The following is a 57,671-nucleotide window of genomic DNA, read 5'->3' on the forward strand; positions in this document are numbered from 1 at the left end:
GCGCCGATGCCCCTAAAGTGGACACACATTTTGTCCTATAAGCCTTATTTTCATGTGATTGTCCTCCCTTTACTGCCCCGAAGGGCATAAAAATCCCCAGCAGTAAAATACTTTTACCACTGGGGATGATAATTTGCGGACATACACATATGCAGCATACACCTGTTTGTGAGTGCTGTTTTTGGGGATATGTCAAAATTGATAAGGCAAAAGTATTCTTAAATTGGGTACAAAAAACTAAGCCACTACAAAAGGGACTATCATAATCCTTTGTTCCCACTATTTGATTATAGTTTTATTTAAGAATACCTTGCCGCATATTTTTTACTCCTTTTCTGGACTTGAATTATTATATCACATCAGTTTTAGGAAAACAAGTATCTAAAAGAAATTTTTCTTCCCCTTATATGTAACAATCATACCGGCTTCCTAACGTTCAGAATGGTTTCTACTGTCTGCTGCGGTGTTTGGTTGGAATTGTCCAGCCAAAAGCCGATCCGTGGTGTTGTCTGCATTTTACTAAATACAAATTCAATGTATACAGAAAGAAATATATAAGGAGTGGGAGGGATTCCGCCGTAGTCGGCATTGTAGGAAAATCCAAAAGTTTAGATTTTCTCAAAATGCTTATCTTTTGGTCTTTGGTTCGGAATAGTGTAGTGCTGGCGGTCTATCTATTGTTTTCGGTTGCTTGCTTCTTTACCGTACATGAGCATTTAAGCACGGGTGATATTGTGCTTGATTTTTTCTCAGGCTCAGCATCGACCGCCCATGCCATGTTCCTGCAGGAGCTCGGAAAAGATGATCGCTATCAGTTTATCCTTGTCCAGCTTCCAGAGCCTTGTGACCCGAAACGCGACGCCTACAAGGACGGGTATGAGACTCTCTGCGACATAGGCGAAGGACGCATTCGCCGCGCAGGCGACAAAATCAAAACCGAGCTCGAGGAATCCAACCGTCAACTCAAGCTTGGCGAGGGACCCAAGCAGCTTCCCGACATCGGCTTCCGTGTGTTCGAGCTCGATGAGTCCGGCATTGAGAAGCCCGAGCCCGGTCAGCTCCTCTTCGACGTGGTCAAGCCCGATCGCTCCGATATGGATATCGTCTTCGAGATGATGCTCAAATGGGGCCTCGAGCTCACGCTGCCCGTCGAGAAGTCTGAAGCCGCGGGCTATCCCATCTGGTCCGTCGCTTGCGACGAGCTCGTCTGCTGCATGTCCCGAGGCCTCACCATTGAGGCGCTCGAGGCCATCGCCGACATGGAGCCCAGGCGCGTTCTCATCCTCGATTCCGTCCTCGACGACACCCTCAAGCTCAACGCCGTGCAGATCTTCAAGCACGCCGGCGAGCGCATGGGCTGTGAGATCGAATTGAGGACGGTCTAGCATGGCGGCGCTCGAGTTCAAGTTCTCATCCGACCAGCAGCACCAGCTGGAGGCCATCGAAGCAACCTGCGACCTGTTCCGCGGACAACAATTTATTGGCAGCGTATTCTCCGCCGATTCCGGCCGCAAAGGCCAGACGGCAATCGGCGAGCTCATGGTCGGCCACGGCAACGAGCTTCGCGTGGCGCCGGGCCAGCTCCTCGACAACCTGCACGCCGTGCAGGAGGAGGGCTGCCTCCCGGCAACCGACGTCCTCACCGATGGGCGCCTGCGAGACTTCACCGTCGAGATGGAGACCGGCACCGGCAAGACCTACGTCTACATCCGCTCCATCTACGAGCTAAACCGCCGCTACGGCATCACCAAGTTCGTTATCGTCGTGCCGAGCGTGGCCATCCGCGAGGGCGTCCTCAAGAGCCTCCAGACCACCCGCAGGCACTTCGAGACGCTCTACGACCGCACGCCGCTCGACTACTTCGTGTACGACTCGAAGGACATGGGGCCGGTGGGTAACTTCGCCACGTCGAGCTCCATCCAGGTCATGGTCATCAACATCGACGCGTTCAACAAGGGCCTCGAGAAGGATGGCACCGCGAAGGAGGGCAACCTCTTCCACCGTCCCAGCGAGAAGCTCACCGGCGGCTTCAGCCCTCGCGAGCTCGTGAGCGCCTGCAAGCCCGTCGTCATCATCGACGAGCCCCAGAGCGTCGACAACACCAAGCAGGCCAAGGCCGCCATCAAGAGCCTGAACCCGCTGTTCGTGCTGCGCTACTCGGCCACGCACAAGCAGGCCTACAACATGATCTACCGCCTCACGCCGGTCGACGCCTTCGAGCGCCACCTGGTGAAGGGCATCTGCGTGGACTCGATCAAGGCCGAGGCGAACCTCAACGGCGCGTACGTGAGGCTCGAGTCCGTCAAGTCCGACCCGTTCTCCGCCAAGGTGTCCATCGACGTGCGCCAGGCCGACGGCACGCAGAAGCGCAAGGCCGTCACGGTGAAGACCGGCAACGACCTCTACCAGAAGAGCGGCGAGAACAGCGACTACGAGAGCGGCTGGGTGGTCAACAACATCGGCGCCGCAGTGGGCGACGAGTTCATAGAGTTCCAGAACGGCGAGGTGCTCGAGCTCGGCGAGGCGCTGGGCGACGTCAACGAGGAGGTCGTCAAGCGCGCGCAGATCCGCCGCACCATCGAGGACCACCTGGCCCGCCAGTTCGAGCTGTGGCCGCGCGGCGTGAAGGTGCTCTCGCTCTTCTTCATCGACCGCGTCGACCGATACCGCGTCTACGAGCCCGAAGTCCACGGCGGCCTGTACGCCCTGATGTTTGAGGAGGAGTACGCAGGTGCCCTGAACTCGAAGGCGCCTCGTCGCATCGCAAAGGCGGCGGGGATCGGCAAGGGCACGTGGCTCGAGTGCTACGAAGCCGTCGGCGCCCCGCTGGTGCGCGACCCCCACGCCGTGCACCAGGGATACTTCGCCAAGGACAAGAAGGGCAAGTTCAAGGACTCCAAGGGAGCCGCCGGCACCGCCGACGACGCCGGGGCCTTCGAGCTCATCATGCAGAAGAAGGAGACGCTCATCTCCTTCCCGGACGGCAAGGACGCGGACAAGGACGTCTCTTTCGTCTTCAGCCACTCCGCGCTCAAGGAGGGCTGGGACAACCCCAACGTGTTCCAGATCTGCACGCTCGTCGAGACAAAGGACAACCTGACCAAGCGCCAGAAGATCGGCCGCGGTCTGCGCCTGTGCGTGAACCAGGATGGCGAGCGCCTGTACGACCCAGAGGCGAACGTGCTCACCGTCATCGCGAACGAGAGCTACGACGACTTCGCCAACGGCCTGCAGAAGGAGCTTGAGGCTGAGGACTTCAAGTTCGGCGTCATCACTCCGGAGAGCTTCACGAAGGTCACGGTCAAGGGCGATGATGGCGTCGAGGAGCGCCTGGGCTACGAGAAGTCCAAGCAGGTCTACGACCACCTCGTCGCGACCGGCATGGTCGACGACAAGGGCGCGGTGACGCCCGAGCTGAAGGCGGCCGCCGAGGAGGGCAAGGTCGAGCTCCCCGCCGAGCTCGAGCCTGCCAAGGAGCAGGTCGAGGCGATCATCATCCACAAGTCCCAGAGGGTCCAGATCCGTGACAAGGCCAAGGAGGTCTCGGTCGAGCTGCAGAAGGACGTCACGCTCGACCCTGCGTTCCAGGCCCTGTGGGACCGCATCCGCCAGCGCACGCGCTTCCAGGTCGAGGTCGACTCCGGCAAGCTCATCGAACATGCCATCGAAGCTGTCGACGGCATGCTCGCCGTGCGCCCGCCCCAGGTGACGAGCGAGCGTGCCTCGCTGGGCATCGACGACGCGGGCGTGAGCGCCGAGGGCACGGGCACCTCCGTGGTGTCCGTTTCGGGAAAGGTGAAATACGACCTTCCCGACCCGATCGCAGAGCTGCAGGACGCCGTCGGGCTCACCCGCGGCACCATCAAGGCGATCCTCGAGGGCTGCAGCCGCCTCGACGAGTTCGAGATCGACCCCGCGACCTTCCTCGCGCAGGTCGGCGACAAGATCAACCGCGTGAAGAACGACCTCATCGCCCAGGGCATCAAGTACGTGCGCCTTCCCGAGGACGAGTGGTACACCATGCGCGACCTCGAGCTTGACGACTACACGGCCTACCTTGGGCAGAACGCGTGGAAGCCGGACATGACGAGCAAGAGCCTGTACAACTACGTGGTCTACGACTCGGCGGGGGTCGAGCGCTCCTTTGCCGAGGCTCTAGACAAGCAGGAGGAGGTTCTCGTGTTCGCGAAATTGCCCTCGGCGTTCAAGATCGACACGCCGCTCGGCAGTTACAACCCCGACTGGGCGTACGTCGAGGAGGCCGACGGCGAGCGCCGCGTGTACTTCGTGACCGAGACCAAGGGCGGCAAGAACGGCGAGCCCGCCCTGCGCGACGCGGAGAAGATCAAGATCGGCTGCGCCAAGAAGCACTTCGAGGCGCTGGACCTCGGAAACGACTTCCATTACAACGTGCGCACGACCTACCAATACGAGGCGGTGAAGGCTTAGGATGTCGAAGCTGCCCGGAAAGATGACGCGAAAGCAGCACTGGGTGCCGCGGTTCTACCTGCGCCATTTCGCGGATTCCTCCGGGCAGCTTCATGCCTACAGCAGACAGAAGGGCTCCTTCTTCCGCACGAATTGCGAGAACCTTTGCAGCATGCGCGATCTTTATGAGGTCGAGCATGCCGATGCGACAGGCGATGCGACAGACAGATTCTATGCGCAGAACCTCATCGAGGTTAAGCTATCTGAGCTCGAGAGCCGCATCGCGCCGCTTTACGATCGCTTTTTGGAACGCCAGAAAGAAGACCAGTGCGAAGACGAAGGGTATTCTGATGGGAAAGCCGCCGTTTGCGAGCTGGCAGCAAATATCATCGTCCGGCACCCTATCAGTATGCGCGTCGACAAGAAATGGTCACGCGAGACTGCCGAAGAGCTGCTCAGAAACGTTCATCTGACACCCTATGAGCTCGGCTTGCTCGATTGGTCGGATTGGCGCGGGGATTCCCAAGCGGTGGTCGAGCTTGCCGCCGCCGCAACCATGCTCTTCTCCAACGATGATATTGTGCCAGTTAACCGTATTCGAAAGGCTTTTTTTGAGAAGAGCTTCTCCATCCTTAGGGCACCCGTCGGCTCAGGGTTCGTTACGACGTCGATGCCTATGTTCATCATCGGGCCCGAGGACGACTCGTACGATTTTCATCTCGCGTATATGCCGTTGAGCAGTGAGTATGCTGCGGTCTTTTCAGATGACCCTCTATTTCCGCCGTTTGCGAGACTCGGTTTTTCGGGCGTCGAGTTCATGAACCGACTTCTTCTGCTTAACTGCGAGCATTGGGATGTCGCCATATCGAGGGGAAGCGGCCCGCTCGAGCACGCGGTACGCGATTGAAGTCAAGCGAACAGTGCCGAATTCATGCACGAGATGTTCACGCGCGACGGCAGGGAGCTATCCCTCGACACAGTGATCTACGACCGCTCGAAGAAGAAGGGGCAGACGATGATCGATACCATCGACCGTGGCTGCCTCGAGGGCGGCTGCCTTGATGACGAGGACCTGCGCATCATCTTCGAGCACCTTCTGGGGAGAAGACGGCAAGGACCGGGAACATTAAAGGGTCAAGCAGCGTATTGATAAAATTGACCCCGCCAGCAATAACCGCAAAGGATAGATAGGGCTTTAAGGATGGATGCAGGAAAAGCAACGATAAGCGGCGTGTTCAACGGATCGCGCCTGCTCGAAATACCTTTTTACCAAAGGGCGTACGTCTGGGGAGAAGAGCAATGGGAGCGTTTCCTCGGCGACATGGAGTTCGTCACGGCCTCGAAGCGGCCCTATTTCCTGGGCTCCATCATCCTGAAGCAGGCCTCCTCCGGCAACACCTGGTCCGAGGTCTCCGAGGTTCGCACCGTCATCGACGGCCAGCAGCGACTCACGACCATGGTCATCTTCTTCAAGGCACTCTGTGCAAAAAACGGCACCAACAATTTGTTTGAGCGAGATTTCGTCCTGGAGACCGGCGATGTCGCCTTGCGGCACGGCAAGTACGACCGGCAGGATTTCGAAAAGGTCGTCAGCGCCACGGGCTGCGAACCCCTCGAGGGCTCCTCGGCCATCGTCCTTGCCTACAACTACTTCCTCAAGAATATCGACCCGGAGAAGGTCGACAGGAACACGATCAAGTCGAACGTCCAGTTCGTCTGCATCGATCTTACCGAGGGCGAGGACGAGCAGCAGATATTCGACACCATCAACTCGCTCGGGGTGCGCCTGACGACGGCGGAGCTCCTTAAGAACTACTTCTTCAACCGCGAGAACGAGCAGGCGTTCAAGGAGTGCTGGGAAGACGTCTTCGAGCCCACGGCTGAGAAGAGGGAGTATTGGGAGCAGGAGATCGTTACCGGGCGCATCAAGCGCACGCTCGTCGACCTCTTCTTCGACGCGTTCCTCCAGATTCTGGTCCAGGACAAGAGGCGTGGCGTCACGACCGAGGACAAGCTCTTCTATTCGCGTACTTCGAACCTCTTCCAGTCCTACAAGGATTTCATCGGCAGGTACTGCAACGGCGACAAGGTCGAGATTCTCGACAACATGAAGGCGTATGCCGAGGCGTTCGAGTCCACGTTCGACCCTGGCTACTGCGACGCGGACATCCCCTCCGCTTCCGGCGTCGAGCGCCTGAACGTGCTGATATTCGGCCTCAAGAACTCGACGCTCATCCCGTACGTGCTCTACGTTCGAAAGAACGCGGAGTCTTCGAGCGAGGAATCTAAGATCTACGCCCTGCTTGAGAGCTACATCGTCCGCCGAATGCTGGTTCAGGCGACCACGAAGAACTACAACAGGCTGTTCACCTCGCTGATCTTGAACGAGGTGAAGGACGCGGAGGCGCTGAGGAAGGCTCTCGAAGCCAATGACGAGGCGACGACGTACATGCCCGGCGACGCCGAGGTTCGAGCGGCATTCGAGGAATCGTGTCTGTACAACCTCCAGTCCAAGGGCGTCCTCTATCTGCTGGAAAGCGCCATTCGTCCGGGCATGAGCAGCACGGCCCTGCTCGGGTTCAACCAGTACACCCTCGAGCACATGATGCCCAAGAAGTGGCGCAACAAATGGGGAGCCCTCGACGATGAGGCTGCCACGCGAAGGGACCGGAAGCTCCTCACGCTCGGCAACCTCGCCATCATCACGCATTCGCTCAACGCCTCCATCCGCGATGCCGATTGGCCCACCAAGAAGCAGGGAAAGGGATACAAGGACGGCCTTGCCCTCTGCGCCGCCGGCCTTGCGACCATGGCCGGCGCCCTAGAGAAGGAGTCTTGGAACGAGGGCGATATCGCCGATCGCGCCGAATGGCTTGCGGACAAGGCGTTGGAGGTCTGGCGCTAGGCCCTACCTGCGTCCCATCTCGAAGATGCTTGCGGTGTCGGAACCCACATCGATGACGGATGGAACCGGCTCTTCCAAAAACGTAGTTCGTGGCGATGTCTCTTCCGTCGGCGCGTCAAGAGGCTCGCCGAGCGCTAGGAAGAACCTCATCACGTGCTCAATTCTCTGTTGCAGGGACTCGCTCAGCTCGCCGTAGGAGGCCGCCAGCCGCACCTCCTTGGCCAATTCCGCCATCGAGTCCCTCAGTGCCTTCTGCACGCTCACGGAGGGCCTCACCTCGACCTGGGTATCGGTGAGCTTGGCGATGATGTAGTCCTGCCTGTTCATGCCGCTCCAGGCTGCCATCTCGCATATGAGCTTGCGCTCCTCGGGCGTGCAGCGGAACGCCATCGTCTTGCTGCGCTTGCGGGCGCTGTTCTCGCACGGCATCCTTCTTACCCCCTCGCCCCGTCGAGCGCGGCGGCCATCTCGTCCTGCTTCGTGGGGAACAGGTGCGCGTAGCGGTAGGTGATGTCCACCGCCTCGTGGCCCATGCGCTCGGCGATGGCCAGCGCGGAGAAGCCCATCTCTATCAGCAGGCTCACATGGCTGTGGCGTATGTCGTGTATGCGGATGCGCTTCACGCCCGACGCCTTGCACCCGCGCTCCATCTCGTGGGCCAGGAAGTGCTTGGTCACGGCGAACAGGCGCTCGTCGGGGGCGACGTCGTCGCGCATCTCGATGAAGTCCGCCATCTCGTCGCGCAGGAAGGCGGGCATGACGATCGTGCGCACGGACTTGGGCGTCTTGGGGTCGGTCACGGTGTCAACGCCGTTGAGGCTCTGGTACGACTTGTTGATGCGCAGCCGCGAGCTCTCCAGCATGAAGTCGGACGGCGTGAGCGCCAGGAGCTCGCCGCAGCGTATGCCCGTCCAGTAAAGCAGCTCGAAGGCGTGGAATGAGAGAGGCTTGTCCATGACGGCCTCGCTGAACCTCAGGTACTCGTCCTTGGTCCAGAACTGCATCTCGCCGCCCTTCTTCGAGCCTATCTTGTCGACCCTGCGCACCGGGTTGTCGCTGAGGCCGTAGTAGCGCTCGGCGTGGTTGAAGATGGCGTTGAGCTGGTTGTTCACTGTGCGCAGGTACGTCGGTGCCCAGGGCTTCCCGTCGGCGTCCCGGTGCTCGGTGAGCTCGTTTTGCCACCTGATGACGTCGATCGGCCTCACGTCGCACATGCGCATGTCCCCGAAGAACGGCACGAGCTTGTCGTTGATGATGTACTCCTTGGTGATCCACGTGTGCTCGCGTATGCGCGGCTTCACCTCGGAGGCGTACACCTCGACGAACTCGGAGAACGTCATGTCCATGGCCCCGCCGTTAAGGCTCTTGAACTGGCTCTCCCACACTGCGGCCTCCACCTCGGAGGAGAAGCCGCGCTTCGTCTTGTGGCGCTTCGAGCCGCGGGCGTCGCGGTAGTAGCACTGCACGTAGAACGTGCCGTTGCCGTCGTCCTTGTACACGGGCATGTCAGTCCACCTCCGGGAAGTACAGGGCGTCGAAGACGTCGCTTCGAACGCGCCCGCGGATGACCACGCGCCCGCGCGCCTCCTGCTCGGCGTTTATCTTCCTGATCACCTCGTAGGCGCTGCCTTTCTTGATCCTCAGCAGCTCCGCGACCTCGTCGGCGTCCAGCATGTGCGGCCTCGGCGTCTTCGCCACCTTCTCGTCCATGGCTCCTCCAATCAATGGCGTACGGATACGTACGGTTCACAGATTCAGAGTAAACGTACATATCTGTACTGTCAATAGAATTGCGTACATTTGCGTACGCTGATAAGATGTGCTGGTACGTAATTCCAGGAGGAGGGCTCATGTCCGTAGGCGAGAACATAAGGCGGTACCGCAAGTCGCGCGGCATGACGCAGGCGCAGCTCGCCGAGGCGGTCGGCCTGACCGAGGGGGCCGTGCGCCACTACGAGAGCGGCATCCGCGCCGTGAAGCCCGAGCTGCTCGAGTCCATCTCCGCGGCGCTCGGCGTGTCCGTCAACGCCCTCAAGGATTACGGCGTCGAGACTGCGGGCGACCTCATGTCGCTGCTCGTGCGGCTCGAGGACTCCTTCGGCATCGTGCCCGCAGCCGACGGCACGGGCCTCTCCCTGAACCCCAAGGCGCCGCACGCGCCCAAAGCCGCGATGGCGATCGAACTGTGGGCAGAGAAGCGCGCGCAGCTCGAAAACGGCAAGATCGACGCCGACGAATACGAGGACTGGAAAGCCTCGCTGTAGCGGCTCTCCGCATTTCGCGATCAACGCAACCGAATCAGGACGGTGGACCAGGCGGCGAGCGCCGCTCGGGCCTGCGTAAGCTGAGTTTTTACTCCCCATTGCATGCCAAGGCATTTCCGGCGCACCTGGGGAGTAAATGACGCGGTGGCTTACACGGCGGCACGCGGCAGTACGCCGCGGCATTTCCCCTGGTTACTCCCGTTTTCATTGAGGCGGCGAGATTCTTTACTCCCCATTAACCACCTGGGAAAACGCTGTGAGAAGACCGCCGAAAAGCCTATTGAGTTCGATTTGAGTTTCACAGGCCCCGAAACGGCCCCGTTTGGCTCTCGGAGACAAAAATCGCGCGTCTACTCACTTGGGATGAATCCTTACTCCCGTTCCTCCGAATGCCGCACCGTGCCTTGCCGTCTTGAAATACGGGGAGCAAATCGCGAAATAGCAGGTGAAAGGGAGTAAAACGACAAAGAAAAAGCCTCCGTCCCAACGCGGGAACGGAGGCTAGATCATCGTATTTACTCACCAACATCGCTGGCGGCTTTGCCGTGACTCTCGTACGAAACGAAACTCAGCGGCACAGTGCGGCACTCAAAAATGCAGGTCAGAACCCTATCAGCCTACTCCCACTCGATGGTCGCGGGCGGCTTGGACGTGATGTCGTAGCACACGCGGTTGGCACCGGGAACCTCGGCAACGATGCGGCCCGAGATGCGGGCCAAGACGTCGTAGGGAAGCTTGGCCCAGTCAGCGGTCATGGCGTCGCTGGACTCGACGGCGCGCAGGATGATCGGGCGCTGATAGGTGCGCTCGTCGCCCATGACGCCAACGGACTTGATGTCGGGCAGGACCGCAAAGTACTGCCAGCAGCTGTGCTCGGAGTTGCGCTCACCGGTCTGCTCAAACAGGCGCTGGTTGTAGGCGTCGAGCTCCTCGCGCACGATGGCATCGGCATTCTTGAGGATCTCGAGCTTCTCCTTGTCGACCGCACCGATGATGCGGATGGCCAGACCCGGGCCCGGGAAGGGCTGACGGAACACGATGTGGCCCGGCAGTCCGAGCGCCAGACCAAGCGCGCGAACCTCGTCCTTAAAGAAGTGATCGAGCGGCTCAATGAGGTCGAAGTGCACGCCCTCGGGGAACGGAATCAGGTTGTGGTGGCTCTTGATGGTGGCCGTCTTGCCGCCCGTCTTGCGAGCGCCGGACTCGATGATGTCGGGGTAGATGGTGCCCTGAGCCAGGTACTTGACCGGCTTGCCATCGGTCTCGAGCTGCTGCGCCACGGCGAAGAACTCTTTCCAGAACTGCGTACCGATGATGCGACGCTTCTCCTCGGGCTCAACCACGCCGGCCAAAAGCTCGGCATAACGGTCTTCGGCATGCACATGAATGAAATCGACATCGAACTGTTTGGTGAAGACCTCCTCCACCTGCTCGGGCTCACCCTTGCGCAGCAGACCGTGGTTGATGAACACGCAGGTCATCTGCTTGCCCACGGCGCGGGCGCCCAGCGCAGCCACGACGGAGGAGTCGACGCCGCCGGACAGGGCCAGAATCACGCGGTCGTCACCGACCTTCTCGCGGAACTCGGCCGTCATGGTCTCGACCAGGTTGTCCATGCTCCAGTTGGGCTCCAAGCCGCAGATCTCAAACAGGAAGTTGCTCAGCAGCTGCTGACCGTACTCGGAGTGCTTGACCTCGGGGTGGAACTGCGTGGTGAAAATCTTGCGCTCGACGCACTCCATGGCGGCAACCGGGCACACGTCGGTGCTGGCGGTAACGGTAAAGCCCTCGGGCACCTCGGAGACGGCATCGCGGTGGCTCATCCACACGGTCTGCTCCATGGGCGTGGAGTTAAAGAGCTTGGCGCCAGCCGTGCGTGTGATGGTAGCGCGGCCGTACTCGCCCACCTCGGAGTAGCCGACCTTGCCGCCGAGCGTCACGGCCGTAATCTGATGGCCGTAGCAAAAGCCCAGGACGGGAAGGCCCAGGTCAAAGATGGCGGGGTCGATGGACGGAGCGTCCTCGGCGTACACGGAGGCCGGACCGCCGGAAAGGATGAGCGCAGAGGCGTTCATCTCGCGAATCTCATCGGCCGATATGTCGCAGGGAACAATCTCGGAATACACGTTGAGGTCGCGGACGCGACGGGCAATGAGCTGACCGTACTGCGCACCAAAGTCGAGTACGAGGACCTTTGCGGAAGCCTTTTGATCCATGGTATCCCCTCTTGTTGGCGGGGAGCCGGTGCCCACCCGCGTGAATGAACGAAAATAACCTCCATAGTGTACACGTTATATGGGGTTTCTCGTCCCTCGCAGCCATCAGCGCACGGCAAACGCACGACCAGGGCCCCTATTTGACGGCAATTGAAGTGTTACCAAACGTTACGGATGATGTAATACGTTTGAACATTGGACGCCCTGTGCCACAATACTGCCGAACGACTCCGCCTCTGCGGCGGCAAATACGATAGGAATACCAGCATGAAGCGCATCCTTCTCATCGCCACGGGCGGCACCATCGCATCGACCGAGGACGGCAACGGCCTCTCCCCCGCCCTGACCGGTGAGGAGCTCGCCCAGAGCGTCCCCGAGATCTCAGGCCTCTGCGAGCTCGACGTCGTGCAGCCCATGAACATCGACAGTACCAATATGCGTCCCAGTGACTGGATGCGTATCCGCGACGTCATCGTCGAAGGCTATGCCGACCACGACGGCTTCGTGATTCTGCACGGCACCGACACCATGAGCTATACCGCGGCAGCACTTTCCTATCTGATTCAGGACAGCCCCAAGCCCATCGTACTCACCGGCTCGCAAAAGCCCATGGGCAACCCCTTTACCGACGCCAAGCTCAATCTGTACCAGAGCCTGCTCTATGCGCTCGACGAGCACTCGCACGATGTGTCGATTGTGTTTGGTGGCGTCGCCATTGCCGGCACGCGCGCCCGCAAGCAGCGCACCATGAGCTTTAACGCGTTCATTAGCGTCAACTATCCGCCCATTGCCTACATCCGCAACGACCGCATCGTGCGCAACGGGCTCCACGGCACTCATCAGGGCGAAAACCCGGTGCGTTTCTACAACAGCATCGACCCGCGCGTGTTTGTCCTTAAGCTTACGCCCGGCGTGAACCCGGGTATCCTGGACGCCCTAGCCGATAGCTACGATGCTGTAATTCTTGAGACCTTTGGCATTGGCGGTATTCCCGAGTTTGGCGAGTCCGGCGAGTCATTCCAGGAGGCGATTTTCCGCTGGGTCGATTCGGGCCGCACCGTCGTTATGACCACGCAGGTCCCCGAAGAGGGCCTCGATCTGGGCGTTTATGAGGTCGGCCGTGCTTACGCCGATCATCCGGGCATTCTGCGCGGCGACGACATGACCACCGAGACGCTTGTGGCCAAGACCATGTGGGCACTCGGCCAGTCACGCGATGCCGCCGAAATCCAGCGCCTGTTCTACAGCCAAGTCAACCACGACCGCATCCCGATGGCGTAATTCAGTTGTCGACGGGTATCCCCTATTCGATGCCCTCGAGAAGCTCTGACACCGTCATGCCGAGTGCGGGCGCGATCTTAAATAGAACCTTGAGCGTGAAATTTGCCGTCCCATCTTCGATTCGGTCGAGGTAGGGTCGGCTGATTCCTGTCGCCACACAAAAATCAACCTTGGAGATACCAAGGTCCCTGCGTGTCTCTTCGACCCGCCTGCCAAGAATCTGTTTCGCACGTTCGTCCATGCAGCCGAGTTTGAAATGGAGCCGAACATAAACGTAAACTATAGTTTACGTTTTGCCGAATACACAGGAGTTTTCTATGTCGGGTTCTTCGGTCCGCATGTACCGAGCCACGCTTCGCACAAACAGCGCACCGCCCAAGCTCGTCGTCGTTGAAGCAGAATGCCTTTCGCCCGATGAGCGCACAGCATTTGCATTGCTATCAAGTCGCGTCGTCGCCGTTCTGGTCCCTTGCCCGGAGAAAGGAGAACTTGCTATCCAATGCCAAGCGCACAGCTGCTCGCTCAATCAGGCTGCCGTAATCGCAACCAGCCAACGCGGCCTGCCGCTCCTTTTAGAAGCCGGCATAGCACTCACCCTTCGCGGCGCCGGATACGAAAACGAGGCCGCCGCCGATGTAGTCTTTCAACCACGATCGAGCGGCGGCCTCGCAGCAGCCATTGAATATGCATGCAGGCTCGTTGCCTAAAAGGACAAGCTAGAAACCAAAGCCAAAGCCCGTTCCGGTAATCGCCGAGTACATAAAGTAAACGTTGATCACGTTGAGAAATACACCCGTGATGCAACCGTTGCGCAGGTAGCGCTCGCACACGATGCGTGCCATGGCGGCGGAGTCATCGTTGTTTTTTGCCTGGCGTCCCGCCGTAAAGTACGTCGCCACGCTCAGCAGCAGATTGAGCACCGGCAACGCCAGCAACTCGTAGCTCTTGCCCCAGCGCGTCGCCTCGCCGGCAGCATTAAACTTTGTTGCCACCTCGGGACCAATGTTGGGGATAACACACGCTGCGACCACCAGCGGAATCACCGCAAGTACGAGCAGCGCAATACCCATGTAGCCAGCTTTTTTGCCATATTTAAACATATGCGTCGTCCTTACACGTTAAAGCGGAAGTGCACGACGTCGCCATCGGCCATAACATAGTCCTTGCCCTCAATACGCAGCTTGCCGGCAGCCTTGGCGCCCTGCTCGCCACCAAGCTCGATGTAGTCGTCGTAACCAATGACCTCGGCCTTAATAAAGCCGCGCTCAAAGTCGGTGTGGATGACGCCGGCGGCCTGCGGGGCGGTCGCGCCCTGACGAACCGTCCAGGCCTTGACCTCCATCTCGCCGGCCGTAAAGAACGACTGCAGGCCAAGCAGCTTATAGGCCGCCTGTGCGAGCACGTCCAGGCCGGGCTGCTCCAAGCCCAAGCTCTCCAGGTAGTCGGCGGCGTCCTCTTGATCGAGCTCGGAAAGCTCGGCCTCGATCTTGGCGCAGATGGGCAGCGGCTTAACACCATCGATGGGCGCCAGATCGTCGTTGAGCATATCCTCGTCCACGTTGGCCACATACAGGATGGGCTTCATAGTGAGCAGGAACAGGCCCTTGGCAGCGGCGCGCTCCTCGTCGGTCATCTCCATGGACGCGGCGCGCTTGCCCTCGTTGAGCCAGGCAAGCAGACGCTTGGCGACCTCGAACTTGGGCATGAGCTCCTTGTCGCGCTTGGCCTCCTTCTCGAGCTTGGGCAGCTGCTTCTCGAGCGTGCCCATGTCGGCCAGGATGAGCTCGGTCATGATGGTATCGGCGTCACCGGCGGGATCGACGAACTCGCCCGTGCGGCCCACCTCACGCATGACGTTGGGGTCCTTAAAGTAGCGCACGACCTCGCAGATGGCGTCGGTCTCGCGAATGTTGGCCAGGAACTGGTTGCCCAAGCCCTCGCCCTCGTTGGCGCCCTTCACCAGACCTGCGATGTCGACGAACTCGACCGTCGCCGGCACAATGCGACCCGGGTTGACGATGTCGGCGAGCTTTTGCAGACGGCTATCGGGCACATCGACGATACCCACGTTGGGGTCGATCGTGGCGAACGGGTAGTTGGCGGCAAGGCCGGTCTTTTTGGTAAGCGCGGTGAACAGCGTCGACTTGCCTACGTTGGGCAGGCCCACGATACCGATGGAAAGGGACACGACAGCTCCTTTTGGTACAAGCATTTCAAACTGCATAAGTATAGCGCCGCCGCAGCATCTGGGCTAACCCGGACGCCACGGCGGCACGAATGAAGCAGAGATAGGGGTCGCTGACTAGTCCGCGAGCTTCTCCACCTGGTCGAGCATCTTATCGAGCTTGGCCTTTGCCTCGGCCTTGACCTTCTGGGCTTCTTCGTGAGCCTTCGCCTTCTGGGCGGCCTTTTCCTCGGCTTCGGGATCGACGACGACCAGATTGGACGCGTCATGCTTAACTAACTTGAGCGCATGCTCGGGGCACACCTTGACGCAGGCACCGCAGCCTAGGCAATACGTGGACTCCAGTGCAAAGCGGCCGCTTCCCACCAAATCGCAGGCAAACGTGGGGCACACGTTGACGCACTCGCCACACGACGTGCACTTGTCAAAATCGCATTCCGGCGTGCTCACCTGCATGTTCTGGGCAAGCTCGGGGTGGTTTTGCAACGTCGAGAGTACCAGCTGGCGCCCGTGCGTAAGCGTACGGCGACGTTTTGCCGTCGTGGCGCCGCACATGGTATTGAGCGTGCGCTCCAGCTGGGTAATCTGATGGCGATGGGCTTTGAGCTTCTGCGTCACCGAGGCCAGTGCCGCAGTCGCCGGGTTGAGTTTAGTCACGGTTAGGCCCGTGGTGCGGGCGATCTTTTCCATGTACTCCTTGCGCTCGTACTCGCGGCGCTTATGACATTTGAGGCTCTTGGGGTCGACCTCCAGGCCCATGCCCGTACCGGCCCACTCCTCGGCGGTGGCGATGGCCTCGCCCAGAATATCCTCGCCACCGGTGTTGCGGCACTTATCGCACACGCCCAGTGGCAGGTACACGCTCACGTTGGGATAGTCCGCCAGTACCGAGAACCAGGTCTCGGCCGTAATATCGCCCACGCAGGCGACGACGACCTCGTTTTCGCGCGGCATGCGCTTAAGGGCGCGCGTGCAGGTGACGTAGGCGGTCTCGTGGCTCGTAGCAGCAGAGACGATGTCGTCATACAGGTTTTTGGGCGCCAAGCGCGGCGAGATGATCGCCTCGGTCGGACAGGCAGCGGCGCACAGGCCGCACTTGCGACAGGAGTCGAGGATCTCGATGGCGTCTTCCTCGACCTCGATAGCGTTGACCGGGCACACGTCCATGCACGCGGTGCAGCCGCTCTTTTCGTTTTTGCAGGTCAGACACGGAATGGTGTTGCCACGCGGACGCTCCTTGTAGTCGGCAGGATTCCACTGCGGCGCCGACGGATCGAGCGCATCGGTCACGCCGCCAAGCGGGTTTTTAAGAAAGTCGAAACCCTTGCTGATCTCGATAATGTCATCAAATAGATCGTGTTCCTGCGCCATGCGCGGCCCCTCCCTGAGCAGTGCAAACAAGCAAGAGATAATGATACGCTATCGGCCCGTGCCTCGGGCAAATTACACGCGGAGCACCTTTGCGGCAAATAGCCTATGGCCTATCGCCGCCCCGATTGCACAAGGTCGATCAAGCGCCAAACTATGCCTCGCGCATGAGCTCGACGAGCTTTTGCTTGGTCACCTTGGCCTGCTCGTTGGCCATATTGCGTTCGTTTCTAAAGGCCGCATCCGCAACGCTCATCAGGTCGGCATCGGAAATCTCGCCAAGGCCCAGCTCCTCGAGCGTCGTCGGCAGACCGACGCGCTGACAAAACTCGAGCACCTGTTCAAGCTCGGGCGCACGCTCCAGACGAAGCTGGACCACCAGACCAAACGCCACGGCCTCGCCGTGCATGGCCTTGCACTCGGGCAGAATCGTCAGACCGTTGGCGATGGCATGCGCCAACGCCAAGCCACCGCTCTCAAAGCCAACGCCCGAAAGCAGGATGTTGCACTCGATCAGGCGCTCAACCGCCGGCGATGTACGCCCCTTTTTGAGATCGCGCTTGGCAGCGACGCCGCATTCCATAAGCGTATCGTAGCAGGCACGTGCCGCGACCAGTGCCAAGTGCCCCGGCGCGCCACCGTGCTCGTTCGCGCCGTGCGCCGCGGCGCACGAACGCGCCTCAAAGTACGTTGCCAGCGCGTCGCCCATACCGGCGACCGTCATGCGCAGCGGGGCCGCCGCGACCACGTTGGTATCGACCACGACCAGGTCCGGATTCTTCTCGAGCATCAGATAGCGATCGAACGACCCATCCTCGTGATACAGCACCGAAATCGCGCTGCACGGACCGTCCATCGAAGCCGCCGTGGGGCATACACACAACGGCAGCTCAGCATAAAACGCAACGGCCTTTGCGATATCGAGCATCTTGCCGCCGCCAATGCCCACCACCATGTCGCAATACTCGGCCTGGGCTTCCTTGGCCATTTCGACAACGGCATCTTCCGTACACGGACCGTTGTAAATCTTAAAGAACGGCTCGCTTAGATCTTCATCCAGAAATCCATCGACGATTTGCCTGCACAGCCGATCCTCGGTGCCCTGGTCAAACAAGACATAGGCAGCGCAGCCCAACCATGACAAATACCTGCCCTGACGCGAAAGTTCGCCCGGCCCCTGAACATACCGGCCGGGACCGCCGTAAACCATAGGAAGCGCCATACGAGAATCCGCCCTTCATCAAACAACGATTGGTGCAAAGTAACCTGACCCCTTTGCACCAACTTGGTGCGATGGGGTCAGGTTAGTTTGCACCATAGCAAAAAGGGGCAAAGCCGTCTGCTGGCTTTGCCCCTTCCTTAGCTTGATTTACTCATCCATGAGATAGTAGTGTCCCAGCGCGTCGGCACCCAGGATGGCGTTTGCGACCATCTCGGGCGTCACCTCAAATGGCATATTGCACATGGTGTCATCGGGCGCGCAGGCGGCCTCGGCAACAATCATGGCCTGCTCGCGCGTAAGCTCGGCAACGCCAAGTTCCTTCATCGTGACCGGCAGGCCCAGCTCAATGCAGAAGCCCAAGACTTCCTCGAGTTTCTCAGTCGGAGCATCCTCGAGTACCAGCTGAACGATGGTGCCAAAGGCGACCTTCTCGCCGTGATACATGCCGTGGCACTCGGGCAGCATCGTCAGGCCATTGTGGATGGCATGAGCAGCAGCAAGGCCCGAGCTCTCAAAGCCAATGCCCGAAAGCAGCGTGTTGGCCTCGATGATATGCTCGACGGCAGGCGTGAGCGCACCCTTCTCCAGCGCGACCTTGGCCTTGACGCCATCGGCCATAAGCGTCTCGTAGCAGAGCTTGGCGAGCGCCAGGCCGGCCATGCCGCCCTTACCGCCGGCGCAAGTGCCACCGTCGGCATCATGCGTCGCCTGGGCCTCAAAGTAGGTTGCGAGCGCATCGCCCATACCGGAAACCGTCAGGCGCACCGGGCTCGCCGCGATAACCGTCGTATCCATCAGGACAATGTTGGGGTTTGCCTTAAGGAACAGGTACTTATCGAACTGGCCATCGTCGGTGTAGAGCACCGAAAGCGCCGAACACGGGGCATCGGTCGAGGCGATGGTGGGGCAAATGATAACCGGGGACTCCAGGTAATAGGCGACGGCCTTCGCGGTGTCGAGGATCTTGCCGCCACCGATGCCGACGATGATGTCGCAACCGTTGTCGCGAGCGAGCGCAACCAGGCGATCGACCTCGCCCTTGGAGCACTCACCGTTAAAGTCCTCAAATAGCAGCTCGGCCTTAGCCTCGGCAAAGCCGCCCTCGATCTTGGCACCGACGCGCTTCTTGCCCGAAGGCGTCACGATGACGAGGGCCTTAGCGCCAAGCGGCTCAACATAGGAGCCGAGCTTGGCCAGCTCGTCCGGGCCCTGGATGTACTTGCTGGGGCTATTGAAAATTGCAGCCATAACTATCCCATTCTCTAAAAGAAAAAGAAAGGGGCTCCGTACGGATACGTGCGGAGCCCCTCGTTACGATAACAAGAGTCGATTAGAAATCGATGTCGGTGTCGTAGTAGCAGGCCTTGAGGATCTTCTCGAAGTCGGCAGCCTTGGTCTCACGCGGGTTCTCGGGCGTGCAGGCGTCGGTCTCGGCGTTCGCAGCGATCTCGGGCAGCTTGGCGAGGAACTCCTCCTCGGAAACCATCTGCGGGTTCTCGGCGTCGACCTTCACGCCACCATTCGCGTAATCCTTGATGGACTGCGGAATGTTGAGCTGGTCATTGAGGTCGCGAATCTTCTGGACGAGCGCAGCGATGAGCTCCTCGTTGGTCTCGCCGGGAAGGTGCAGGATCTCCTTGGCCACGTAAGCGTAACGCTCAGCAGCACGCGGGTCCTTAGAGTTCCACTGGATAACCTTGCCCAGGTACATGGCGTTAGCGGCACCGTGGATGATGTGGCCGTTCTCGAAGGCAGCACCGGTCTTGTGAGCCATGGAGTGAACGATGCCGAGCAGGCCCGAGGAGAAGGCGATACCGGCGATGCACTGGGCCTCGTGCATGTGCTGACGGGCCTCATGGTCGCCAGCATAGGACTTGGGCAGCCACTCGACGATCTCGCGGATGCCGTGCAGGGCGTTGGCGTCGGTGAACATAGAGGCGCAGGTGGAAACGTAGGCCTCCATGCAGTGGGTCAGAGCATCCATGCCGGTGTGAGCGCAAAGCTTAGCAGGCATGGTGTAGGTGAGCTCGGGGTCGACGATGGCGACATCAGGGGTGATGTTGAAGTCGGCCAGCGGGTACTTGATGCCCTTGGCGTAGTCGGTAATGACGGAGAACGCGGTGACCTCGGTAGCGGTACCGGAGGTAGAGGAGATGGCGCAGAAATGAGCCTTCTGACGCAGCTCGGGGAAGCTGAACGGCTGGATGATGTTGTCGAAGGACTCCTCGGGATACTCGTAGAAGACCCACATGGCCTTAGCGGCATCGATGGGCGAGCCGCCGCCGATGGCGATAATCCAGTCGGGCTCGAACTCGCGCATGGCCTCGGCGCCCTTCATGACCGTCTCGATGGACGGATCGGACTCGACGCCCTCGAACAGCTTGACCTCGAAACCGCCTTCCTTAAGGTCGGCCTCGACGTCCTGCAGGAACCCGCCGCGGCGCATAGAGCTGCCGCCAGAAACGATGATGGCCTTCTTGCCCTTGAGGTTCTTCACCTCATGACGAGCGCCCTCACCAAAGTACAGATCGCGAGGATTGGTAAAACGTCCCATACTGTGCCTCCTAAACAAGCCCCTCTTAGACTTGCGTATATAACGGAGCACCCGATTGGCTCCGTTAGGACCATTTTGCGCGTTGCCGGCGATGACAATGCACGATGTCTAAACGTCTCAACGCTCAGACAAACACTATTTTACCGTTCTGGTTGGTCAGTTATTCACCTAAAGCCGACAATGATGAAACGTTTTTTCTATCCCTGAAGACCCCTGTGGGGCATTCATACTCCCAAGCTGGGCAAACGTTTTATCAAGGTTGACCACATATCCCGGGCAGGACTGTGCCCCTCCAAAATGTGCCCCGTTCGCCGCCAAAAATCGACCGTTTGCGGCACCGTGATACCACTCGGTCGTCCAAGGTGCCGACATTTGTGCGACATCCGTCTTCGTGGTGCAAAGGTGCATGTCCAAGTGCGGCACCCCCGATGTGGCTCATGCGGGTAAACTAGAACTTTATATAGAGACATTTGAACCCTAACCGCAGCAAAGGAGGCCCCATGGCATTCGATCCCATACAAGAGGATTGCCATCGCCTCGTTCTTGAGGCCTTGCGCCGCGACAATATTCCACTCACCGACGGCCCCGCCGTAGAGCGTCTGATGGAACAATTCACCCGTAACCCCGCGCCGCTCATCGTGCACGACCGCGACCGAGCTGGGCATCTGATCGCCAAGGTCGTCGAGGCCGTCGATTACCGCATCCCCTTTATCCCCGACGACGTCCAAGCAGAGCAAGAAGAAGCCGCGGCCGAGAACATGCTCCGCGAGGCAGCCGCACTCGATCCGGCCAACTGGGATGCCCAGCGCATGCTGACGGCGCTCACCGCCGAATCCAACGAGGAATACGTGCAGTATCTGGTGTCCAAGTGCGACGAGGTGGAGCACGATCTGGCGCTCAAGATCGCCTCGGCGCAGGACCCCTACGAGCGCGAGGCCGCAGGCGACCTTACGTGCCGCCCCTATCTGCGCTGGCTTGCCGCCTTGGCATCGCGCGCCCTCATTAGCGGCCGCTATCGCATGTCGCTCGAAGCCGCAAACCGCAGCCTCGACTTTGCCCCCAACGATCCGGCCGGCGTCCGCCACACCGCGATGCTCGCCATGGCAAAGCTCGAATACCCCGCCGAGGAGCTCAAAAGATTTCGCTCCGCCCACTCCGTACCCTATCTCGCGAATACCCCGCTGCGCCGCCGCCCCAAAGATGCGGAGCGCGACTTGGACCCGTGGACGCTCATCGCACTGATGAGCGCAGCCTGGCGCGAGCTGGACTACGAGGGCGCCGAGCACTACCTGCGTATCCTTGCGCGCTCGTGTCCGCACGCGGCCGAGGCGCTCTACTTCCAAACCGAGTTTCCCGATGGCGTCTATGCCCGCGTCAACGTGGGTGCAGGCTCCACCGACGAGCTCGTCCTTGCACTGTCCGAGGCGACGCCGGTACTGCAGGAGGGCCTGGGCGCTCCCGACAACGCCAGCTTTGCCGCCTGGGTCGCCACCAACGACATCGTGCGTTCCCAGATCGACGAGCGCATCCTGCGCGCAGCCGAGCAGGGGCTTCCATTTAAGGGAGGAGACCTCTAATGGATCCGAGCGTCTACATCCCCGCCTACCTGGAGCGCACCTATCTGGCGTCGCACCCCGAGCTCACCGATGCAGCACGCGAGCTTGTCCATAACGACATGAGCGCGAATCCCCAAAAGTATGCGCAGTCCGAGCATGCCCAGGCGCTGCTGTCCTATGCCGGTGTTCATCGCCACCTGCTCGACGAGCTCCATCGCATCGAGGACATGGGCAGCGACGAGGAGTTCGAGCAGACGCGCAATCGCCTGTTCGACGACATGCGCGATGAGCTGCTCAAGATTGTCCGCGTCGATGCACTGGCCGTCGACGCGCAGCTGCTCGCCATCATCCTGGCCGACACGCCCGTTGACGCCTGCCTGGGCGACCTGATGAAGCTCGAGGTGACCACGGCCGATTACCTGCGGCAAAGCGTGCCCGGGTTCGATATGGAGGCCCCACACTACTGGGCCAACAAGGTTTTGACGGACGGCGTGACAGCGGCAGATCTCACCGTGAACGAGCCGGCTCTTATCGGGTGGCTCCACACGCTCGAGGCTATCTCGCAGCTGTGCATGGCGAGCGCTCGCTACCGTGCTGCCGCCGACTACGCCCGCCGCGTCCTTAAGGCAGAAGGCTATCCCACCCGAGCCGCAGGCACCGTGCTGCTCGCCCTCGCTCGCTTGGAAGATCAGGACGGCTTTTTTGCCCTAGCCCACCAGCTCGAGGAACAGATGGGGGCAGACGCACTCGAAAACTCTCCTTGGTACCTGCTCGCCCGCACGATTCTGCTGTTCAAAACAAACAAGATGCGTCCAGCGGTGCGTGCACTACGTGAGTTCGCCAACCGCTGCGAGGGCGGCGCGTTCTTCTTGCTGAATCCCATGTACCAGACACCGTACCTTCCCTGCCGGCCCGAGCCACGCGATCCCTGGGATCTTTCGCACCAGGCCGTTTGGGAAGCGGACGGCATTATCTCGGACACTCCCGACTTTGCCCCCTGGGCCAATGCCTGCGAAGACGTGTCGCAGCTTGCCCAGGAATTTGCGCGCCGCTATGGATTTTAGTGACGCACTCGACCCGACCATGTCGTTTACGTTAGGAACGGTTTCATGAACCTCCGCTCATCTCTTGCCTGCACCTCGAGCGATATCGCTCGCTGGGGACTGCGCTCCGTCCTCAAGCGCCAGGGTGGCGTACTCCCCGGCCGCATCGCCATGAAGATCGACCCCGAGCTGCTAAGCGACCTCGCGAGCCTGGTCGATCGCAGCGTGGTGATCACCGGCACCAACGGTAAGACCACCACCTCCAACCTCATCGCCGACGCCGTTGCTGCCAGCGGTGCTACCGTGGTGTGCAACCGTGCCGGCAACAATATGGAGCCTGGTGTGGTGGGTGCCCTGCTCGAGGCCCGCGGCGGCCTTAAGCACACTGACAGCGGCAAGCGCGTGGGTGTTTTTGAATGCGATGAGCTCTACACCGTGCGCGTCCTGCCCAAGCTCAAGCCGACGTACTTCGTGCTGCTCAACCTGTTCCGTGACCAGCTAGATCGCTATGGCGAGATCGATCACACCCAGGAGGTCATCGCCCACGCGTTGGAGCTTTCGCCGGCAACGACGCTCATCTACAACGCCGACGACCCGCTGTGCGCCTCGATTGCCGCGCGCGTTCCCAACGCGAGTATTGCCTTTGGCATCGATGGCGCCACGGGCACCGAGTCCGACCGCATTAGCGACTCGCGCTTTTGCTCGCAGTGCAACGCCCCGTTGGAGTACGACTACGTACAGTATGGTCAACTCGGCGCCTACCATTGCCCCTCGTGCGGCTGGGCCCGCCCTGCGCTTGTCCGTCGCGTGACGGGCGTGGAACTCGGCTGCGACGGCTACGGCTTTGACCTTGTCTTTGGACCCGATACCGACGCACCCGCAACGCACATCGCCACGCGCTACAACGGTCTGTACATGGTCTATAACGTTGCCGCCGCCTTCTTTGCCACACACGAGTTGGGCGTGAACACGGCGCTTCTACAGCCTACGCTCGATGCCTATGTGCCTGCCGGCGGTCGTATGGGGCGCTGGGATATCGCCGGCCGCACCGTCAAGGCCAACCTGGCCAAGAATCCCGTAGGCTTCGATCGACAAATCCAGTCCATCAAGACGGCAGGCGGCAGACTCTGCGCTTTCTTCCTCAATGACAACGACGCCGACGGCCACGATGTCTCATGGATCTACGACGTCGACTTCGAGCGCATCGCCGATACCCCAGGGCTTGTCGCCTTTGTCGGAGGTACGCGCGCGCACGATATGCAGGTACGCCTGAAGTACGCCGGCATCGACGCCGCCATCATCTCGGATATCGAGCAGGCGATCGGCGCCGTGGCAGACGAGGCCGCCAATGACACCTTCTACGCCGTCGCCAACTACACGGCCTTCCCGCCGCTGGTCAAGGAGCTCGACGGACTGAAGGGCGCCACTTCCGACGCTGTTGCCGGGCGCGCCGTAGCCCGTGCCGACGGCAGCGCTCTTCCTGTCGGCATCGCACCAGTCGAGCTTTCGCGCCCGCTGCGCATCGTCTACCTGTATCCCGATGCCCTTAACCTCTACGGCGACGGCGGCAATGTTATCGCGCTCGAGCGCCGTTGCGCCTGGCGTGGCATTCCCGCGCGTGTAGACGAGGTCCGTATGGGCGAGGTGCTCGACCTGACGGACGCCGACATCGTCATGATGGGCGGCGGCTCCGACCGCGACCAGCTAGCCGTGGCACACGAACTGCTCGCCCAAAAAGACAAGGTCGCGGCCTATGTTGAGGATGGCGGCTCGCTGCTTGCCATCTGTGGCAGCTATCAGCTGCTCGGCCGTTCGTACTATATGGGCGAGGATCGCATCGAGGGTCTGGGGGTCATTGCCGCCGAAACCGTACGCGGCTCCGACCGCCTGATCGGCAACGTAGCCGTCGAAACCAATCTGGCACCCGAGCCCTTTGTGGGATTCGAGAACCACGGCGGCCGCACCCTGCTCGATACAGCGGCCACGCCGCTCGGAACATCCGTCGTCACGGGCACCGGCAACAACGGCGACGATGGCTTTGAGGGCCTCATCTACAAGGGAGTCATCGGCACGTACTTACACGGGCCGGCACTGCCCAAGAACCCCGAACTCGCCGACTGGCTGATCGCGCACGCCCTCGAGCGCCGCGGCGATGCGCAGGCCACAGCCCTGCTGCCGCTCAAACCCCTCGACGACACCTACGAGTACGCCGCCCACGACGCCGCCATGAAGCTCCTCCCCTAACGCCCCAACCACCAAAAAGGGGACAGGCACCTTTGTGGTGGTTTTTCAGTTTGCCAACGATATGTGAACGGCTAAAAAAGTCTGCTATACTCTTTCCCGCTGTCCCCATCGTCTAGCGGCCAAGGACGCCACCCTTTCAAGGTGGATATCGCGGGTTCGAATCCCGCTGGGGGCACCACTGAATCTGAGAAGCCCGTTGCCCTCGCGGCGGCGGGCTTTTTGCTACCCATGCGCCGGGATTCGAACCCCGAAGGCATAAAATCACACTGTCATCCAAGGGCCCGTGGACAAAAAATAGCAAATATGAGTACTGTTACCAATTTAGTAACAGCGATTTCATGCCATCAGAAGGCGATTTGGACACAAGGCGTCCTACGGCGGAGGAATTGCAGGCGTTTATCAGCTAAGTACTTGGACATATGTTGCGTAACACTGCATATTTTGCAAAAAGATAATGCTACAGGGCTTGTGACAGTACTCATATTTGACGTTTTTTGCCCACGGCCCCTTATTGCGTGGGCGAATCAGTTGCAAAGCGGGATCCAAAGCGTCCTTCGCAAACAAAAAGCCGGGGCCCACGCGATGCGGACCCCGGCTCAATACCGTGACGATATGTCGGTTACGTTCTACACGTAGAACAGAATGTCGTCGTAGGTCGGGACCGGCCAGTAGTCGGCGGCCACGATCTCCTCCATGGCGTCCACGGCAGCACGCAGCGTATCCATAGCGGGAACGACCTCGTGCGCGTACACGTTGGCCTGCTCCTGGCCATCGAGAGCCTCGGCCTTCTGATGCACGGCGTCGAGCGCCTTGATGGAGTCGTTGATGGCGGTGATACCGTTGCAGAGCTTGTTGAGCGTGTTCTGCTCGCACTGCATGGCAGCCTCAGCACCGGCGGCACGAATAGTCTCAAGGCCCTTAGCGACCTTGGTGGCATAGGCGGTAATGACCGGGCGATAGGTACGACGCGCCTCGCGAACCATCGTGGTGGCCTCGATGTTCATGAGCTTGTTGTACTTCTCGAGCTTGCAGTCATAGCGGCACTGGGCCTCGGCCTTGGTCAGGACGCCCGTCTCCTCAAAGAGCGCAATGGCCTTATCGGAAACAAAGGCGGGAAGAGCGTCGGCCGTGGTCTTGTTGTTGGCAAGGCCGCGCTTCTCGGCCTCGATGGGCCACTCGTCGGAGTAACCGTCGCCGGAGAACAGGATGCGCTGGTGATCGGTCAGCACCTTCTTGCAGTACTCGAGCGCGGCGTCCTGGAACTTATCCTCGGGCGTACCCTCGAGTGCGTCGGCGAAGGACTTGAGCGACTTGGCCACGGCGGCATCGAGCACCAGGTTGGAGTCGGAGACGTTCTGCTCGGAGCCGCAGGCACGGAACTCGAACTTGTTGCCGGTGAAGGCGAACGGGGAGGTGCGGTTGCGGTCGGTGTTGTCCTGCATCAGTTTGGGCAGGGTATCGGCGCCCAAGTCGAGCACGCCGCGCGTGGCATGGACGGAAGCCTTGCCATCGATGATCTTCTCGACAACCTCAGTGAGCTGGTCGCCCAGGAAGATGGACATAATCGCCGGAGGAGCCTCGTTGGCGCCCAGACGATGATCGTTGCCCGCCGAGGCAACGGAGGCACGCAGGAGCTCCTGGTAGTTATCGACGGCCTCGATCACCGCGGTGAGGAAGACGATGAACTGCAGGTTGTCGAGCGGGGTGTCGCCCGGGTCGAGCAGGTTCTCGGACTCGGTGCCAAGCGACCAGTTATTGTGCTTGCCCGAACCGTTGATGCCCTCGAAGGGCTTCTCGTGCAGCAGGCAGACCAAGTCGTGGCGGGAGGCGATGAGCTTCATCTTCTCCATCATGACCAGATTCTGGTCGATGGCCTCGTTGACCTCGCCGTAGACAGGGGCGAGCTCATGCTGGCAGGGAGCGACCTCGTTGTGCTTGGTCTTGGCAGGAATGCCAAGCGCCCACAGTTCATCGTCCAGGTCCTTCATATAGGACGAGACGGTGGGGCGGATAGCGCCAAAGTAGTGCTCCTCGAGCTCCTGGCCCTTGCAGGGAGCAGCGCCAAAGAGGGTGCGACCGGTGATGACCAGGTCCCTGCGCTTGCGGTAAGCGTCCTTCTTGATCAGGAAGTACTCCTGCTCATCGCCCACGGAAGGAACGACCTTCTTGGGGGTCTTACCAAACAGCGCCAAAACGCGCTTGGACTCACGCGAGAGCGCGGTCATGGAACGCAGCAGCGGGGTCTTCTTGTCCAGGGCCTCGCCCGTGTAGGAGCAGAAAGCTGTGGGGATGCACAGGACATCGTCCTTGATAAAGGCGGGGCTGGTGGGATCCCAAGCGGTGTAGCCACGGGCCTCGAAGGTGGCACGCAGGCCGCCGTTGGGGAAGCTGGAGGCGTCCGGCTCGCCCTGGATGAGGTTCTTGCCCGTAAACTTGGTAATGGCGGTGCCGTCGTGGTTGGGCTCGAGGAAGCTATCGTGCTTCTCGGAAGTAATGCCCGAAAGCGGCTGGAACCAGTGCGCGTAGTGCGTAGCACCCTTGGAGATGGCCCAAACCTTCATGGCGTGAGCGACGGCGTTGGCCACATCCAGGTCGAGCGGCTCACCCTCCTCGAGGGTTGCGGCAAGGCGCTTCCAAATGTCCTTGGGGAGGTAGTCCTTCATGACTTCCTCAGAGAACACCATGGTCCCGAAGCGGTCAGTAAGATCGGCCATACGGAACTCCCTTCGTATCGGCACCGCGTGAGAAGCGGTGTTGATTACTAACGAACGAGTCATAGCTTAGGCTCGCCGTGTTTCCGCGACATTACCGTTGTGTTGCTGTCGCGAAACCAATCAATGAGGTTACCGCATCGCGGCAGTATTGCCACCCTTAACAGCCAATGAACTGTATAAATTGCAGACCTCCCCGCATGGTTTAAGGGTAGTCAATTTAGGACGGGGCTAAATTGACTGGTATTTCGCATCAGATACCAGTCTTTATAACCCCGCACCCAATGAGCTGCGTTGTTATAGGGAATGCCGATAGCAAGGCATCTTTGATTGGTATCCCTAAATAGCGAGTAAAACTCCACCGTGACACAGTGGTGCTGTAGAATCCTTACAATACATCGCACTAAATATCTAAAGGAGCACGATATGCGCGTCGACGAGGTTTTTAAGCAGGCAGCATCCCAGGGCACTGCACCCGTTTCGTTTGAGATGTTCCCGCCCAAGGGCGAGCTTACCCTCGACACGGCTCGCGAAGTGGCAGGCAATCTGTGCAAGCTTTCGCCGAGCTTTGTCTCGGTCACCTGCTCGGCTGGCGGCTCGGGCAACGGCGCCACCACCGCCCCCATCGCGCATATGATTACGAGCGAATTCGATACGCCCTCGGTGGCGCACCTCACCTGTGTGGGCCGTACCCACGCCGATATCGCCGCCAAGATCGATGAGTACCGCACCGCCGGCGTGGAAAACATCCTGGCCCTGCGTGGCGATCTCCCTGCCGGCGCGACCGAGGACGACAAGCCCGCCTCCGACTACGCCTACGCCCGCGACCTCATCCCCGAGCTCGTCGACGCCGGCTTTTGCGTGGGTGCCGCAGCCTACCCCGAGGGCCACATTGCCTGCGAGGATCTCAACCTCTCGGTCGAACACCTCAAGCAAAAACAGGACGCCGGCGCGAGCTTCTTTGTGACGCAGCTCTTCTTTGATAACGAGTGCTTCTATCGTTTTCGCGAGCTTGCCGACAAGGCCGGCATCACCGTGCCCATTACCGCAGGTATCATGCCGTTTATGGGCAAGTCGCAGATCAGCCGCATGGTCTTTATGTGCGGCGCGTCACTGCCCTCCCCCGTCATCAAGATTCTCGCCAAGTACGAGAACGACCCCGAGAGCCTGCAGGCAGCCGGTGTAGATTATGCCGCCCGTCAGCTTTGCGACCTTAAGGAGCACGGTGCCGCCGGTCTGCACCTGTACACTATGAACCGTCCTGCAATCGCCGCGACCATTATGGAGCGCTTGGGGTAATGGAAAAACCGCACATCGATACAACCGCTGTCGAAGTGCCGGCCGACCTTGCGTCGCCGGCGCTTTATCGTATCGATGATGCCCACCATCCCCGCGTCGATCGTGCCGAGATGCTGCGCTATCTGGGCTACGGCGGTCAGCAGATTGAGCCCGAGCTGTCGCAGCGTATTGAGCTTGTCGTTGAGCGTCTGGAACTGGACATTGAGCCCCGTGGCGTGCGCCGCGCATTTGCCATCGATGCCATGGGCGTGGACGAGCAGGGAGAGCCTTGCATTCGCTTGGTCGGCACCAACGTTGAGCTGCGCGGTCGCGACATCTATCGACATCTCAAAGACGCCCGCTTTGCCGCGCTCATGGCATGCACACTCGGCATGGACGCCGAGCGTCGTCTGCGCACCACGGGAGCCCAGCAGCCCCTGGAGGGAGCCGTGCTCGACGCCGCATGCTCTGCCTATGTAGAAGCCGCCGTCGAGCAGATGGACCAGCAGGTCAAGGCTGCGGCCGCCGCACACGGACTCGCCGGTAACTGGCGCTTCAGTCCCGGCTATGGCGACTGCCCGCTTACGGCCCAGCGCTCAATCGTGAATGCGCTCAACGCCACGCGGCTCATCGGGCTTACCGTCACGCCGACCAGCCTGCTCATGCCCACCAAGAGCGTGACCGCGGTGATTGGTCTGTTTGACGGCGAAGTCCACGACGCCCAGAGCCGCCCCACCTGCAATATCTGCCGCATGCGTGAGCACTGCCGCTTCCGCGCCGCCCACACCACCTGCTATTCCAGCCATTAGGAGCCATCGATGTTTACTCCGCTTATCACTCATGATCTGGACGGTGCCGCGCTGGCGGCGCCTGTTGATGCTGCGCGCCGCAACGGGGCTGCATACAAGACGCGCACGATCGACGACCTTCGCATTAAGGACGATCGTCTGCGCGCCGCCATCAAGGGCACCGGGCACCTGCTGTTTGACGGCGGCATGGGCACCATGTTGCAGGCCGCTGGCATGAAGGCGGGCGCCCTGCCCGAGCTGCTCAACTTTGAGGAGCCCCAGGTCATTACCGACATTCAGCGACAGTACGTCGAGGCCGGCTGCGACGTGATCACCGCCAACACCTTTGGTGCCAACGCCCACAAGCTCGACGGTACCGCCACCGTGGCAGATGTCTTTGCCGCCGCTGTCGCCTGCGCCCGCGCAGCCGGTGCCCACTACGTCGCCGGCGATATCGGCCCCATCGGCGCGCTGCTGCGCCCCCTGGGTACCCTGAGCTTCGACGAGGCCTACGACCTCTTTGCCGAGGAAGTGCGCGCCGGCGTCGCCGCGGGTGTGGACCTCTTTATTATCGAGACCATGACCGACCTTGCCGAGATCAAGGCGGCCGTCCTCGCCTGCCGCGAGAACTCCGACCTGTCCGTCTTTGCCACCATGACCTTTGAGGAAGACGGTCGCACGTTCCTGGGCACGAGTCCCGAGGTGGCCGCCATCACGCTCGACGCCATCGGCGCCGACGTTTTGGGCATCAACTGCAGCCAGGGACCGGCCGAGCTCCGAGGGCTCGCCGCACGTATGCTCACCGTTACGGACAAACCCGTTATGGTGCAGGCCAATGCGGGACTGCCCCACGTGGACGACGACGGTAATACCGTCTTTGACATCCAGGCCCCCGAATACGCCAAAGCCGTCGCCGGCATGATTGAGGACGGCGTGAGCGTCGTGGGCGGCTGCTGCGGCACCACGCCGGCGCACATGGCCGCCTTGCGCACGCTTATCGATAACCACACGCCCAGTCCGCGCCACCGCAAGCCCAGCATGTCGGTCACAAGTGCCCAGACTGTGGTGGACCTTCCCTGCGACGGCCACAAGATTGCCGTCATCGGCGAGCGCATCAATCCCACCGGCAAAAAGCGCCTGCAGCAGGCCCTGCGCGACGGCGACCTGGACTACGTCGTGAGCCAGGGCATCAGCCAGCAAGAACAGGGCGCCGACATCCTGGACGTCAACGTGGGCCTGCCCGAGATCGACGAGGTCAAGGTCATCCAGCAAGCGACCGAGCAGCTCCAAGGCTCCACGCTGCTGCCGCTGCAGATCGACTCCACCGACCCCGCCGCCGTCGAGGCCGCCGTACGCCGCTACGCCGGCAAGCCCATCATCAACTCGGTCAATGGCAAGCAGCAGATCATGGATGAGATCTTTCCGCTGGTCGCCCACTATGGAACCAACGTCGTCGGCCTTACGCTCGACGAAGGCGGCATCCCCGATACCGCCGAGGCCCGCTTTGCCATCGCCGAACGCATCGTGGCCGAGGCCGCCCGCTACGGCATCGGCCCGGACCATATCCTCATCGACTGCCTGGTCATGACCGCCTCGACCAATCAACGCCAGGCCGAGCAGATCCTACGCGCCATGTCCCTGTGCAAGGAGCGTCTGGGCGTCAAATGCGCGCTCGGCGTGTCGAACATCAGCTTTGGCCTGCCTGCCCGCCCGCTGCTGGGCTCGGTCTTTTTGGCCGCCGCTTTTGGCGCGGGCCTGGACGCCCCCATCATGAACCCGGGCTCCAAGCGCTTTATGGATACCGTCTACAGCTATCGCGTCCTGAGCGTTGAGGACGAGGGCTCGACCGGATACATCGAGCGCTATGCCGGTTGGACCGATCCGTATAAGATCGCCGCCAACCCGGCAGCAGCTCAGGCCGCATCGAGTGATGCCGCGCCCGCTGCTGGCACCGCCGGCACCGACGGCAACGACGACCCGATTCGTCGCATGGTCGTCTCGGGCCGCAAAGGCGAGATCGCTGCCGAGACCGAGCGTCTGCTGGCAGACCACGACGCCATGGACCTCATCAACAATCACTTTATCCCCGCCCTCGACGAAGTTGGCGTCCTCTTTGACCAGGGCAAGTTCTTCTTGCCGCAGCTTATGGCCTCGGCCGAAGCCGCGCGTGTGGGCTTCGACACCATCAAGCGCCTGATGCCCGCCGGCGAGATTGCCGACAAGGGCAAGATCTGCGTGGCCACCGTTAAGGGCGATATCCACGACATCGGTAAGAACATCGTCAAGATGCTGCTCGACAACTACGGCTACACCGTCTTTGATCTGGGTCGCGACGTCGATCCGCAGGAGGTGCTCAAGACCGTCAAGGAGCGTGACATTAAGCTCGTCGGCCTCTCGGCGCTTATGACTACCACGGTCGTCGCCATGGAAGAGACCATCAAGCTGCTTCATGCCGAGGTGCCGGGCGTCAAGATCATCGTGGGCGGCGCCGTGCTCACCCCCGAATACGCCAAGCAGATCGGCGCGGACTACTACGCCAAGGATGCCGCCGAAAGCGCGCGCATCGCCGAAGAGGTCTTTGGGCAGTAACACAACGGAAACAACCGAGCACCAAAACGTGCCGCATGCGCCACTTGGCACGTGCGGCACGTTAGAATAGATAAGATTATGCTCGTTTTGGCAGATAGGAGCGCAAGGATGGCGATCACGCCCGCAGAAATCGCGGAAACCCGCGGCATGGTTGAGGAGCAGAACCTCGACATCAGGACCATCACCATGGGTGTTTCGCTCATGGGTTGCGGCGACGAGAACCTCGACCGCATGTGCACGAAGATCTACGACCACGTGACGCACACGGCTGAGCATCTGGTCGAGACCGCCGAGAACCTCGAGCGCGAGTACGGTATCCCCATCGTCAACAAGCGCGTTTCCGTCACCCCGGTGGCGCAGATCGCCGCGTGCTGCAAGGATGAGGACCTCACCCCCATCGCGCACGCCCTCGACCGCGCGGCCGAGACACTCGGCATCGATTACCTGGGCGGCTTCTCCGCACTCGTCCAGAAGGGCATCGGCGACGCCGATCGCCGCGTTATCCAGTCCATCCCCCAGGCACTCGCCACCACGAGCCGCGTCTGCTCCAGCGTCAACGTCGCCAGCCTGCGCGCCGGTATCAACATGGATGCCGTGCTCATGGCCGCCCAGACCATCATCGATGCCGCTAAACTCACGGCCGACCAGGATTCCGTCGGCGCTTCCAAGTTTGTCTGCTTTGCCAACATGGTCGAGGACTCCCCGTTTATGGCGGGCGCCGTCCACGGCGGTGGCGAGGCCGACGCCGTCATCAACGTAGGCGTCTCGGGTCCCGGCGTTATGGCCGCAGCCCTGGAGACGCTGCCCGATTCCGCCTCGATGATGGAAGTCGCCGAAAAGATTAAGCAGACCGCCTTTAAGATCACCCGTGCCGGCGAGCTCATGAGCCGCGAGGCCGCCCATCGTCTGGGTGTCGAGAAGGGCATTGTCGACCTGTCGCTGGCTCCCACGCCTGCCATCGGCGACTCCGTCGCGCGCATCCTCGAGATCATCGGCGTGGGCACCTGCGGTGGCCCGGGCACGACCTGCGCGCTCGCCATGCTCAACGATGCCGTCAAGAAGGGCGGCGTCATGGCCAGCTCCAGCGTGGGCGGTCTTTCCGGCGCCTTTATCCCCGTGTCCGAGGACGCCGGCATGATCGCCGCCGTCGAAGCCGGTGCGCTTTCGCTCGAGAAGCTCGAGGCCATGACCTGCGTGTGCTCCGTTGGCCTGGACATGATCGCCATCCCCGGCGACACCCCGGTCGAGACCATCGCCGGCATCATCGCCGACGAGATGGCCATCGGCGTCATCAACAACAAGACCACGGCCGTCCGCGTGATTCCTGCCATCGGCAAGGGCGTGGGCGACTGCGTCGAGTACGGCGGCCTGTTTGGCCGTGCACCCATCATGCCGGTGAACCCCAACGCCGGCACTGTGCTTGCCCACCGCGGTGGACGCTTCCCGGCACCACTGAACTCGCTGAAGAACTAGCTGAGGGGTTCGGGCGAGGAGCCCCGGGGAGGGCAAATATATAAGGTCGCCTGCTCGGACAGTCCTGGCTCGCACGGAGAGCACATTAAGTGCTCTCCGGCTCGTGCGGAACTCGCGATCGACCTTATATATTTGCCCTCCCCGGGGCTCCCGCACAACGGGCCCTCGGTTGGGTTCTATCCCTTTGGCAGTCGCTTCGCTTCTGCCCTACTTTGCTGGTATGGCGGTTTGGCGTTGGATCGGTTCTTTCTGATATATGCTGGTTGCGGCTCTTCTTTTGGGAGGAGTCGCTTTTTTGTTGCTAGGAGGTTGGCCCGTGGTTGATGGGGAGATTCGTTCTGATCTGCTTTCTGCGGATTGGAATGGCGAATGGATGCGTCTGCAAGCTGATCGGCGGCGGGCTGATGATTCTTTTGAATGGGATAAGCGGGCTCGGCATTTTCGGCCGTTGGAGACTGCCCCGTATGCCCGGGACTTTATGAAGCTGTTGGCGTTAAAGCCTGGTGAATCGGTGCTTGATATGGGGTGTGGGGCTGGGTCGATTGCTATTCCGCTTGCTCAGGCTGGGCATCCTGTGATTGCAGCCGACTTCTCCCCCGCTATGTTGGGCACCCTTGATGCCGGCATTGAGTATTACGGGCTCGAGGGGCGCATAACGCCGCTTGAGCTTGCTTGGGATGATGATTGGGATTTGGTTGGACCGGTCGCGAAAGCGGTGGATGTTGCCTTTGCCAGTCGGTCGGTTACGACGACCAATCTAAAAGATGCGCTTGCCAAGCTTAATCGAACGGCTCGTCGGCGTTGTGCTGTCACGATGGTCGCCAACTCCAGCCCGCGCTATGATCTGCACTTGATGAACGCCATCGGCGCCTCGGTTACCTGCAGCAATGGCTTTGTGTACGCCTTTAACATTCTCATTCAGATGGGTGCCCTGCCGCAGGTCACGTACTTTGAATCGCCTCGTCGCGATACCTTCGATAGCCTTGAGGCAGGCGTGGCGGACTTTTCCCGCATGCTTGAGCATGGCAACGAGGATAAGGTCGACCGTCTGCGCGACTACATCGCCCAACACATGATCGAGAATCCCCACGCCGGTGAGCCGGGCTCCAAGGGCGTGCCGCAGGGGTGCTATATGCTCGACCATATCCGTAAGGTTCGCTGGGCGTTTATTGCATGGGAACCGGTCTCTGAATCCCGCTCGTAGCCCGTTCACAGCCCGAGCTGCCCATCACCTCGGCATCCGCATTCTTTGCGAACTGGGCAAACGCGCCCCACACCGCGCCGTTCCTGCGCTATCGTGGGACAGCTCACGTAGATTAAGGCCCCGTCGCGGGGCGCCCCATACATAGAAAGCGAGAACCCATGGCACTGACAGGAGCCCAGGTCAAGCAGCTTCGCAGCATGGCCCATCACCTCAACCCCGCCATCATCATCGGTAAGTCCGATGTCAACGAGGGCACCGTCGAGCAGACGGTCGCCTACCTGGAGAAGCACGAGCTCGTTAAGTGCTCCGTGCTCGATGGCTCCAGTCTTTCCGCCCGCGAGGCCGCCGAAGAGCTCGCTGAGCGCTGCCACGCCGAGGTCGTCCAGGTCATCGGCCGCAAGTTCTCGCTGTATCGCGAGTCCTCGCGCAAGGACATCGAGAAGATCAAGCTCGTCTAAGAGCCAATGATCCGGCGAGCCAACACATAGCAAGCTTACGGGTGCCCAAGTACTTCGGGCGCCCGTTTTTTATCGCTCGACCAGCACGCGATTGAGCCGTCCCTCCACCAAGCGCTCGTATAGACGCCGCGTCTCGGGCTCGGGCACGCCATTGACCTGCTCCCTCAGATGGTGCATATGCCCGCTGTACAGCTCGACGATATCGCGCCGCCGCCCCGCCGCACTGTAGACGCGCATGGCGCAGCGCACCATATCCTCACGCGCCGTTTCCTGCCGAAGCCCCGACTCCGCCAGCCAAATCGCCGACTGCAGGTCGTTTTCTTCTAGAGCGGCATTTGCCCCCTTAATCATGCAATCGATGTACTTTGACTGCATAATGCGCCGCATGCGCAAAAAGTAGGTTGGATTACAGCCATTGGGAACATACAGCGGTCCGGCATAAAGCTGCTCAATCTTAAGGCACAGCTCAACTAAATGGGGCCCGCGCGCACCCGTGCGATTTCCCAAAACCTCGCGGCTTATCTGGTCAAACAGCCGTACATCGGTCTTGACGTAGTCGCCGTTGAGTCCGATGCATTCATTTTGGATGAGCACACACGACTTGCCATCCGGCGTCGGTCCCAAAGCCGACCGCAAGCGCGATATCGTCGAGTACAGGTTGTTGCGGGCGCTATTGAACTCGGCATGGGGCCACAACTCCATTGCCAGCGTCTCGCGGTCGACGAGCGCATCCATGCCCAGTGCAAGCCGCTCGGCAAGCGTCGCCGCCTTCTTGCGGCGCCACATTTTGTCCGTGATGGGAAACCCGTCGCGCTCGGCGCGGAACGCACCAAACATGCGAATCTCGATATGGTCGATGGTATCAACGGCTTCAACCTCGCCAGCCTGGAACAGGCGCTCGCCCTCCCCTTCCAAATCGTCGCGCAGCGAGTACCGCGACAGCTCGCGCACGGGAAGCTTCTTGCGAATCCTGGTCGCCGGCTCGCCCAGACAATGCATGGCAAGGCGCGCAAAGAGCCGATACGATGGTTCCAGAATCCCCGCGCGATTCATGGACATCCAGGCCGCAAGATCGCTATCTCGCCCCGCGCAAGCCAAATGCAGCGCCACCATCCAGGCTTCTGCACCACCAACCTGCGTCTGGCTTATATCGAGCAACTCCGCTTCCTCGCGTACCGAAACCATCGAGGTGTTACGCAGATACGCCGCGCGCTCCAGCAGCAATGCGTTATCGCGCATGTACGCAATCGACTCCTCGGCAAGTTTGAGCACTTGGACCGCACGGAACTTTGCATTAACCGGCCGTCCCTCTGCCAGCGACTGCCAGCCTTCTAGCAACAGGCCAAACAGCTGAATCTGGTTGTCGCGCATGCGCACGGCAAAACGATCGAGCTCGTTGAACGCCGCGTCGTCGGTTACCGGCAGGCCGGAAAGGAGCCGCCGTGCCGCCAACACCATGCGCACCCAGATAGCCATCGCCTTAAGCCCACGCACGTCGAGCGCCTCCCGCACCACCGTCATCTCGTCGTCGCGCTCGTCGGTTCCCGTAAACGACCCGTCAAAGAGCTCCACCAGCATGCTATCGGCCCGTATAACAATCCCCGCGATGTCGAGCTCACAGTCGTAGGCCTTGCTCGTTTTGAGCTGCTGTAGAACGCCGCCGTCATCTCCCCGTTCGGTCAGGCATCGCTTGACCTCGATATGCGCGGACAGCATGTCGAGTGCGGTGTGGGACGTCTCTATTTCTGGCACGGCCAGGTTCGTAGGAAGCCCAAGCCCGTTGTCCCCATAGCAAACAGCCGTCAGTGTCTGGGCCACCCTCCATGAAACAGGGTCTATTTCGCAGGCCGCCCGTTCGCCCCCGCGCTCGATGACCGATGCCATATAGCGAGCGAGCTTTGTATTGGACACGCTGACCGCCGCCAGATATACGCCGAGCGCCTCAGCAGGCGTTGGCTCTGGAGCCGGATCGTCGGCATCGATCGTGCCCAGCGCTGCCCGGCAGATATCGGCCCCGTGCCCCGTCAGAGCCAGATCGACCCCATACTGCCCAGCAAGTTCAAGGACCGCTTCACGGTCCAAAAAGGCGTCCGCCAGGCCCATCGCCGCATCGCATCTACCCGCCTTAAGCAAAATCCGGGCCGCCCTCGGAACAAGCTCGGGGCGAACCTCGGCCACCAACTTGCGCAAGCGCAAGCGTCCGTTATCCTCCGTGCCCAGACACGTAAAACTCCGCTCGGCGGGATCCAAGCCAAAGATCGGGTAGTCGCGTACAAAGTAGGACTGGTCGACCATCGACAACCTCACCCCACAAGCCTCGAGTTCTGCGATATTGCCCTCGCCCATCAAAACCATGAGACATGCCACGCAAAACAGCGCATTATTGTCGAGCGAAGCCAGATCGACAAGTGCCGCGCCATATACGTTGACAATCTCGTTTTCGAGCAGACCGGCTACGTCGCCTTGGCCATACAGACCCGTCTGCAATGCCGAGACGAGCTCGGGCACGCCCTGCGTAAGCTGATAAAAGTCGAGCGATGTGCTGATCGAAAACGCCGATGCCCACGCCGAATACTCATAGGCATGCACCTTGAGCATCTGCGCATTGATCTTAACCGAATCGCCCAGCCCATGAATCAGCTGACGATTTGAAGGACGGCAGGAGATAAAGACCCCTATCCCCATAGCGCGCAGGCCGCGAATCCTGTCGATGAGGTCTTCGGTATCGTGCTGATCGAGGTTTGGCACATTATCAATCGCGATAAGGGAGTGCGGTTTGTCTTTGAGTTCTTCGGTAACCACCTCGAGCTGCATAAACACCTCGCGCCCAATGGCGCGATCGGCCTCGATAATCCGCACGGGGCCTCGCGTCGGGTCGCATTTAACCTCATGGGTGTACTGCAGCAGCACCGAGGTCTTCCCAAACCCGTCGGGCGCATAAAGAACCACGATGCCGGCTTTTCGGCCCTTGGCGATAAGCTCATTCATCAAGCGTTCGCGTCGCACCATATAGCCTCCGCCCAGCGGCATCAGCTCGAGGTCGTCTATACCGCTCAAATCGTTTACCATGCCCGCTCCTCAACTCGACCGTATGGACACTGTAACCGCAAGACCATACAAGCCGCGCTATGAATAGAGCGACCTTGCGTTTTAGGTTGTCTTTTGGTACGCAAGCGGCAAGTTTTTGTACAGCGAGGGCCGATTGTTATTAATCCCCCGACTAATCGGTCTTTAAGCAGGTAAATGAGCTTGTCAGCTTGTCCCATCTAAGCGGCAGTGTAACGCAAATGAACAAGGTTCAGCTATGTCATTCAACTCGCCTAGCACCCGCTACCGTCTACGACCTTTTGGTGGCATTTTTGCATAGAATCTGGTATGGAATGAATCAAACTGTTGGGCATCCGGCATTCGTCAAGCTTGCGGCAAGATTTTGGTCAAGCGGGCGGAGAGGGATAACAAAAAGGCCCCCGCAAAGCGGAGGCCTTAGGCAAGGCTATGTCGAGATGCAGGATTCGCGCTACTCGCAGAGCGAAAGGGCGGCCTCGTCGGCAACGACAACGCAGTTGGTGTGCAGCTGCAGGATCGAAGCCGGGCACGCGGGCGTAACCGGACCATAGCACATGTCATGCACGGCCTGAGCCTTGGCCTCGCCGTTGGCGACGACTAGGATCATGCGGGCATACATGATGGTCTGGGTACCCATGGTGTAGGCCTGACGGGGAACATCGTCGATGCTGTCGAACAGGCGGCTGTTGGCCTGAATGGTGCTCTCGGTGAGGTCGACGCAGTGCGTGCCCTTGGAAAAGTGGTCATCGGGCTCGTTGAAACCGATGTGGCCGTTGTTGCCAATGCCGAGCAGCTGCAGATCCGGGTAACCGGCGGCGGCGACGATCTTGTCGTACTCAGAGCAGGCAGCGGCGGCGTCGGGGTTGGAACCGTCGGGCACATGCGTGTTGTTCAGGTCGATGTTGATGTGATCGAAGAAGTTCTCACGCATGAAGTAGTGATAGCTCTGGGGATCGTCGTGCGAAAGGCCGCGATACTCGTCCAGGTTGTAGGTGCTGACCTCGGCAAAGTCGACGTCGCCCTTCTCGTACCAAGCAGCGAGCTGCTTGTAGGCACCGATCGGGGTGGAGCCGGTGGCAAGACCCAGCACGCAATCGGGCTTGAGGATAACCTGCGCCGAGATGATATTGGCGGCCTTGCGGCTCATATCCTCGTAGTCTTTAGCTTTAATGATCTTCATTACGCGTCCTTTCTCGTACAAGAGAGGCAAGGCTCCCCTTACAAGCACTTGCCCGCGGCCCGCGTCGGCCGCAACCAACGTGTGCGGCCACCAGGGCGAGGTCGCGTAATGTATGTGTCTCGTGTCTAGCCGCGTCGAGGCCCCTGCCCGTCCACGGTGACCCGAAGCCTTTTAGCTTCGGACAAATCCCATCTTGCCACGGAGGGCGTCCTCTTTCAAGGGCGCCCTCCGTAAACGTGTTTGAATTGTAGGCTAATGGCCACGTGCACTTGCTAGCGCTCGCGAGCAACGATGAGCTGGTCCATCTCTTCGACATGCGCACCAACGGAGCCCTTGATACTCGAGAACTCAACGGAGTTGCACACCAAGATGGGAACCGTCACATCATAGCCCTCGGCAGCAATTGCCTCACGATCGAACTCAATGAGTACATCGCCCTTGTGGACGATGTCACCCACTTGCGCATGTACGGTAAAGTGCTTGCCCTCGAGCTGAACAGTGTCCAAGCCAACGTGGATGAGCACGTCCAAGCCATCGACCGTGTTAAGCGCAACGGCGTGTCCCGTGGGAAAAATAGCCTCGACCTTGGCGTCTGCTGGCGCAATCACGCGCGTACCCGTAGGCTGAATCGCCACGCCCTGGCCCAACAGGCCGGTGGCAAATGTCTGGTCATTGACCTCGGACAACGAAATGACGTCGCCCGAGATGGGAGCATCCAGCGTAAGGACTCGACCACGCATACCAAAAGACCTTAGGACTTTAGTGAACATGCTCCCCCTCGGACATACCAATCGACCAAAATAGCCTTAACAGTTTACCACTTGGCACTCGTTTTTGACCATTAGGGAAGTTCGCGCTTGACAACCTCGACGATGTCGTCGACAACGCGCTGGGTCAGCTCGTGCGTCTCGGCCTCGGCCATAACGCGGACCAGCGGCTCGGTACCGCTCGGACGCACCAGAATGCGGCCGCGACCATTGAGCTCCTTCTCGGCGGCAGCGACGGCATCCCAGATAGGCTGGCAATCGTCCAGACCAGCCTTGTTGTCGGAATGCACGTTGACGAGTACCTGCGGGTACTTCTTCATGATGCCGGCAAGATCGGTGAGGGTACGACCGGTGCGCTTGAGCACGGCCAATAGCTGCAGTGCCGTCACCAGACCGTCGCCGGTGGTGTTGTGCTCCAGGAAGATGATGTGGCCGGACTGCTCGCCGCCGATGACGGCGCCATCCGCGAGCATACGCTCCAGAACGTAGCGGTCGCCCACGGCGGTCTGAACCATCTCGAAGCCCTGCTCCTTCATAGCGATGGAGAAGCCCAGGTTGCACATGACGGTCGAGACGATCTCGGAGTTGGCGAGCTTGCCGCGAGCGGCCAGATCGGAGCCGCAGATAGCCAGGATGTAGTCGCCGTCGATCTCGTTGCCCTCACTGTCCACGAACAGTACGCGGTCGGCGTCGCCGTCGTGGGCCAGACCGATGTCAGCATGGGTGCGCAGCACGAGCTCGCGCAGAGGCTCGAGGTGCGTAGAGCCGCACTCGACATTGATGTCGGTGCCGCAGTAATCGGTGTTGATGGCATGGACCGTGGCACCCAGGCGCTGCAGCGCGGCGGGCGTAGTCTGGCAGGAAGCACCGTGACCGCAGTCGACGGCAACAACCAGGCCATCGAGCTTAAGGCCGTCGAGCGTGCTGATGGCATGATCGACATAGGCCTTGCGGGCGTCTTTCATCTTGATGATGTGACCCACACCGGCGCCGGTCGGCAGCGTGTCGGCAGCCATGGCCTCCTCGGACATGACCCAGGCGCTGATCTCTTCCTCGACAGCATCGGGAAGCTTCATGCCCTTGCGGCTAAAGAACTTGATGCCGTTGAACTCCGGCGGATTATGCGAAGCGGAGATGACGATGCCGCCGTCGAGCTCGTTTTGGACGGTGAGCAGCGCCACGGCCGGCGTAGGGATAACGCCGCAGCAATGCGGACGGCCGCCCTCTGCCATAATGCCAGCGGTCAGAGCACTCTCGAGCATGGTACCCGAAAGACGCGTGTCGCGGCCGATGCAGATGTCCGGGCCAAGGAACTTGGTCGCCGCGCGGCCCAGGCGAAACGCGAGGTCGCACGAGAGGTCGGCATTGGCGACGCCACGGACGCCGTCGGTACCGAAGATGTTCTGGGGCATAGGATCGCTCCTTCCCTAGCAGGCGATATACAACCGCCCACCCTAGTCGAAAAAGAAAAGCGGGACCCGCCGAGGAATCGGCAGGCCCCGCTTGTACATTGTATCTCGAAAGGAGATAAAACCTTAGCGCTTGGAGAACTGGGGAGCGCGGCGGGCCTTCTTGAGGCCGTACTTCTTGCGCTCGACCACGCGAGCATCGCGCGTAAGGAAACCGGCCTTCTTGAGGTCAGCACGGTAGTCGCCAGCGTTCAGAAGAGCGCGAGCGATGCCCAGACGCAGAGCGCCGGACTGACCGGAGATGCCGCCGCCATCGCACAGAGCGATAACGTCGAACTGACCGGCGGTGTCGGTCACCTTGAAGGGAGCAAGGGCGTTCTCAACGAGCTGATGACGGCCGAAATACTGCTCGGCGTCACGCTTGTTGATGGTCACCTTGCCGGTGCCGGGGACGAGACGGACGCGGGCGACGGCGTTCTTACGACGGCCGGTACCCTGGTAGACAACGGTGTTCTCAGCCATCTTTAAGCCTCCAGCTCAATCTTCGTGGGGTTCTGGGCAGCATGCGGATGCTCGGCACCAGCGTAGACCTTAAGCTTGGTCATCTGGGCACGGCCGAGGGTGGTCTTGGGCAGCATACCGCGAACGGCGCGCTCGATGACCTTCTCCGGGTGCTTCTCCATAGCCTGGCGGAAGCTCTCAGCCTTGAGGCCGCCGTTGTAGCCGCTGTGGCGATAATAGGTCTTCGTGTCGGCCTTGTTACCGGTAAGCTGGACCTTATCGGCGTTGATGACGACAACGAAGTCGCCGCAGTCGCTGTTGGGCGTGAACTGGGGCTTGTTCTTACCGCGCAGGATCATTGCGATCTGGGTGGCAAGACGGCCCAGGACAGCACCATCGGCGTCGACGAGAACCCAGTTGCGCTGGACCTCGCCCTGCTTGGCGTAGTGAGTCGATTTCGAAATCACTTAGACTCCTCCATGTACAGTACGTGTTGTTACAGAGATTCACGGGGCTCTGCAAGTAACCCGTCCATATTACCCCGCTCGCCGTACGAGTCAACAGGTATTTTGGCTCCGACCAGAGTTTCTGCACATGTCATCCACGAGCCGTGATTTTTCCAACTCTTTAGCTGTTGTCATTTTTTGAGGGTTCGCCGTCGCTAGCGCTCAACGAACTCTTGGATTTCCGCGAGCAGGCGCTTTGCCTCCTGACGGCCCTGGATATACAGGTCCAAAAGCTTTGCCGGATCGTGCTCGACATGGCCGACCTCGACCGGCTTTTGCGGAGCGACGACCAACGCACGGCCCTCGCGCTCATACTTCCACAGGTGCATGCGCTGTATGTTGTAACGGTCGTGGCGCGTCTCGATAGCCTCGAGCAGGTAGGGGTAGTCGGCATAGCGGGCGCGCGCGGCAGGCATAAACTCGTAGGGCTTTTTCTCGTACGAGCGGTCCTGCGTGACAATAACAACCGCGCGCTCGAAGCCGGCCTCCTCGAGCACATGCTCGATAGGAACCGAATCGGCCACGCCGCCGTCGACGTATTTGTGCCCGTCAATCTCGACCGGCGGCGTCACCAGCGGCAGCGAGGTCGAGGCGCGCACGGCGTCGAGATCGAGCACGGCGCTTTTGACCGGGAGGTACGTGGCGGTTCCAAAGAGCATGTCCGTCGCGACGGCGTACATCTCAATGGGGCTCGCGTCGAAGGTCTCGTTGTCAAAGGGATCCAGGCGGTCCTGGACATCGTTGAAGATAAAGTCGTAACCCACAATGGAGCCCGTGGACGCAAACGATGCGGCGCCCATGAAGCGGTTGTCGTTGCAGAAAGCCAGGTTGATGCGGTTGGCACGGCCGATCTGGTGCGACTTGTAGTTCACGCCGTTGAGGGCGCCGGCCGATACGCCATATACCGCCGGAATCTCGACGCCGGCCTCCATGAGAACGTCGAGCACGCCGGCGGTAAACTGCCCACGAAAACTGCCACCCTCCAAGACGAGCGCGACCTTGCCGGCGTTCTTTGCCTTATCTTCTGCAGTCATATTGACCTCCTGCGATTGCGTTTTGGCTTTCTTCTACCCAGTTTTGGAATGGAGGGCGCGCAGGTTTTTCGAGGCGGCAGGTGCAGCGGAAAGTGCGTCCCAGTTTGAGGCGGGATTACGGGATGCGCTTTCCGCTTGGACCGCCGTTGGGAAAGCGCGACCCGTTCTGAGCGCGGATTCCGGGATGGGCTTTCCGCCTGGGCTGCCATTGGGAAAGCGCGTCCCACTCTGCGTCACTGAGGCGTTTTCTTTACGCCCGCGCCCTGCATAGAGTTCGATTCTCCGCGGGTGGGGGAATCCGTTGGTGCTGGGCATGGCTAGCTGAAATACCATCGGCAGCACATCTGTTTTGGGTTGGGGCTTTGCGCGGAGAATCCGCGTGTTTGCTTCGCGAACACGCACCGGCTTCGGCCGCCTGCCGGCGTCCTCGCCCGCGGGCCAAAAACGCTTACGCGTTTTCTTTACGCTCGCGCCCTGCACAGAGTTCGATTCTCCGCGGTACGGGCTAGAAATGAAAAGGCAGGTAGATACGAATATCTACCTGCCTGTAACTATTGGTGGAGGCGCGGAGAATCGAACTCCGGTCCACGAAAGCCCCCTGATTGGCATCTCCAAGCTCAGTCGCTGGTTTAGTCTCGGACGCTTTGCGCGCAGCGACACGCTCGTGACGTCCTAACCGGTTCGGTCTTAGCCCACGCCATACCGATTACGTGCGCAGGAGCATTCCCCTAAGATGACGTCGCGCCGGTGTCGGGGAAATCACCGGGTTGACGCGCCGCTATAAACTAAGCAGCGAGAGCCATAGGCTCAAAAGAAGAGTTGTTGTCAATTCAATTTGACGGTACCCCTGTTTAACGAGGCGAGGAGACCTCGGCTTGCTTCCTCTCTCAGAGCTATCGTGTCGAAACCAGTCGCCCCCGAATGTCGGGAAAGTCTGGATGGCATTGGGTACGAGCACCCAACGCCCGTCGACTTTTCAAGGAACATGCGGGGCGAGCCCCGCTTGTGGAGTGTTATCTTACCACGTTCTGAAAGCGGACAGCTGTTCTATGCACGAGCTGTGAAGACCCCAATGTGCGCCGCACTTCGCACTTTTGTTACCGATCGCGTCACGTATATTTTCGCCAAGCAAAATTGACCCGTCGAAAGGACCGTTATGGATACCAAGCAGCAACTCGTCGATGCCCTCGCAGGCCTGGGCTCAACCATTACCGAAGCTATGGATGTCATCGAGGGTTTTGTCCCCTGCGGACATCCCGCCCTCACGGTATCGAACGCACTCGTCGCGCTGGACGTTGACGATGATGCAGCTCTCGCCCAGCAGCTTGAGACCGTCGAGGGCTTTATCGACCACGTGAGTGAGAACCGCGGCGTGGCCGCCTACCACGGTATCGAGGTCGAGCTCGCGGGTCCCAAGGCCGATCTGTTCGCAGCAATCCGCGAGGTAGGCGCCCTTATGCAGACCGCAGGCGTCAAGAACACCCAGGTCAACGAGTGGGTCTACCGCAGTCTGGCAGCACTCGACAGCTCCGACGAAAAGGCAGCCGAGCAGCTCGCAGAAAGTCCCGCCATCAAGGCCGAGCTTTTGTAAATAGCAGACGCGGGCCCCTTGGCGCATCGTCGTCCAAGAGGCCCGCAAACAGTTCGCGTCAACCGATTGCCGCGCCGCCGCATTCGGCCAAGGCAAGAATCGGCATCATTTGACGAGGTGTCTTTGCTGCAAGATCGGCATGTTCGAGCAGTTTTCGATCGTTGGTCACCAAGTAATCGACCTGGGCGCGTTTGCATGCGGCGAGTACCAAGTTGTCCTCGTAATCGCGATGGAGCGCTAAGTATTTGTCGGCCAGCCAAAGGTCCGACGCATCTGCACCCACGGCCGTGGCGTTTTCGGTCATGTTCCGAACAAACGCCAGCGCCGCATCGCCAATCGCGCGGGCAGAAGCCTCGCCGAGCGCTCCCCCGCTGGCAAGAACGCTGCGCTTCAGTTCGTGCTGTACAACATACAGTACGTCCTTGGCGATATGCACCGGAAAGAACAGCAATGCCCCCGCCTCCGTCGCCTGCCCAATAAACGCACGCGCGGCAAGCGACTCGGCATGGTCGACGCAAAACGAATCAACCCATACGTTGGCATCCACCATTATTTTGAGGGGAGCCCCGCTCACAGGATCATCCCCTTTTGGCGATAGCGCTCGTCCATGGCTTCGGAATAGATTGTGTCCCAATCGCGATTGTCGGATACGGGCGACGTAGCGATGCCCAGGTCCGCGTAAAGCTGATCCGCCGCCGCCCATGATGCGGCGAACGGAGTATCGTGCGCGACGGTCTGCCGCCGGTCGTCGACGGCCGCAAGCACTTCCTCGCACTGCCCGCCACCCTGCGCGACCTTGGCCACCACCTTTTTGATGAGCTCGGGCAGTGACCCGCCCGAAAGCCGCAACGCTTCCTCCGCATGGTCCTTGACCTGGCGATCCACGCGAACGTTCACCTGCGCCATGCCGCTAACAGCACCCATGTCGATCTCGCTCCCTTCAATTGCTAGCCTTGCTAGCAACACTATATAGAGAAGCTAGCAAATGTTCAAACGCAAAAGGCCTGCGCCCGGACGACACCGATGCCGTCTGGGCGCAGGCCAGATAACGTGGGCAAACACGTCTGCTAACGCAGGTACGCTTTTGAGTTGCCCAAGCTATAGGCGATTGTCGAGCCGTTGTGCAGCAGTGACGACGTCTGCGGAGTGATCATGCCGGTAATGCCCAGCGCCAACAGCGCCGAGTTGGTGAGCATCACCTTGGAATACGAACTCGTCAGACGGTCGATAAGCCCCTGACTCATGCGGCGCAGGCGCACGATCGCGGCAAGATCCGTATCGGTCAGGATGATATCGGCGACCTCCTTGGCGATGTCGCTTCCGCCGCCCATGGCCAGACCCACATCGGCCAGGCCCAGCGCCGGCGAATCGTTGACGCCGTCGCCCACCATGGCAACGTGGTGCCCCTCGCGCTTAATCCGCTCCACATACGCGTACTTGTCCTCGGGCAGCAGCTCGGCCTTAAACTCGTCGACGCCCGCCTCTCGCGCAATGCGCTCGGCCGTGCGCTCGGAGTCGCCCGTGAGCATAACGACATGCTTGACGCCCAGCGCATGCAGGTCGGCGATGGCCTCACGGACCCCGGCCTTGAGCGGATCCTCGATGCCGAGCACGCCGACGACCTTGCCATCGACCGCCAGATACAGCGGCGACAGGCCCTGCATCTGGGACCCTATGCGCTCCTTAATGTCGGAATCGAGCTGCGCGCTCTCGTCCTCAAATACAAAGTGCGCGGAACCGATGATGGCGCGACGCCCCTCGATGGACGAAGCGATGCCGTGCGCCACGATGTACTCGACGGCGGCATGGCGCTCGCGGTGCTCGAGCCCGCGCTCACGGGCAGCGTTAACCACGGCGCGCGCCACCGGATGCGGGAAATGCTCCTCCAGGCAGGCAGAAAGGCGCAGGACCTCGTCCTCACTCCAGCCATCGGTGGTGAGCACGCAGGCAAGACGCGGCTGTGCCTCGGTGAGCGTGCCGGTCTTATCAAACACAATGGTGTCGGCCTTGGCAAACGACTCAAAGTACTTGGCGCCCTTGACCATGACGCCCATCTTGGCAGCATCGCTCATGGCAGTCATGACGGCAACGGAACCCGTGAGTTTGAGTGCGCACGAGTAGTCGACCATCAGTGCCGCCGAGGTCTTGATAAGGCTGCGCGTGGTAAGCGCGACCAGACCCGCAAGCAGGAAGTTCCACGGAACGATCTTGTTGGCGAGGTCTTCCATGTGCGACTGGCCCTCGGACTTGAGCGAGTCGGCCGTCTGCACGAGCGAGACGATCGAGCGCAGCTTGGTCTGCGCCGTGTTGGCGCGCACGCGCACCAAGATGCTGCCGTCTTCCACGACGGTACCGGCGAACACGTCGTCGCCCACGCTGCGCTCGACGGCCAGCGGCTCGCCGGTCAGGGTCGCCTGGTTGACCATAGCGCTCCCCTGCTCGACAACACCGTCGATGCAGATGGACATGCCAGTGCGCACGGCGACCAGATCGCCGGGCTCAAGCTCGGTGGCGGCAACGCTTACCTCGGTGTCACCAACCACTTTTTGCGCCTTGTCGGGCACATCGAGCAGCGAGTTGATGAGCTCGTTTTCGCTCATGGCGCGGGTGTAGTCCTCGAGCAGCTCGCCCACGTTGAGCAGGAACATCGTCTGGCCCGCGGTGTCGACGTCACGTTTGACAAACGAGATACCGATGGCCGAAGCGTCGAGCACGGGAACGGTCAGGCGCGGCTGCGCGAGCTCACGGAGGGCGGCGCGCAAAAATGCCATGTAACCGGCCACGACAAACACCGCACGCAGTGGCGTGGGCAAAAACCAGCGACGTGCGTAATGGGCACCGACGAGTGTCGCCAGGTCCATAACGAGTTTGTGCTTGCGCGGCTCAAGCTGCATCACGTAACCCGTCTTTGCGTCGGCAATGGCCTGAGCGTCGAGCGCACCGACGGCGGCCAGCACGGCATCGCGACGTGGCTCGTCGTATTCGAGCGCCATCTGGCCGATGCGGCCGTAGACGCACACCTTGCGCACACCGTCGATTTCGCCGCTGAGCTTTAGAAGCGCATCGAGATCGCTCTCTGGCACAGGACCCGCCAACTGAAGGCGGGTCCTGCCGGGGATCTCGCTGATAATCGAGAATCTCATAGTTTGTGCCTGGGAGCGCTACTCGGCTGCGTTGTCCGCGGTGGCCTCGCTCTGGGTGATGTAGGCCGCCTCGGCAACCATGTCGTCGACATTAGCCTTGGCCTGCTCGACCATGTCCTGGTAGCCGTTCTTGATACGCATGCCGCACGCGATACCCTGCACGCAGGCATTCTTTACCGGAGCGCTGGTGAGCAGCTTGATGCCGGCCGTACCGAGCAGAAAACCGCCACCGACAAGCAGGGTGTTAAACGTCGACTTCTTCATGTTGCTTCTCCCTTTTGCCGCATTGGACGCGGCATGGTGCCTCAGCACCCGAGTAAACAAGTTTGCTCGAGCACGCTTTTGAAATATCTCAATTTTATCTAACTATCTAGGTCAGCCATGGCTAACCTTTTGAAAATTAACGATGCGGAGTAACCGATTGTCAATGTGACAAAGGGACTGTCCCTTTGCCCCTTCTTACAACTGCCAGGTAGCTGCTTCCTTTTGCAGCGCCACCATGCGGGCGAATTCTCCACCTGCCGCCTTGAGTTGCGCCGGAGCGCCCTGCTCGGCTACCACGCCATCCTTGAGCACAACGATCTTGTCGGCATTTTCCACCGTGCGCATACGGTGGGCAATCACGATAACCGTCTTGCCTGCAAGCAGGCGGGAGAGCGCCTGCTGCACCACGGTCTCGTTCTCCACATCCAAGCTCGCCGTCGCTTCGTCCAGCAACACGATCGGCGCGTCTTTGAGCAGCGCACGGGCGATGGAGATACGCTGGCGCTCACCACCGGAGAGCTTGGAGCCGTTCTCGCCAATCATAGTGTCATATCCCTGCGGCATGCGGCTTACGAACTCGTCGCAGTTGGCGGCACGCGCGGCGGCAAGCACTTCCTCATCGGTGGCATCGCGACGGCCAAGACGAATGTTTCCCATCACCGTATCGTCAAAGAGCAGCACATCTTGGAACACAATGGCGTAGTCGCGCAGCAGCACCTCGGGGTCCACGTTCGCAACATCCACGCCACCCACGGTGACCGTGCCTTCGGTGGCGTCCCAAAAGCGCGCGGCCAGGCGGCTCACCGTGGACTTACCGGAGCCCGAAGGACCGACCAGCGCCGTGACCTCGCCCTCCTTGGCGGTAAAGCTCACGTCGGTCAAGACCTTCTCGCCGGCACGGCCGTCCTCGCCCGCACCATAGCTAAATGCCACGTGATCGAACACCACGTCATGGCCCACGGGCTCAAACTTCTCGCTGCCCCGCGCTATGGGTTCCTCCATGATGGAGCGCATGCGCTTGGCCGACGACTCGGCGGCAAACAGCTCGGTCATCAGCATCAGCGCCTGATCAAAGGGCGCATAGATGCGGCTCACCATAAGCAGGAAGGCAAACATCACCAAAAAGTCGACCTGGCCGGAGGCGACCATCGCGGCGCCCGTGACCAACGTAGTGGCAATCCCCAGGCGCAGGATGGCAAAAGCGGAATTGACCAAAAGCCCGCTAGCGAGCTCGCCTGTGGTGGTCTCGCGCTCCTCGGCGTCGATGACGGCATTGAGTCCCTCGAGATAATGGGCCTCCTGGTTGGTAGCGCGAATCTCGCGCACACAGTCGAGTGTCTCCTGGATCGCCTCGGTGACCTTGACCTTCTCGGCACGCACGCGGTCGAACACCGGGGCCATGGGGCCGCGCGTTAGATACAGCACGGCAAAGGCCACGGGCACGCTCCAGAACGCCGCTATCGCCAGCTGCCAGCAAAAGAACAGCGATGATATGAACACGATGGCGCTTGCGATGATGGCGCCCCAGAGCTCTCCCAGCACATGACTGTAAGCATGCTCCATGGTCTGAACGTCGCCCATGATGGTCTCGGTCAAATCGGCCAGATCACGACGACCAAAAAACGACAGCGGCAGTTTGCGCAAGCGCTCGGCGATCTCCATGCGCTGTTTGCCGCACTCCTCGTAAAAGATGCAGTACGTGTAATAGTACTGCTGCCAATTAGAGGCAAAGAGCAGCGCAAAAAAGATAACAAGACCACCCACAATGGGCAGTGCGCCCGGCAGATCGGCCCCGCTGGCAAGATGCTCGACAAAACCGGCCATGACCAGGAACAATAAGCCCATGCCGGCCATGGTAATGAGATTGGTGAGCGTGGTCCAGAAAATGCCGCGTTTTACGCCGGCGACGCCTTTATCGGATAGGAAATACTTCTTTTGGAATGAGGCGAACATTTAGGCCTCGCCTCCCTTCGTGACGGCGGCATCCGCGGTCGCTGCAGTGATTTTCCAGCTCGCGGCCTGTTCGTATTCAGCCCACATCTTGGCGTATAGACCCTTTTGGGACAGCAGCTCGGCATGGGTGCCGGCCTCCTGCACGCTACCTTGGTTGAGCACCACGATCTTGTCGGCCCCCACCACGGTCGAAAGCCGGTGCGCGATCATAATGACCGTGCGACCCGCCGCCAGCTTGCTAAAGGCGCGCTGGATGAGCGCCTCGTTCTCGGGGTCGGCAAACGCCGTGGCCTCATCGAGCACCACGATAGGCGCGTCTTTAAGGATCGCGCGGGCGAGTGCCACGCGCTGGACCTCGCCGCCCGAAAGATATGCTCCGCCGGGGCCGAGCATGGTATTGATGCCCTGTGGAAGCTTGGCCACGATATCGTCGCACTGGGCCGCGGAGAGGGCCGCGCGCACTTCGTCGTCAGTGGCCGTGGGCTTGGAGGCGCGCACGTTGTCGGCAAGTGTTTGTCGGAACAGCTGGTTGGTCTGAAACACGAAGGCAACCTGGTCCATAAGCTCGTGGGGATCCATGTCGCGAACGTCTACGCCGCCTACGAGCACGCGACCCGCGGAAACATCCCAAAAACGCGGGATCAGGCTTGCGCAGGTTGACTTACCGCCGCCCGAGGGACCAACCAACGCAAGGGTGCTACCTGCGGGAACGCTAAAGCTCACATGATCGACGGCAGGCGCTTCGGCACCCTCGTAGGTAAAGCTCACGTCCTCAAAGCGCACATCGCTACCAACAGGATGCTTGGGCTGGGCAGGCACGGAGAGCTGCTTGGAATCCATAACGCTTCGGATACGCGCCAGCGAATCGGCACTCATCTGAGACGCCTCGCCCACAAACATAAGCTTGGTCATGGCCGTCGGCACCACGGCCGAAAAGATCGCGTAAAACGTGAAGTTGGTCATAAAGCGTGCAAAGTCCGTCTCGCCCGGCACCAACAGCAACGCCACGGGCAAAAGGAATGCCACAAGACCATTGAGCGCGGTAAGGTTGAGCACCTGTGGACCTCGGCAGAACGTGCCCGCATAGCTTTGCGCCATGTCGGCGTATTCGGCGATCGCATCGTGGAAGGCCTTAAAGGAGTAGACCGTCTGCTGGAATACCTTGACCACGGGGATACCGCGTACGTATTCGGTGCCGGTCTTGTTCATCTTGACCAGCGCGCCCATGTAGGCCTTCATAAACTCGCCGCCCTTGCCGCCCATCATGGCGGCCATGGCGCCAAGCGAAACGACGACCGAGATAAGGCATGCCGCGCCCAAGCGCCAATCGAGGGCGAAAAGCAGCACGAGCAGACCTGCGACCATGGCGGTGGCGCCGGCGATATCGGGCAGCATGTGCGCGAGCAGTGTCTCGGTTGAGGCGGCGCATCCGTCTACGATACGGCGCAGCTCACCGGTGGCGTGCGTGTCAAAGTAGCCGAGCGGCAGCTTAAGCAGATGCTCGCTCGTAGCCTTGCGGATATTGGACGCGCAACGAAACGCGGATAGGTGTGTGCACATGAGCCCCACGAAATAAATCACGATGCTCACCAGGGCAAAACCGACGGCCCACCAACCATACATCGCGATATCGCAGGCTTCGCTCCAGTTAGGTGCCACGGCGATCAGATCGCGCGCGACAAGCCAAATGCACACGTACGGGCCAAAGCTCAGCAGCTGCGAGAGCGCCGAGAGGGCCATGCCCAAATATGTTAGGAATTTACGGTCGCCGGCATATGCAAGCAGCTCGCCGATACCGCCGCCTTCCTTTTTTGATCCCTTTGCCATGAGATTCCTTTCTAACGGCTTGAGAGTTAACCGTAATGAACTTATCATTGATGTGTTAGCCATGGCTCACAATCGAGCTAGGCGTGGACGTTTCTGCAAAGGAAAGGGACGCTTTTGCAAATACGGCGGGCAGCGACCGACATAACCGAGCTCTACGCACCGCAGTTTGAGCAGTTTGGCCTGGAGCTTACCGGCAAGGGCGCCGTCTTTACCGGCGAGGTGGCAAACGATCGGGCGCACGGACGCGCATGGATCATGCCTCTCTCCCCCGCCTGCATCGTTATGGAGCATTTCATTACCCCGATGCACGATATGTACCTGGCCGAATACACACCCGAACCGTACGCCTGCGTGAGCGAGGTCAGCGCGCCCACACTTATATGCATGCCCGAGGCTGGCATAACGCCTGCGAACCTTAAACCCTTGCATGGACCGTGGCCGAACAGCGCGGTGTGCAGCTTTATCCAAGATATCTGCGGCGAGGAACTAAGTCCGCTGTTTGCAGGGCAGCTTTATCACTCGCGCTCGGTGCTCTTTTTGCCCGGGTATTTTGACGAGCTGGAGCATCGGTATCCCACTGAGTTCGCGGGAGTCTTTGAGGCGTTTGCCGAGTCGTGGCACGAGGAGGCGACGTCTGCCATCTGCCACACGCTGCGCCGGATTAACGAGGACCGCGCCCGCACCGTAGGCGGACACGTCTATATGCAAGGCATCGTGGAGACCATGGTCGCGGAGCTCGCCTGTTCGCGCGCGGCCCACAAGCAGGCGCGGCGGGCGGCAGACACACGCGCCAGCGTGACCATTGCCGAGGAGGCGACGAGCCTTGTAGAACACTCGCTCGACAAGGGCAAACATGTGGGTATCAACGAGGTGGCCGAGAGGCTCTACACAAGCCGCTCCAAGCTATGCGCCACCTTTAAGGCCCAAACTGGCGAGTCCCTGGGCGCCTACATCCGCAGACGCCGTATGGAGCGAGCACAGGACCTTTTGGCCGATAGCGCGCTCACGATAGCGCAGGTGGCAGAGCGTCTCGGCTACCCTCAGCAGGCCGCCTTCGCCCAAGCCTTCAAGCAACACACCGGCACCACCCCCACCGCTTGGCGCTCCCAACATATATAAAGAATGAAGGCGCCAACGGCACCCTCATTCACCAAATTCCATTCAGCCCCGCCTGACCCGAACGGCCGAGTCGTTGCAGGACCCGGGAGCCCCGGCAGGGCGGGTGCTTGCTCAAAATGAGTTCCGCACGCAAAGAAGGCCACTTAATGTGGCCTTCGTCTTGCGCAGGACTGTTTGAAATTTTGAGGAAGCACCCGCCCTGCCGGGGCTCCCGGGTTCCCGCTTACGAGAGCGACGTTCTCAGCAACTCGTTGAAGAGCTTCGGGTTGCCCTTGCCGCGGCTTGCCTTCATGCACTGACCCACCAAAAAGCCGATGACCTTCTGGTTGCCGTCACGATACTGCTGTGCCTGCTCGGCACAGTTTGCCAACACCTCGTCCACGATCGGCTGCAACGCGCCGGCATCGCTCACCTGACGCATACCGCGCTCGTCGACAATCTTGTTGGGGTCGTCGCCGGTCTGGGCCATGGCCTCAAAGACCTCGTGTGCCTGGTTGGAGCTGATGGCATCGGTCGCCAGCAGCTTGGCGAGGGCTGCCACCTGAGCCGGTGCAATACCGGACTCGGCCAGCGAGACGCCCGCACCCTTAAGGTAGGCGATCATCTCGTTGACCAGCAAGTTTGCAACCGTCTGGGCTTCCTTGCCAGCCATACCGGCAGCGGCCGCCTCAAAGAAATCGGCAAACTCCGGGTCGCCGGCGATCTGCTCGGCATCGGCCGCCTTAATGCCAAAGTCGGCCTCAAAGCGGGCGCGCTTGGCATCGGGCAGCTCGGGAATCTCACCACGGCAGCGGTCGATGAATTCGTCGTCCAGATCGAACGGCGCCAGGTCGGGATCGGGGAACAGGCGGTAGTCGTCAGCCGTCTCCTTGACGCGCATGACCACGGTGCGCTTGCGGCTGGGCTCCCAGTGGCGGGTCTCCTGGTAGATGATGCCGCCCTCCTCGAGCACTTCGGCCTGGCGGCAGATCTCGTAGGCAAGGCCGTCGTGCAGGCTCTTAAACGAGTTGAGGTTCTTGAGCTCGGTCTTGGTACCCAGCTTGGTCTCGCCGCGGCGGCGCAGCGACACGTTGCCGTCGCAGCGCATGGAGCCCTTCTCCATGGAGCAATCCGAAATGCCCAGCGTCACAAAGATGCGACGGAGCTTTTCCATAAACAGGCGCGCTTCCTCGGGCGTGCGCAGATCGGGCTCGGTGACAAGCTCAATGAGCGGCGTGCCGCAGCGGTTGTAGTCGACGAGCGACTCGGCAGCGGCGGTAATGCGGCCCTCGGCACCGCCCACGTGGACCATCTTGGCGGCGTCCTCCTCCATGTGGATGCGCAGGATGCGAATGGGCACCGTGTAAGAACCGTCCTCGCGGCGCTCGGGCATCTGCAGGTTGGACGCATCATAGCTGGCCAGATGACCGGCGCGCTGATTGCCCTCGCGCATGGTCGACGTCATGGACGTGGACAGGCCCTCGGCGTTGGCCGAGGCGCTCGCCAGGCTCTGGGCCTCGGCCTCGCCAAACGCGCAGTCGGGGCGCTCGGCGGCACCGCGACCGGTCACGTCCAGGTCCAGGTGACCGTACATGGCAAAAGCGACCGGACCCTGCGTAGTCTGGAAGTTCTTGGCCATATCGGGATAGAAGTAGTGCTTGCGGTAGAACATCGAGTGGCGCTGAATCTCGCAGTTGGTGGCGAGGCCGGCCTTGACGATGCTCTCGATGGCGCGCTTGTTGGGCACCGGCAGGGCGCCGGGCAGGCCCAGGCACACCGGGCACACGTTGGCGTTGGGCTCGTCATCGTGGCTGAGCTTGCAGTTGCAGAACATCTTGGTATCGAGTGCGGTGAGCTCGGTATGGATCTCCAGGCCGATCACGGCCTCCCAATCCTGCAGGACCTCGGAAAGCTCCTTCATTACAGCTCGCCTCCCTTCCCGGCAAAATCGGGCGCGACAGAAAGCGCGGGCGCACCCGTGGCGGCATCGGCAAAGCCGCGCTCCAGGGCGCGGGCAAACGTGAGCAGCTGACGGTCCTTAAAGGCAGGCCCCACCAGCTGAGCAGATACGGGCAGTTTGCTGTCCTCGCCCAGGCCCAGCGGCACCGAGATACCACCGTTGCCGCAAATGTTGAGCGAGATGGTGTACAGGTCCGAAAGGTACATCTGTGTGGGGTCGCTGATCTCGCCAAACTTAAAGGCCGTGCGCGGCGAGGCGGGCATGAGGATGGTATCCACCTTGGCATACGCGGCGTCGTAGTCCTGCGTGATGAGCGTGCGGGCCTTCTGCGCGGCGTAGTAATACTTGTCGTACACGCCCGAGCTCAGCAGGTAGGCGCCGAGCATCTGACGGCGCTTGGCCTCGGCGCCAAAGCCGTGGGCGCGCGAAAGCGAGCTCTGGTCGGACAGGTTGGCGCAGCCCTCCTCCTGATAGCCGTAGCGAATGCCGTCGAAGCGGGCCAAGTTGGAGAACGCCTCGGCCGGGCCGATGACGTAGTAGGCGGCGATGGCGGCGTCCAGGTGCGGCAGGTCGACCTCGACCAGCTCGGCGCCCTGGTTCTGCAGCTCCTGGGCGGCGCGCTGAACAGCGGCCTTGACCTCGGGCGTCAGGCCCTCAGCCTCCATAAACGCGGGGATGACGCCCACGCGTTTGCCCTCGATGCTGTCGTTGAGATGCTCGGTAAAGTCGACGGCGCAATCCTGGCTGGTGCAGTCGTACGGATCGTGGCCCGCGCCGGTAAGCGCGTTCATAGCCAGCGCGACGTCCTCGACCGTGCGGCCAAAGGGGCCCACCTGGTCGAGCGACGAGCCAAAGGCAACCACGCCGTAACGGCTCACTGCGCCATACGTGGGCTTAAAGCCCACCACGCCGCACAGCGACGCCGGCTGGCGAATGGAGCCACCGGTGTCCGAGCCCAGCGAGAGCGCGACCTCGCCCGCGGCGACGGCTGCAGCGGAGCCGCCCGAAGAGCCGCCGGGCACGCGCTCGGTATCCCAGGGGTTGTTGGTGCGGTGGAACGCCGAGCTCTCGGTGGAGCTGCCAAAGGCAAACTCGTCCATGTTGGCCTTACCCATGGGCAGGCAGCCGGCGTCGAGCATGCGCTGGACGCAGGTGGCGGTGTAGACGCTCTGGTAGTTCTCGAGCATGCGGGAAGCGCAGGTGGTGCGCGTGCCCACGAGGTTCATGTTGTCCTTGATGGCCAGCGGCACGCCCGCGAGCGGGGGCAGCGGCTTGCCTGCGGCACGGTCGGCATCCACGCGCGCGGCGGCCTCGAGCGCAAGCTCGGGCGACACCTGCAGGAATGCCTGGACCCCGCCCTCGCGCGCCTCAATGGCGGCGAGAGAGGCCTGGGCCACCTCGGTAGCGGTAAAGTCGCCGGCGGCAACGCCCGCGGCGATCTGGGCGGCGGTAAGGGAATCGAAGCTCTGCGCCATTACTCGCTCTCCCCCTCTCCCAAAATGGACGGCACGCGGAAGTAGCGGTCGCGCGCGCTGCCGGCGTTTTCGAGCGCAACGTCGAGCGGCAGGTCGCGCTCGGGCTCGCGCAGGTCGTCGCCCATCACGT

The 57,671-nt window shown here is 60.8% G+C and carries 47 protein-coding genes, 1 tRNA gene and 1 other RNA gene (1 of these 49 running past the window's edge); 20 read left to right on the forward strand and 29 right to left on the reverse strand.

All coding sequences use genetic code 11. The features are described 5' to 3' along the window. Positions 1 to 734: 734 nt before the first annotated feature. Genes DW180_RS08515 through DW180_RS08535 form a run of 5 tightly spaced genes read left to right on the forward strand, consistent with a single transcriptional unit; the run spans position 735 to position 7,333 of the window. Positions 735 to 1,385 carry a hypothetical protein gene (locus DW180_RS08515; RefSeq protein WP_199408098.1) on the forward strand — a complete coding sequence of 217 codons (651 nt, stop codon included), beginning with the start codon at positions 735 to 737 and terminating at the stop codon, positions 1,383 to 1,385. A gap of 1 nt (position 1,386) precedes the next feature. After that, on the forward strand, positions 1,387 to 4,449 hold the full coding sequence (locus DW180_RS08520) for a type III restriction-modification system endonuclease (protein ID WP_033499421.1): 3,063 nt from the start codon (positions 1,387 to 1,389) through the stop codon (positions 4,447 to 4,449). A 1-nt stretch (position 4,450) separates the two neighbouring features. Further along, on the forward strand, positions 4,451 to 5,335 hold the full coding sequence (locus tag DW180_RS08525; protein ID WP_022349656.1) for a DUF4238 domain-containing protein: 885 nt from the start codon (positions 4,451 to 4,453) through the stop codon (positions 5,333 to 5,335). 24 nt (positions 5,336 to 5,359) lie between these two features. Then, positions 5,360 to 5,578, forward strand: coding sequence for a hypothetical protein (locus DW180_RS08530; RefSeq protein WP_022349657.1), 219 nt, complete (start codon positions 5,360 to 5,362; stop codon positions 5,576 to 5,578). A gap of 51 nt (positions 5,579 to 5,629) precedes the next feature. Continuing rightward, complete coding sequence (locus tag DW180_RS08535) at positions 5,630 to 7,333, forward strand: DUF262 domain-containing protein (RefSeq protein WP_022349658.1); 1,704 nt, start codon at positions 5,630 to 5,632, stop codon at positions 7,331 to 7,333. A 3-nt stretch (positions 7,334 to 7,336) separates the two neighbouring features. On the opposite strand, the gene DW180_RS08540 is transcribed toward DW180_RS08535, so the two are convergent. Genes DW180_RS08540 through DW180_RS08550 form a run of 3 tightly spaced genes read right to left on the reverse strand, consistent with a single transcriptional unit; the run spans position 7,337 to position 9,043 of the window. Further along, the gene (locus DW180_RS08540) at positions 7,337 to 7,762 is read right to left on the reverse strand and encodes a hypothetical protein (protein WP_118238400.1); all 426 of its coding nucleotides are present in this window, start codon (positions 7,760 to 7,762) and stop codon (positions 7,337 to 7,339) included. A gap of 5 nt (positions 7,763 to 7,767) precedes the next feature. After that, positions 7,768 to 8,838, reverse strand: coding sequence for a site-specific integrase (locus tag DW180_RS08545; protein WP_022349660.1), 1,071 nt, complete (start codon positions 8,836 to 8,838; stop codon positions 7,768 to 7,770). Position 8,839: 1 nt separating this feature from the next. Next, complete coding sequence (locus tag DW180_RS08550; protein ID WP_006681531.1) at positions 8,840 to 9,043, reverse strand: hypothetical protein; 204 nt, start codon at positions 9,041 to 9,043, stop codon at positions 8,840 to 8,842. A 140-nt stretch (positions 9,044 to 9,183) separates the two neighbouring features. On the opposite strand from DW180_RS08550, the gene DW180_RS08555 reads away from it, so the two are divergent. Further along, the gene (locus tag DW180_RS08555) at positions 9,184 to 9,597 is read left to right on the forward strand and encodes a helix-turn-helix domain-containing protein (RefSeq protein WP_022349661.1); all 414 of its coding nucleotides are present in this window, start codon (positions 9,184 to 9,186) and stop codon (positions 9,595 to 9,597) included. A gap of 617 nt (positions 9,598 to 10,214) precedes the next feature. Here the strand turns inward: DW180_RS08555 and guaA are convergent. Beyond that, positions 10,215 to 11,813: a glutamine-hydrolyzing GMP synthase gene (gene guaA / locus DW180_RS08560; protein ID WP_118238401.1), complete on the reverse strand. Its 1,599-nt coding sequence runs from the start codon at positions 11,811 to 11,813 to the stop codon at positions 10,215 to 10,217. Between the two features lie 267 nt (positions 11,814 to 12,080). Between guaA and DW180_RS08565 the strand changes: the two genes are divergently transcribed. Then, entirely contained in the window at positions 12,081 to 13,094 is a 1,014-nt protein-coding gene (locus DW180_RS08565) for an asparaginase (RefSeq protein WP_118238402.1), read from the forward strand. Positions 13,095 to 13,116: 22 nt separating this feature from the next. Here DW180_RS08565 and DW180_RS08570 read toward each other — a convergent pair whose 3' ends face one another. Next, entirely contained in the window at positions 13,117 to 13,335 is a 219-nt protein-coding gene (locus tag DW180_RS08570; protein ID WP_035136926.1) for a helix-turn-helix domain-containing protein, read from the reverse strand. A 76-nt stretch (positions 13,336 to 13,411) separates the two neighbouring features. On the opposite strand from DW180_RS08570, the gene DW180_RS08575 reads away from it, so the two are divergent. Then, on the forward strand, positions 13,412 to 13,801 hold the full coding sequence (locus DW180_RS08575; RefSeq protein ID WP_118238403.1) for a hypothetical protein: 390 nt from the start codon (positions 13,412 to 13,414) through the stop codon (positions 13,799 to 13,801). Between the two features lie 9 nt (positions 13,802 to 13,810). Here DW180_RS08575 and DW180_RS08580 read toward each other — a convergent pair whose 3' ends face one another. The 6 genes from DW180_RS08580 to DW180_RS08605 all read right to left on the reverse strand — a co-directional run bounded on the left by DW180_RS08580 (position 13,811) and on the right by DW180_RS08605 (position 20,423). Then, positions 13,811 to 14,194 (reverse strand): DUF1648 domain-containing protein, encoded by a 384-nt coding sequence (locus DW180_RS08580; protein WP_117716790.1) that lies wholly within the window; start codon positions 14,192 to 14,194, stop codon positions 13,811 to 13,813. 11 nt (positions 14,195 to 14,205) lie between these two features. Further along, a complete protein-coding gene (gene ychF, locus DW180_RS08585; protein WP_118238404.1) occupies positions 14,206 to 15,282 on the reverse strand; it encodes a redox-regulated ATPase YchF in 1,077 nt (358 codons plus the stop codon). Positions 15,283 to 15,396: 114 nt separating this feature from the next. Beyond that, on the reverse strand, positions 15,397 to 16,650 hold the full coding sequence (locus DW180_RS08590) for a 4Fe-4S binding protein (protein WP_118238405.1): 1,254 nt from the start codon (positions 16,648 to 16,650) through the stop codon (positions 15,397 to 15,399). Positions 16,651 to 16,801: 151 nt separating this feature from the next. Further along, positions 16,802 to 17,869 carry a glycerol dehydrogenase gene (locus tag DW180_RS08595; protein WP_118095117.1) on the reverse strand — a complete coding sequence of 356 codons (1,068 nt, stop codon included), beginning with the start codon at positions 17,867 to 17,869 and terminating at the stop codon, positions 16,802 to 16,804. A 147-nt stretch (positions 17,870 to 18,016) separates the two neighbouring features. Continuing rightward, on the reverse strand, positions 18,017 to 19,117 hold the full coding sequence (locus DW180_RS08600) for a glycerol dehydrogenase (RefSeq protein WP_118238406.1): 1,101 nt from the start codon (positions 19,115 to 19,117) through the stop codon (positions 18,017 to 18,019). An 82-nt stretch (positions 19,118 to 19,199) separates the two neighbouring features. Next, positions 19,200 to 20,423: an iron-containing alcohol dehydrogenase gene (locus DW180_RS08605; protein ID WP_117583326.1), complete on the reverse strand. Its 1,224-nt coding sequence runs from the start codon at positions 20,421 to 20,423 to the stop codon at positions 19,200 to 19,202. A 500-nt stretch (positions 20,424 to 20,923) separates the two neighbouring features. Here DW180_RS08605 and DW180_RS08610 point away from each other — a divergent pair, with 500 nt between their 5' ends. The 4 genes from DW180_RS08610 (at position 20,924) to DW180_RS08630 (ending at position 25,444) form a co-directional block, all read left to right on the forward strand. Beyond that, positions 20,924 to 22,000, forward strand: coding sequence for a hypothetical protein (locus DW180_RS08610; RefSeq protein WP_118238407.1), 1,077 nt, complete (start codon positions 20,924 to 20,926; stop codon positions 21,998 to 22,000). Further along, a complete protein-coding gene (locus DW180_RS08615) occupies positions 22,000 to 23,043 on the forward strand; it encodes a hypothetical protein (protein ID WP_117805958.1) in 1,044 nt (347 codons plus the stop codon). Before DW180_RS08610 ends, DW180_RS08615 begins: the two co-directional genes overlap by 1 nt. 45 nt (positions 23,044 to 23,088) lie before the next feature. After that, positions 23,089 to 25,266 (forward strand): MurT ligase domain-containing protein, encoded by a 2,178-nt coding sequence (locus DW180_RS10535; RefSeq protein ID WP_233539980.1) that lies wholly within the window; start codon positions 23,089 to 23,091, stop codon positions 25,264 to 25,266. 101 nt (positions 25,267 to 25,367) lie between these two features. Continuing rightward, positions 25,368 to 25,444 (forward strand) — tRNA-Glu (locus DW180_RS08630). A gap of 448 nt (positions 25,445 to 25,892) precedes the next feature. Here DW180_RS08630 and DW180_RS08635 read toward each other — a convergent pair. Then, entirely contained in the window at positions 25,893 to 27,980 is a 2,088-nt protein-coding gene (locus tag DW180_RS08635; RefSeq protein WP_117757412.1) for a glutamine synthetase III, read from the reverse strand. Between the two features lie 423 nt (positions 27,981 to 28,403). Between DW180_RS08635 and DW180_RS08640 the strand changes: the two genes are divergently transcribed. From DW180_RS08640 to DW180_RS08665, 6 genes are all read left to right on the forward strand, one after another. Continuing rightward, positions 28,404 to 29,276 (forward strand): methylenetetrahydrofolate reductase, encoded by an 873-nt coding sequence (locus DW180_RS08640; RefSeq protein ID WP_117805959.1) that lies wholly within the window; start codon positions 28,404 to 28,406, stop codon positions 29,274 to 29,276. Continuing rightward, a complete protein-coding gene (locus DW180_RS08645) occupies positions 29,276 to 30,064 on the forward strand; it encodes a hypothetical protein (protein WP_117805960.1) in 789 nt (262 codons plus the stop codon). Before DW180_RS08640 ends, DW180_RS08645 begins: the two co-directional genes overlap by 1 nt. Before the next feature lie 9 nt (positions 30,065 to 30,073). Next, entirely contained in the window at positions 30,074 to 32,632 is a 2,559-nt protein-coding gene (locus DW180_RS08650) for a homocysteine S-methyltransferase family protein (RefSeq protein ID WP_199569962.1), read from the forward strand. A gap of 108 nt (positions 32,633 to 32,740) precedes the next feature. Next, positions 32,741 to 34,105, forward strand: a complete 1,365-nt coding sequence (locus tag DW180_RS08655; RefSeq protein ID WP_035136908.1) for a PFL family protein — start codon at positions 32,741 to 32,743, stop codon at positions 34,103 to 34,105. Positions 34,106 to 34,421: 316 nt separating this feature from the next. Continuing rightward, complete coding sequence (locus DW180_RS08660; protein ID WP_233539981.1) at positions 34,422 to 35,309, forward strand: methyltransferase domain-containing protein; 888 nt, start codon at positions 34,422 to 34,424, stop codon at positions 35,307 to 35,309. A 158-nt stretch (positions 35,310 to 35,467) separates the two neighbouring features. Continuing rightward, on the forward strand, positions 35,468 to 35,767 hold the full coding sequence (locus DW180_RS08665) for a YhbY family RNA-binding protein (protein WP_006234690.1): 300 nt from the start codon (positions 35,468 to 35,470) through the stop codon (positions 35,765 to 35,767). A gap of 69 nt (positions 35,768 to 35,836) precedes the next feature. On the opposite strand, the gene DW180_RS08670 is transcribed toward DW180_RS08665, so the two are convergent. The 8 genes from DW180_RS08670 to ssrA form a co-directional block, all read right to left on the reverse strand. Next, a complete protein-coding gene (locus DW180_RS08670) occupies positions 35,837 to 38,836 on the reverse strand; it encodes a BTAD domain-containing putative transcriptional regulator (protein ID WP_117805963.1) in 3,000 nt (999 codons plus the stop codon). Between the two features lie 448 nt (positions 38,837 to 39,284). Next, entirely contained in the window at positions 39,285 to 40,013 is a 729-nt protein-coding gene (gene nagB / locus DW180_RS08675; RefSeq protein WP_055251013.1) for a glucosamine-6-phosphate deaminase, read from the reverse strand. A gap of 272 nt (positions 40,014 to 40,285) precedes the next feature. After that, on the reverse strand, positions 40,286 to 40,783 hold the full coding sequence (locus DW180_RS08680) for a PTS glucose transporter subunit IIA (protein WP_117805964.1): 498 nt from the start codon (positions 40,781 to 40,783) through the stop codon (positions 40,286 to 40,288). A 71-nt stretch (positions 40,784 to 40,854) separates the two neighbouring features. Beyond that, the gene (glmM, locus tag DW180_RS08685) at positions 40,855 to 42,192 is read right to left on the reverse strand and encodes a phosphoglucosamine mutase (protein WP_117805965.1); all 1,338 of its coding nucleotides are present in this window, start codon (positions 42,190 to 42,192) and stop codon (positions 40,855 to 40,857) included. Positions 42,193 to 42,315: 123 nt separating this feature from the next. Further along, on the reverse strand, positions 42,316 to 42,711 hold the full coding sequence (rpsI, locus tag DW180_RS08690) for a 30S ribosomal protein S9 (RefSeq protein ID WP_022094634.1): 396 nt from the start codon (positions 42,709 to 42,711) through the stop codon (positions 42,316 to 42,318). 2 nt (positions 42,712 to 42,713) lie between these two features. Continuing rightward, positions 42,714 to 43,157: a 50S ribosomal protein L13 gene (rplM, locus tag DW180_RS08695; protein WP_022094635.1), complete on the reverse strand. Its 444-nt coding sequence runs from the start codon at positions 43,155 to 43,157 to the stop codon at positions 42,714 to 42,716. 194 nt (positions 43,158 to 43,351) lie between these two features. Next, the gene (locus DW180_RS08700; RefSeq protein ID WP_117805966.1) at positions 43,352 to 44,230 is read right to left on the reverse strand and encodes a patatin family protein; all 879 of its coding nucleotides are present in this window, start codon (positions 44,228 to 44,230) and stop codon (positions 43,352 to 43,354) included. A gap of 555 nt (positions 44,231 to 44,785) precedes the next feature. Beyond that, positions 44,786 to 45,149: a transfer-messenger RNA gene (ssrA, locus tag DW180_RS08705) on the reverse strand. Positions 45,150 to 45,386: 237 nt separating this feature from the next. On the opposite strand from ssrA, the gene DW180_RS08710 reads away from it, so the two are divergent. Further along, positions 45,387 to 45,821: a hypothetical protein gene (locus DW180_RS08710; protein WP_117805967.1), complete on the forward strand. Its 435-nt coding sequence runs from the start codon at positions 45,387 to 45,389 to the stop codon at positions 45,819 to 45,821. Between the two features lie 58 nt (positions 45,822 to 45,879). Here DW180_RS08710 and DW180_RS08715 read toward each other — a convergent pair whose 3' ends face one another. From DW180_RS08715 to DW180_RS08735, 6 genes are all read right to left on the reverse strand, one after another. Continuing rightward, complete coding sequence (locus DW180_RS08715) at positions 45,880 to 46,395, reverse strand: PIN domain-containing protein (RefSeq protein WP_158559645.1); 516 nt, start codon at positions 46,393 to 46,395, stop codon at positions 45,880 to 45,882. Then, positions 46,392 to 46,745 carry a hypothetical protein gene (locus tag DW180_RS10295; RefSeq protein WP_158559646.1) on the reverse strand — a complete coding sequence of 118 codons (354 nt, stop codon included), beginning with the start codon at positions 46,743 to 46,745 and terminating at the stop codon, positions 46,392 to 46,394. The genes DW180_RS08715 and DW180_RS10295 overlap by 4 nt, the downstream gene beginning before the upstream one ends. Before the next feature lie 143 nt (positions 46,746 to 46,888). Then, the gene (locus tag DW180_RS08720) at positions 46,889 to 48,904 is read right to left on the reverse strand and encodes a heavy metal translocating P-type ATPase (RefSeq protein ID WP_233545237.1); all 2,016 of its coding nucleotides are present in this window, start codon (positions 48,902 to 48,904) and stop codon (positions 46,889 to 46,891) included. 78 nt (positions 48,905 to 48,982) lie between these two features. After that, positions 48,983 to 49,228 carry a DUF6110 family protein gene (locus DW180_RS08725; protein WP_118238409.1) on the reverse strand — a complete coding sequence of 82 codons (246 nt, stop codon included), beginning with the start codon at positions 49,226 to 49,228 and terminating at the stop codon, positions 48,983 to 48,985. A gap of 195 nt (positions 49,229 to 49,423) precedes the next feature. Then, a complete protein-coding gene (locus tag DW180_RS08730; RefSeq protein WP_118238410.1) occupies positions 49,424 to 51,181 on the reverse strand; it encodes an ABC transporter ATP-binding protein in 1,758 nt (585 codons plus the stop codon). Then, a complete protein-coding gene (locus DW180_RS08735; protein ID WP_199569963.1) occupies positions 51,182 to 53,008 on the reverse strand; it encodes an ABC transporter ATP-binding protein in 1,827 nt (608 codons plus the stop codon). Between the two features lie 114 nt (positions 53,009 to 53,122). Here DW180_RS08735 and DW180_RS08740 point away from each other — a divergent pair, with 114 nt between their 5' ends. Next, positions 53,123 to 54,127: a helix-turn-helix transcriptional regulator gene (locus DW180_RS08740; RefSeq protein ID WP_118238411.1), complete on the forward strand. Its 1,005-nt coding sequence runs from the start codon at positions 53,123 to 53,125 to the stop codon at positions 54,125 to 54,127. 223 nt (positions 54,128 to 54,350) lie between these two features. Here the strand turns inward: DW180_RS08740 and gatB are convergent, their stop codons facing one another. The 3 genes in view from gatB to gatC are tightly spaced (each overlapping or abutting the next) and all read right to left on the reverse strand, a layout consistent with a single transcriptional unit that may run on beyond the window. Next, entirely contained in the window at positions 54,351 to 56,027 is a 1,677-nt protein-coding gene (gene gatB / locus DW180_RS08745; protein WP_118238412.1) for an Asp-tRNA(Asn)/Glu-tRNA(Gln) amidotransferase subunit GatB, read from the reverse strand. Beyond that, on the reverse strand, positions 56,027 to 57,541 hold the full coding sequence (gene gatA, locus DW180_RS08750) for an Asp-tRNA(Asn)/Glu-tRNA(Gln) amidotransferase subunit GatA (protein ID WP_118238413.1): 1,515 nt from the start codon (positions 57,539 to 57,541) through the stop codon (positions 56,027 to 56,029). Before gatA ends, gatB begins: the two co-directional genes overlap by 1 nt. Then, a protein-coding gene (gene gatC, locus DW180_RS08755; protein WP_055250987.1) for an Asp-tRNA(Asn)/Glu-tRNA(Gln) amidotransferase subunit GatC crosses the window boundary here: on the reverse strand, positions 57,541 to 57,671 show its 3' end. Its footprint extends 181 nt past the window's final position; the window shows 131 of its 312 coding nt (coding positions 182-312); its start codon lies beyond the right edge, outside the window — the gene reads right to left on this strand; its stop codon occupies positions 57,541 to 57,543. The genes gatA and gatC overlap by 1 nt, the downstream gene beginning before the upstream one ends.

Origin of the sequence: Collinsella sp. AM16-21 (assembly GCF_003471905.1) — a bacterium.
Lineage (GTDB): Bacteria > Actinomycetota > Coriobacteriia > Coriobacteriales > Coriobacteriaceae > Collinsella.

Excerpts from the sequence above, each read along its gene's own strand:
- DW180_RS08525 (WP_022349656.1), top strand. The coding sequence starts at position 4,451 with ATGTCGAAGCTGCCCGGAAAGATGACGCGAAAGCAGCACTGGGTGCCG.
- DW180_RS08635 (WP_117757412.1), bottom strand. The coding sequence starts at position 27,980 with ATGGCCGATCTTACTGACCGCTTCGGGACCATGGTGTTCTCTGAGGAA.
- DW180_RS08545 (WP_022349660.1), bottom strand. The coding sequence starts at position 8,838 with ATGCCCGTGTACAAGGACGACGGCAACGGCACGTTCTACGTGCAGTGC.
- DW180_RS08730 (WP_118238410.1), bottom strand. The coding sequence starts at position 51,181 with ATGTTCGCCTCATTCCAAAAGAAGTATTTCCTATCCGATAAAGGCGTC.
- DW180_RS08735 (WP_199569963.1), bottom strand. The coding sequence starts at position 53,008 with ATGGCAAAGGGATCAAAAAAGGAAGGCGGCGGTATCGGCGAGCTGCTT.
- DW180_RS08645 (WP_117805960.1), top strand. The coding sequence starts at position 29,276 with ATGGAAAAACCGCACATCGATACAACCGCTGTCGAAGTGCCGGCCGAC.
- DW180_RS08615 (WP_117805958.1), top strand. The coding sequence starts at position 22,000 with ATGGATCCGAGCGTCTACATCCCCGCCTACCTGGAGCGCACCTATCTG.
- rpsI (WP_022094634.1), bottom strand. The coding sequence starts at position 42,711 with ATGGCTGAGAACACCGTTGTCTACCAGGGTACCGGCCGTCGTAAGAAC.
- DW180_RS08605 (WP_117583326.1), bottom strand. The coding sequence starts at position 20,423 with ATGGGACGTTTTACCAATCCTCGCGATCTGTACTTTGGTGAGGGCGCT.
- DW180_RS10535 (WP_233539980.1), top strand. The coding sequence starts at position 23,089 with ATGAACCTCCGCTCATCTCTTGCCTGCACCTCGAGCGATATCGCTCGC.
- DW180_RS08710 (WP_117805967.1), top strand. The coding sequence starts at position 45,387 with ATGGATACCAAGCAGCAACTCGTCGATGCCCTCGCAGGCCTGGGCTCA.
- DW180_RS08555 (WP_022349661.1), top strand. The coding sequence starts at position 9,184 with ATGTCCGTAGGCGAGAACATAAGGCGGTACCGCAAGTCGCGCGGCATG.
- DW180_RS08610 (WP_118238407.1), top strand. The coding sequence starts at position 20,924 with ATGGCATTCGATCCCATACAAGAGGATTGCCATCGCCTCGTTCTTGAG.
- DW180_RS08680 (WP_117805964.1), bottom strand. The coding sequence starts at position 40,783 with ATGTTCACTAAAGTCCTAAGGTCTTTTGGTATGCGTGGTCGAGTCCTT.
- DW180_RS08590 (WP_118238405.1), bottom strand. The coding sequence starts at position 16,650 with ATGGCGCAGGAACACGATCTATTTGATGACATTATCGAGATCAGCAAG.
- guaA (WP_118238401.1), bottom strand. The coding sequence starts at position 11,813 with ATGGATCAAAAGGCTTCCGCAAAGGTCCTCGTACTCGACTTTGGTGCG.
- DW180_RS08700 (WP_117805966.1), bottom strand. The coding sequence starts at position 44,230 with ATGACTGCAGAAGATAAGGCAAAGAACGCCGGCAAGGTCGCGCTCGTC.
- DW180_RS08655 (WP_035136908.1), top strand. The coding sequence starts at position 32,741 with ATGGCGATCACGCCCGCAGAAATCGCGGAAACCCGCGGCATGGTTGAG.
- DW180_RS10295 (WP_158559646.1), bottom strand. The coding sequence starts at position 46,745 with ATGGGTGCTGTTAGCGGCATGGCGCAGGTGAACGTTCGCGTGGATCGC.
- DW180_RS08520 (WP_033499421.1), top strand. The coding sequence starts at position 1,387 with ATGGCGGCGCTCGAGTTCAAGTTCTCATCCGACCAGCAGCACCAGCTG.
- nagB (WP_055251013.1), bottom strand. The coding sequence starts at position 40,013 with ATGAAGATCATTAAAGCTAAAGACTACGAGGATATGAGCCGCAAGGCC.
- DW180_RS08575 (WP_118238403.1), top strand. The coding sequence starts at position 13,412 with ATGTCGGGTTCTTCGGTCCGCATGTACCGAGCCACGCTTCGCACAAAC.
- DW180_RS08725 (WP_118238409.1), bottom strand. The coding sequence starts at position 49,228 with ATGAAGAAGTCGACGTTTAACACCCTGCTTGTCGGTGGCGGTTTTCTG.
- DW180_RS08670 (WP_117805963.1), bottom strand. The coding sequence starts at position 38,836 with ATGGTAAACGATTTGAGCGGTATAGACGACCTCGAGCTGATGCCGCTG.
- DW180_RS08570 (WP_035136926.1), bottom strand. The coding sequence starts at position 13,335 with ATGGACGAACGTGCGAAACAGATTCTTGGCAGGCGGGTCGAAGAGACA.
- DW180_RS08540 (WP_118238400.1), bottom strand. The coding sequence starts at position 7,762 with ATGCCGTGCGAGAACAGCGCCCGCAAGCGCAGCAAGACGATGGCGTTC.
- gatB (WP_118238412.1), bottom strand. The coding sequence starts at position 56,027 with ATGAAGGAGCTTTCCGAGGTCCTGCAGGATTGGGAGGCCGTGATCGGC.
- DW180_RS08550 (WP_006681531.1), bottom strand. The coding sequence starts at position 9,043 with ATGGACGAGAAGGTGGCGAAGACGCCGAGGCCGCACATGCTGGACGCC.
- gatA (WP_118238413.1), bottom strand. The coding sequence starts at position 57,541 with ATGGCGCAGAGCTTCGATTCCCTTACCGCCGCCCAGATCGCCGCGGGC.
- DW180_RS08535 (WP_022349658.1), top strand. The coding sequence starts at position 5,630 with ATGGATGCAGGAAAAGCAACGATAAGCGGCGTGTTCAACGGATCGCGC.
- DW180_RS08580 (WP_117716790.1), bottom strand. The coding sequence starts at position 14,194 with ATGTTTAAATATGGCAAAAAAGCTGGCTACATGGGTATTGCGCTGCTC.
- DW180_RS08530 (WP_022349657.1), top strand. The coding sequence starts at position 5,360 with ATGCACGAGATGTTCACGCGCGACGGCAGGGAGCTATCCCTCGACACA.
- DW180_RS08640 (WP_117805959.1), top strand. The coding sequence starts at position 28,404 with ATGCGCGTCGACGAGGTTTTTAAGCAGGCAGCATCCCAGGGCACTGCA.
- DW180_RS08600 (WP_118238406.1), bottom strand. The coding sequence starts at position 19,117 with ATGGCTGCAATTTTCAATAGCCCCAGCAAGTACATCCAGGGCCCGGAC.
- glmM (WP_117805965.1), bottom strand. The coding sequence starts at position 42,192 with ATGCCCCAGAACATCTTCGGTACCGACGGCGTCCGTGGCGTCGCCAAT.
- DW180_RS08565 (WP_118238402.1), top strand. The coding sequence starts at position 12,081 with ATGAAGCGCATCCTTCTCATCGCCACGGGCGGCACCATCGCATCGACC.
- DW180_RS08665 (WP_006234690.1), top strand. The coding sequence starts at position 35,468 with ATGGCACTGACAGGAGCCCAGGTCAAGCAGCTTCGCAGCATGGCCCAT.
- DW180_RS08650 (WP_199569962.1), top strand. The coding sequence starts at position 30,074 with ATGTTTACTCCGCTTATCACTCATGATCTGGACGGTGCCGCGCTGGCG.
- DW180_RS08595 (WP_118095117.1), bottom strand. The coding sequence starts at position 17,869 with ATGGCGCTTCCTATGGTTTACGGCGGTCCCGGCCGGTATGTTCAGGGG.